This is a genomic window from Streptomyces sp. NPDC050164 (assembly GCF_044459945.1).
GTDB classification, from domain to species: domain Bacteria; phylum Actinomycetota; class Actinomycetes; order Streptomycetales; family Streptomycetaceae; genus Streptomyces; species Streptomyces coeruleorubidus_A.
Genome location: NZ_JBITJK010000048.1, coordinates 1 through 56,025, shown reverse-complemented (window position 1 = coordinate 56,025; position 56,025 = coordinate 1). Strand labels below are relative to the sequence as shown.

Genomic DNA, 56,025 nt, shown 5'->3' with positions numbered 1-56,025 from the left:
ACGCCGAGACCTACGGCCAGGAACAGCGCTGGCCGGAGCACCCGTTCTGGGAACGCCGACAACAAGCGCCCTGACGGCGCCACTCCCGCTGGGACTCCGCCACCGGGTCCCCACCAGAACAGTGGGGAGCCGGACTCGTAGGCGGGCGAGGGTGAGGGCCCGCCCGCCGGCACCCGGATGCGGGCCGTCACGGCTTCGAACTGGGTGCAGTCGTTTGCACGTGAGTCAGCAGCCGGTCCCATGCCCTGGAGGTCAGTGATGGTGAGGGCTGCCGGATCGCGGTGCACTTCTGTCCGGCCTTGAGTCATCTCGGTGACCAGGGCCCGCATGAACAGTCGAAGGTGACTTCGACGGTCTTTTCGGCCGGGTTGGGGCGTTGGGGTAGCACGTCGGGGCCGCTGCCGCCTCCGCCTGGTGACGCGGGGCTGGGCGTGTGGAGTCTCGACGCGTCCCTCGTTCCCGGCTGAAGGCTACAAGCCCTGGGGCCAGGGGCCGGTGATCGCGACGTGATGCCCGGAGCCCACTCCGAGCCCCGGTGGGCAGCCGCCGGGACGTTCTTGCCCGCGGTCCCGCCGCGCAGATCCGCGTTGTTGGCGGCGAAGCGGAAGATCTCGCCGTCCGTGGTCAGCCCGTGGACGTATTCGGTGCCGCCGCCGTCCTCGCAGAGCACCAGGCCGCCGCGCGGGCTGACGCACATGTTGTCCGGCGCGTTGAGGACCTCGGAGCCGGGCGAGGCGAACAGCACCCGGAACTCGTCGGTGGCCGGGTCGAGTTCGAAGACCTGGCCCTGCCGGGCCGGGCCACCGTCGGTTGTGATGACGTAGATGCGGTCGTTGCCGTACCAGGCGCCGTCGAGGCGGCTGAACACCGCGGCGCCGCCCGCCTGCGCCTGGAGCCGCACCGTGTCCGTCTCCGGGTCGACGTCGTCCACGGGCACCCAGGAGACGCTGCCGTACGCCTTCTCGCCATCGAGGCGGGTGTCGTACGTAGTGCTGCCGATCCGCAGGGCCTCCAGCCGGCCGCCCTTGGACAGATCACCGGGCACCGTCGGAACGAAGCGGTACAGCGATGCGTCGCCGCGGTCCTCGGTCTCGTAGACGTAGCCGGTCACCGGGTCGATGGCGATGGCCTCGTGGTTGAACCGGCCCATGGCTCCACCTGGCGCATACGCCACCAGGCAACCGCCCGAGGCAGCCACTACCAACGGCGGTCCGCCGACGAACCTGCCGGATAGACCGCGAAACCAGACTGGAGTACTAGGCGTCCCGGTACTGGTCCCGGACCTCGGGGCGTTGCTGGAAGCCGGCTGACTTGTAGGTGGCGACGGCACCGACGTTGGAGCCGGGGGTGCAGACGATCGCGCTCGACGAGCCCAGCTCCTGGAGTGCGGCCGCCGCGGCAACGCTGATCGCCTTGCCGTAGCCGTGACCGCGATGTTCCCGGTGCACGCCCATCGGTTCGAGCAACCCGGGCCTCCCCGGACCGGCCGACCACACCGTCACCGCCGCCACCGCGTCGCCCTGGTCGTCGTACGCGACCAGACACCGGGCGTCGGCGTAGGGCAATCCGGCCGCCATCGCGTGCCAGCGCTCGTCCGTGAACCTCGACCCGTCCCACGCTGCCCGATGCACGGCGGCAAACACATGCGCCTGCTCCGGCCCGACCACCTCGACCCGCACGCCTGGGTCCTTCACCGGCTCCGTGAGATCACGGCGCAGCGGCGTCCACGGCTCGTCGGTGTTCCAGCCGTCCTCGAACAGCAGATCTTGGACCAGCGCACCCATCGGCGCCTCGACGTTCGCCTTCCCCCCGGGCAGCACGCCGCGCTCCGGCTCGGTCATGTCCTCAACCAACTGCTGTGCCAGTTCCTCGTCCCGCTGAGCGTCTGGCGCCATCGTCAGCCGCAACAGCCCGGGACCGTCCAGCAGCCCGACGGCGAGAATCTGTCCGTCCCGGCTCCACGTCCTTACGGCCGCGGCGGTCGCTTCCGCACCTGACCGCCAGAACCAGCCCAGGTCCCCCGGATGCAGTTGCATCGGCGCCCCCTCGTACTGCCACTCCCGCAGCACGCCCACAGCCTGGCCCAGCCCGTCGACTCCCGGCTTGCCCAACACAATCGCCATACCCCGATCACACACCACGGCACCGACAGCCCGCACCCGGTTTCCGACCGGCCTGCCGTGGTGCGGGTGTGGGGACTCGAGAAGGCACCGACGATCGAAGAGAAACGGCCTGGTTGGCATGGGCCGGCTCCACCCAACTCACCGTCCCCGCGCGGGCGCAGGCCCCGCAGCGGACCTGTCGGCATCGGGTCCTGGCCGCGGCCCCCGGCGGGAAGCGCGCACTACGGGGGCAGCAGCAGGGCCCCCGGCCGTCTTGTGGGGCCGGAAGCATGTGTTGCTGAACGCCCCGTCCCTTAATCTCGTGCTGGGAGACGTCAGATGCCAGGGGTGGGCGCGTTGGGGAGGCGATGGTGTTCGGCAGGAGCACGCGGTTGCTTGCGGGTGCCATGGCCGTGGCATGTGTGGTGCTCGTCGGTCCCAGCGCACCGGGCAGTGGCCTCTTCGGCAAGTCGCTGCCTGTCGCTGACGTCAGGGACATGGTCCCGAACCGGGTCATGACGTGGAACATCTGTAATCCCTGCGAGGTGAGCAACGTCGACCGGGCGGCGGAGATCGCCGCGTATGCGCCCCAGGTCATCGGTCTGCAGGAAGCGTGCGTGCGTGACGTCGAGAGGATCCGGAATTATCTGAGGGGCCTTTACGGGCTGGATTACCACGTCGAGTACGGGACGGTTCTTCAGGATTGGGGTCGCTGCGGGGGAGTGCCGTGGAATCCTGGGGGCTTCGGCCAGGCGATTCTCTCGGCGGCACCGATGACAGACCGCGTCCACGTGGAATACCCCGAGGGCGGATCCGAGGACCGTGGGTACACGGCAGTCACGACCATGGTGGGCGGCCAGCCGGTCCGGGTCTTCAACACACACCTCGCTCAACGACGCCAGGAAGCAGTCCGGGCAGACCAGATGGAGGTGCTGGCCGCAGACGTCGCCCGGCACGACCGCGCAATCGTTCTCGGCGACTTCAACGCGGTGCCGGATGCTCCCGAACTCGCCCGGATATGGGCACTGGCCGCGGACACAGACCCTCAGTGTCATCCCTCGCCCACCGGCACCTGCACGCCGACCACCGACTGGCACAGCAAGTTCGACTACATCTTCCTGCGGGGCATCGCCTCACTCGAGCACCGCGTGCAACCCACCCCGTACTCTGACCACCACCTGCTGCACACCGACCTGCACCCGGCTTGAAGCGTCTCCGGGACCGCTGGCAGCTCGGAGCCCATGAGTACGGGCCAGTGCGTAATCACCAAGAAGTGCCCTGACTCATGGCGAGCATGCGGTGGCCACGAGTTCACAGCGCAATGCCGCCCGCCGGCGGCCGATGTCCGGCCAGGGGCCGGGGCATGGCCCGGGGCGCGGGCTGATGCAGGCGGGCGGGGCCGCAGGCGACGGCCTTCACCTTCGTACGCGAACTGCTGTCCGGCGTGGATAGCGAGAACTGCCGGCAGCCGGCCGGGCAGACCTGCCACGCCCCCGCCGACGGACGCCCCCAACTGGTCAATCTCGGCATGCCCGTCTTCGCCGGCGACGCACCGCCGCCTCAACCGGATGCAGGACAACCTGGCCCCCAGGCTGACCGGCCCGCGAGGAGGAGGACCGGATTTTGGCGGTAGCGGGCTGAGGGTTGCGTTCGGTGCAGGTGTCCGTGCGTTCGTCCAACCGCGGTTTCGCCGGAAGGGACTGCGGCGGTGCCGTACTGTCCCGTGAGGCGTGGCGAGCTGTTAGTCCTCGTGCTCTCGCGCTTGGCAGTCAGGATGGCTGGACTTGGTCGAAGAGGGCCAGGGCTTCGGCGGGTTCCGGGCCAACAAGGCGTTCCAGACCGGCCGTCGTGCTCTTCGCCCACCTGCCGGCCCGTGCCCACATCTGTTCCTCGAAGGCGCGGACGGCCTCGTCCAGATCTCCAGGGCCGGTGGCGATGGACTCGGCGAGTCCGGCGCCTTCGAGCATCGCGAGGTTCGCGCCCGCCCCCAATGGGGCATCAGATGGGCGGCGTCGCCCAGTAGCGTCACCCCGAAGACGTGGGGCGTGCCGTGCAGTTGGGTGCGGTGGAATTTTCCGGCTGGCCTTCAGCGGGGAGCCAGTCCGCGATCCTGGGACGCCGCTCCGAAGTAGTCGCCGCCCTTGCGCTTGGCGTCGTCGGTGCCCCAGGCCTGCTCGCCGTCGGCAGCGGAATGGTCCGTCCCGTGGGTGTTCTGCCGGAGCGGTGCTCTGACCAGTCTCGGTATGTGCTTGGAGCAGTGGATGTATGCCTCTTCGACCTCGATCTCCACCCACATGTGGGGGCGGCGTCCGGGGACCGGATCGACCGGTAGGTCGGGAATCCTCTGGCGCATCGTGTCATCGGTGACCAGCTGTGCGCGGCCGTTGACATGGAGGCCGATACGGTCCTGGGAAAAGTCGATCATCAGCATGCCGATGTGTGGGTTCTCCCGGATGTTGCCGAGCGAGGCCATGACGCCGTTCCCGCGGTACTCCGGGTAGGCCAGAGTCGCGTCGTCGAGTACCCGGAGAAAGCCGGGCGGGCCGGCCCGGAAGGTGCTGTCGCACTCGCCGTGGCTGTCCGCAGTCGCGAGGAAGAACATCTCCTGGCGGGCCACGAACTCCTTCATACGCTGGTTGAGCCGGTCCAGAACCTGCTCGTCGTAAAACCGGTCAGCGCGGCCGACGGTGCCCAGCTCACGTTGGATCTGGTGCTCGCCGCGGCTACCGGGCCGGTCTGCCCGCTCATCGTGGTGCAACGGTCCTCCTGACTTCGGCGTACGTGACTGGTTTCGTCACCTGGCAGGCCGAAAAGCGCCGCCGGCCATGCACGAGAGACTAGAGCAGACGCTCGCACGGCACTCAGCGAGACAGCATCCCCACCGTCGACCACCTCCGCACGAGCCGGGCCAGGGCTCCCACCCTGCCCAGCTCGGGACCGTCCCGCGAACACGGGGAAGGCGAACCAGGTGACGTAGTTCACGCACCTACCGGACCTGCAAATAGATCTCCGACTGAAGCGGTATCCCGCCGGGCATCGCCCGGACCGACCGCACGGCCCGCGCGAACGACGAGACCGACTGCCGCGAGACGATGCCCACGACCCTGTTCCGTGACGTCAGCCGCACTGGCGCGCGGGGCGCCGTCCGGCTCGTCTGGGGGCGGAAAGGGGGACGGTGCGCCACTGGCATACGCCCGGCGGCGATCGAGATGCTGCGCGATGGTTGGTCTCCTTACAGTCGGTCGTCGCCGCGTCCACGCTGTACAACGAAGTCGTGATGATGGAGGCGCGTGAGGTGCCGGGGCCGGCCTCCGAGCCCCGCACCGTGACTGCCTTCCTCGCCGCCGGCGCCGAGCTCATGGACTCCCTCCTCGAGTGCGCCCGCGTCGCGTCCGCCACGATCCGGGCCCGGCCGTGGTCGATGCCGGCCGGCGGCCGTCGCCGGCACCGCCACGTCGCCCATCTCGGCGACCAGACGGGCGGCGACGACCTGCCCTGGCCTGGCCCAGAGTTCGCCGCGAACTGTGTAGGTGGCCGGGTGTTGAGTGCTTTGTCGAGGTGTCGTATGGCGGGCGTAGGCTGTGGATCATGCCGGACGAATCCCCTCTCATACAGAGTCTGCGTACCGCCGTCGCTGCCGCTCCAGCCGACGTACCCCTGCGGTTGCACTTGGCCCAGCTCCTGCTGGAGGCGGGCCAGTCGGAGGCCGCCGTCGCCGAGGCGGCCGTGGCCCTTCAGCACGCGCCGGGCGATGCCCGGGCCCGTGACCTGATGGCCCGGGCGATGGGCGCCCCGGCCCCGGCGCCGGCGCAACCCCCGCATCAGCGGCCGGGGTTCGACTGGCGGGCCGCCGAGGAGCAGGTCGGGGACGTGGTGCCGCCGCGGTTCGTCGAGGCGCCGGTCCGCGCGGACGGACAGGATGATCCCGGCGATGCCGAAGCGTGGGACGTGGAGACGCCCGGCGGGGTGCGGCTGGCCGACGTCGGTGGCATGCAGGATGTCAAAGACCGCCTGGAGGCCGCGTTCCTCGCGCCGCTGCGCAACCCCGAGCTGCGCAAGCTGTACGGCAAGAGCCTGCGCGGCGGGCTGTTGCTGTACGGGCCGCCCGGCTGCGGGAAGACGTTCATCGCCCGCGCGGTCGCCGGGGAACTCGGCGCCGCGTTCCTGTCGGTGTCGGTCAACGATGTGCTCGACATGTGGATCGGCAACTCCGAGCGCAACATGCACGAGGTCTTCGAGACCGCCCGCCGCCAGGCGCCCTGCGTGGTCTTCCTGGACGAGCTGGACGCGCTCGGCGCCAAGCGCAGCCGCACCACGCACAGCGGTATGCGCAACACGGTCAACCAGCTGCTCACCGAGCTGGACGGCATCGACTCGGCCGCGAACGAGGGCGTATTCGTGCTGGCCGCCACGAACGTGCCCTGGGATGTGGACAACGCCCTGCGCCGTCCCGGCCGGCTGGACCGGACGATCCTGGTCCTGCCGCCCGATGGGCCGGCCCGGGAGGCGATCCTGCGCTACCACCTGCGGGACCGGCCCATCGAGAACGTCGACCTGGGCAAGCTGGTCAAGGCCACGGACGGTCTGTCGGGCGCGGACCTGGCCCATGTCTGCGACGCGGCGGCCGAGCGGGCGCTGCTGGACTCGGCGCGCACCGGCACGGTCCGGATGATCGGCATGAAGGACTTGCTGGCCGCCGCGAAGGAGGTCGTCCCGTCCGCCGAGCCGTGGTTCGCCTCCGCGCGGAACGTGGCGATGTTCGCCAACGACGGCGGGATGTACGACGACCTGGTGGCGTACTTGAAGAAGAGGCGCAAGCTGTGACCGCGACCGTGCACCCCGCCGTGGAGCGGGCCGACCTGCTCATCGACCTCAAGCGGTACGACGAGGCCCGCGAGCTGCTGGCGCGGCGGCTCGCGGAGGACCCGGAGGACGTCCGGGCGTGGGTCAAGCTCGCCCGCAGCCATCTGGGGGACGACCAGGACGGACCGAAGGCCCTGGAGGCGACGGAGCGGGCGCTGGCGCTGGACTCCGAGGACATCGGGGCGCTCGTCATGCACGCGCACGCCCTGCGCGCCGCAGGGCGCTTCCTGGAGACCGAGGACGTGCTGCGCGAGGTGATCCACCTCGCCCCGGAGAACTGGTACGGCTACGCGCTGCTCGCCAACTGGCTCTGGCGCATCAGGGCGATCCGCTCCGGACAGGCGGGCGGCGGCCAGGTCAGGCGCGAGGACCAGGACGCCGCACTGCGGGAGGCGGGCGAACTGGCCCAGGAAGCCATCCGGCTGGGGCCGGAGGAGGTGTTCGCCTACGAGGTGGCGTGGCTGATCGCCGACATGGCGGGCAACCGCACCGTCGCCGACCAATTGGACGAGGCCATCCTGCGGCTCGACCCGCAACACGAGCAGGCCCTGGCCCGGCGGACGAAGAAGGCGGCGACCGCTCCCGGCGTCAAGGCGGCGCAGGCCGCCACCCTGTACGCCGACGCGCTGGCCGCCGCCCCGGACTCCGCGCCGATGCGCAGCGGCCTGGACGATGCCTCCTACCGTCTGCTGCGCGGCATCCGCTGGCTGGCCCTGCTCTGCCTGGCTCTCGCCGGGGTGGGCATCGACCTGTTCGCGACGGAGGGCGAGACCCAGCGGGAGCTGCCGCTGGCGCTGGGTCAGCGGCTCTGGGACCTCGTCCCCATGGCCGTGGTCTGGGTCCTGGGCGCCTTGCTGCGGTTCCGGCGGCTGCGCGCCGGCGTCCGGGTCAATCTGCGCTCGCTGCTCCGCCGCCGCACCTGGCCCCGTATCGTCCTGGCTCAGGCGACCTGGGCCATGGTCTGCGCCCTGCTGATCACCCAGATCCCGTGGACGGAACGCACGGTCCCGCAGGTGCTGTTCTGGGCCGGTCTGCTGGCGACGGTGGCGACGATGTGGTTCGACCGGGGCAAGAACGACTGAACGGACATGCACGAGGGGAAGACGAGGGTCAAGGCCTGCCCGCCGGTTGTGCTGTCCGATACCTGATCCGGCAGTTGGGCACGTCGAAGGCCGTGGCGCGAGAGATCGTTGTCACCGCCGACCGAGAGGCACGCGGCGGGCATGCAGCAAACCGGCAGGGCCCGACCAGTGCCCCCCTTGCCCACCCGCCGCCCCCGGCGCTCCCGCCCCCTCGACGTCGCTCCGTACCGGCTCCGCCTCCAGACAAGCCCATTCCACCGGATGCCGGACCACCCCGTGTGAGCGGGCGGGCAATGTGGGACCGATGCTGCATGCGCAACGTGATGACCGGTGACGGCGGGCCGTGCTCCTGGGCGACCGGAAACCGAGCGGAGGTGTGCAGCACAGGCACCGTGCTGCACCCACGCACGCTGTCCCGCACCCTCGGTGATGCGATCCGTCGGGCACTGGACGCGGTGGGGCGGTGCCCGTGACCGCGGGCACGGCCCCGGCGCGCCCCGGCCCGCCGCGTGCGCTCGCGCTGCTCGCCGCCGCCCACGGCGGGCCCGCTCTGGCCGTCACCGCCGTCACGGGCCTGCTGGCGCTCCGCGGCGGCCTGCACCCGCTGGACGCCGCCGCCGTGACCGCGGCGGTGTTCACCGGCCAGCTCACGATCGGCTGGGGCAACGACCTGCTCGACCTCTCGCGCGACCGCGCCGTGGGCCGCACCGACAAGCCGTTGGCCGTCGGTTCCCTCCCGGCCGGCTGGGTGGCACGCGCCCTCGTCGTGGCCGCTCTCGCCTGCCTCGTGCTGTCCGCGCTCGTCGGCTGGCGCAGCGCACTGGTCAACGTCGTCCTCGCCACCGGCGCGGGCCACGCCTACAACTTCGGGCTCAAGGCGACCCCTTGGTCATGGGTGCCGTACACGTGCGGCTTCGGGATGCTGCCCTCGGTCGTCACCCTCGCTGCCTCGCCACCTCACTGGGCGCCCTGGTGGATGACCGCTGCCGGTGCCGCGCTCGGCGTGGGAGCGCACCTGCTCAACGTGCTGCCCGACCTTGCCGACGACGAAGCCACCGGGATCCGCGGCCTGCCGCACCGGATCGGCGAACGCCCCTCGCGCGTCCTGGCCGCCGCGCTGCTCACCGCCGCCTCGGTGCTCGCCGTGACCGGACCCGCCGGATCGCCTCCGGCGTGGGCATGGACGGCCCTGGCACTGGTCACCGTCCTCGCGGTGCTCACCTGGTTCGGCCGCGGGCGCGCTCCCTTCCGTGCCGCGGTGACCATCGCCCTGCTCGACGTCGTGCTGCTGACGGTCGCCTGATGGCACCGGCAGACACCGCTCCGGCCGGCGCCGGCCCGTCCCGCGCCGCGACCGCCCCGGCAGTTGCGCCCCGACCCTTGCGCTCACCGTCACGGTCGAGCCGGCGCTCGGCCTCGGCCGGGTGCTCCTCGCGCCCCACCGCACCGTCCCAGGAGCCAGCATGACCATGCGCGTCCTCAGCGTCCGCGGCACCCTGCCCGAGCACTGCCACCGGCAGGAAAAGATCACCGAGTCCTTGACCACCACGCTGGTCGGGAACAAGGTCGATCGCGGCGTCGTCGAGCGGCTCCACCGCAACGTGTGCGTCGAGACCCGGCACACCGTGCTGCCGCTGGAGGAGTACGGCCGGATCGAGGACTTCGGCCAGTCGAACGACGTCTTCATCCGGGCCGGCGTCGAACTCGGCGGCCGCGCGGTCGTCGACGCGCTCAAGAGCGTCGACCTCACACCGGCCGACGTCGACTACATCGTCTCGTGCACGGTGACCGGCCTGGCCGTGCCCTCCCTGGAGGCCCGCGTCGCGGCGGAGATCGGACTGCGTCCCGACGTGGTGCGCCTGCCCCTCGTCGGCCTCGGCTGCGTCGCCGGCACGGCCGGCATCGCCCGCCTGAACGACCTGCTGCGCGGCCGCCCCGACGCCGTGGCGGTGCTGATGTCGGTCGAGTTGTGCTCGCTCACGCTCCAGCGCGACGACACCTCGGTCGCCAACGCCGTGGCGAGCGGCCTGTTCGGCGACGGTGCCGCTGCCGTGGTCGCCGTCGGGCGAGAGCACCCCCGCGCACAGACCGACGACCCAGCCGCTCCGGAAGTGCTCGCCTCGCGCAGCCGCCTCTACCCCGACTCGCAACGCATGATGGGCTGGGACGTCGGCTCCGGCGGGTTCAGAGTCGTCCTCGACTCCGCGGTCCCCGACCTGGTGCGCCGGTACGTCGGCGACGACGTCCGTGGCTTCCTCGCCGACCACGGGCTGACCAGCCGAGACCTCGACTGGTACGTCGCGCACCCCGGCGGCCCCAAGGTCCTCGAGGCGCTGCAGGACGCCCTCGGCGTCGAGCGGGACGCGCTGAGCGTGACCTGGGACTCGCTGCGCCGGATCGGCAATCTGTCCTCCGCCTCGGTGCTGCATGTCCTGGCGGACACGCTGGCCGACCGCCCGCCCCCGCCCGGCTCCTACGGGCTCATGCTCGCCATGGGCCCGGGATTCTGCTCCGAACTCGTACTCCTTCGCGCCCCGGGTGGTGGACAGTGAGCAGCGAGACCTGGTTCACCGTCCTGGTGCTGGCCGTGGGCCTGGAGCGGGTCGCCGAGCTGGCCGTCTCCCACCGCAACGCCGCCTGGAGCCTCGCGCGGGGCGGTGTGGAGTCCGGGCGGGAGCACTATCCGTTCATGGTGGCGCTGCACACCGGCCTGCTCGTCGGCGCGCTCGGGGAGGTGTGGCTGCGCCGGCCGGCCGTCGTACCGGTCCTGGCCTGGTCGATGCTCGCCCTCGTCGCGCTCGCGCAGGGGCTGCGCTGGTGGTGCATCACCACGCTGGGCCGGCAGTGGAACACCCGGGTGATCGTCGTACCCGGCGCCGCGCGAGTGACCGGCGGACCCTACCGCTGGATCCCGCACCCGAACTACGTCGCCGTCGTCGTCGAGGGGCTCGCGCTTCCGCTCGTGTACTCGGCCTGGATCACGGCGGTCGTCTTCACCGCGCTCAACGGGCTCCTGCTCGCCACTCGCGTCCGTGCCGAGGACGCCGCCCTGACACGGCTGGCCTGAGGAGGCAGGCATGGATCTGCTCGTCGTCGGCGGGGGACCCGCGGGCCTGGCCACGGCCTTGCACGGGGCCCGCGCGGGGCTCGACGTCACCGTCTGGGAGCAGCGTGCCGGCATCGTCGACAAGGCGTGCGGCGAGGGCCTGATGCCGGGCGCCGTCGCCGCGTTGGCCGCACTGGGCGTACATCCGCCGGGACACGACCTGCGGGGCATCCGCTACGTCGCCGGGCCCCGCCGCGTAGACGCCGACTTCAGAGCGGGCCCGGGGCGCGGAGTGCGTCGTACGACGCTGCACGCGCTGCTGCGCGAGGCGGTGCTGGCAGCAGGCGTACGCGTCGACCAGCGCACCGCGCGTCACGTCGAGCAGGACCACGACGGGGTGGTGGTCGACGGCACCCACGCCGGCCACCTCGTAGCGGCGGACGGCCTGCACTCGCCGATCCGCCGCGCCCTCGGGCTGAACCGACCGCGCCGGTCCCCTCTGCGGCACGGGCTTCGGCGCCACTACGCGCTCGCCCCCTGGAGCGACCACGTCGAGGTGCACTGGGCCCGCGAAGCGGAGGCCTACGTGACGCCGGTGGCCGACGACCTCGTGGGCGTCGCGGTGCTCACCACCGCACGCCGGTCGTTCGACGACCACCTCGCCTCCTTCCCCGAGTTGCGGGAGCGGCTGGCCGGGGCCTGCCTCGCCGGACCGGTACGGGGGGCAGGCCCGCTCCGCCAGGTCGCGAGCGCGCGCACCGCCGGCCGGGTTCTGCTCGTGGGCGACGCCGCCGGTTACGTCGATGCCCTGACCGGCGAGGGCATCGCGCTGGCCCTCGCGCAGGCGCCTGCCGCGGTGCGGGCCGTCACCAGTGGTGACCTGGCGGCCTACGAGCGGGAGTGGCGGCGGCTCACCCGGCGCTACCGCTGGCTGACGCACGCGCTTCTCGGCGCGACACGCAAGCCCCCCGCCCGCGCGGCGCTGCTGCCCGTCGCACAACGGCTGCCGTGGCTGTTCTCCGCGACGGTCGCCATGCTGGCGCGCCCAGCGGGGGAGCGGGCCAAGTCCGGCCGGCCGTCCGGGTAACCGTCGGCCCTTGTCAACATGCGATCGGGCAGGGCGGCAAAGCTGTGAGGCGGGGAGGGCCTGGGGCTTGGCCCCTCTGCAGGAGGCCCTGGTACGGCAACAGGGCATCCGCCCGTTCCACGAGGCGCACGCGGCCTGGTCCCGGCTGCACCGACGCCGCCCGCGAGTGACACACACCCGCGCGGCACGGCACCTCGACTCACCGCAGCGAGGATGGCACCGTAAACCGCCATGAAGCTGCTCGAATCAGGACACTCGGCAAGATCGGTGCGCTGGAGGCTCGTGCTGGCCAGCACCACCATGCTCTTCGTCGAGCTGGCGCTGATCAGATGGGCGGGCGCCAACGTCGTCCACCTGAGCTACTTCTCGAACTTCATCCTGCTGGGATCGTTCCTCGGTATCGGCATCGGGTTCCTCATCCCCGCCGAGCGCGGACAGTGGCTCAAGCGCTGGACCCCCGTTCCGCTCGCGCTGCTGGTCATTCTGGTGCGCGAGTACCCGGTGCAGGTGCGCCAGAGCAGCAGCGAGGTCCTCTACTTCACCGCCGTGAAGACCACCGGACTTCCCGAGTGGGTGACGCTGCCGGCCATCTTCCTGCTGACCGCGGTGATCATGGCGGGGATCGGAAAGATCACAGCGGATCTCTTCCGCCTGCTTCCCTCGCTCGACGCCTACCGCTACGACCTGCTCGGCAGCATCACCGGCTCGCTGTCCTTCGCCGTGCTGTCCTGGCTGCGCGCTCCCTCGGCCGTATGGGGCGTACTCGCCGCCGCGGCCCTGCTGGTCCTCGGCGGACGGCGCAACACCTTGCGGTACGGCATTCCCCTCACGGCGATGGTCGCCGCGCTGTTCCTGGAGACGACGACGAGCGGTATCTCCTGGTCGCCCTACTACAAGATCGAACTCAAACCTTCACCGACCACCACCCGGACCTGGTACATCTCGGCCAACGGCGTCCCCCACCAGAGCACCGCCCCGCGAGCGGTGCTGATGCGCCAGGACTCGCCCTACCGCCAGGCGTACGACCAGACGCCCCGCAACCCGCACAAGCGCGTGCTGATCATCGGCGCCGGCAACGGCAACGACGTCGCGGTCGCACTCGCGTACGGAGCGGAGCGCGTGGACGCGGTCGAGATCGATCCCCGGCTGCAGGAGATCGGCTCACAACTGCACCCCGCGAGGCCGTACGACGACCCGAGGGTGCGCGTGCACATCGACGACGGGCGCGCCTTCCTGGAGCGGACGAAGGCCAAGTACGACCTGATCGTCCTGGCCCTGCCGGACTCGCTGACGCTGGTCGCCGGTGCGAGCAACCTGCGCCTGGAGAGCTACCTGTTCACCCGGCAGGCCTTCGAGGCCGCGCGCGAGCACCTGGCGCCGAACGGCGCGTTCGCCATGTACAACTACTACCGCGAGAGCTGGCTGGTCGACCGCTTCGCAGGGAGCCTCGACGACGTCTACGGTCACGCCCCCTGTATGACGACGTTCAAGAGGAACGCGGCCGTGCTGGTGGCCGGGATGACGCCCGCCGACCAGTCCTGCGCGAAGACCTGGCGGCCCAGCGGCGCGGTCCCGGCGGCCGCGAGCGACGACCACCCCTTCCCGTACCTGCTGCACCGGAGCATCCCCACGCTCTACCTGGGAGCCCTGGGCACGATCCTGCTGGTGACACTCCTGTCGGTGCGCCTGACCGGGGTCCGCATCCGCGGCACGCTCCGCTACACCGACATGTTCCTGCTGGGCGCGGCATTCATGCTGCTCGAGACGAAGAACGTGATCGGCTTCGCCCTGTACTTCGGTACGACCTGGCTGGTCAACGCCCTCGTCTTCTTCGGAGTCCTGGTCGCCGTCCTCGCGGCGGTGGAGGTCCGGCGCAGGCTGCGGAGGGTCAACCAACTGCTGCTGCAACTGCTGCTCTTCGGCTCCCTCGCGGTGGTCTGGCTCGTCCCCGCCGGCGCGGTGCTGTCCCTGCCCTTCGCCCCCCGGCTCGCCGCCGCCATCGCCCTGGCCTTCACCCCCATCTTCTGCGCCAACCTCATCTTCTCGGACCGCCTCGCCCTCACCCCGGACCCGACCTCCGCCTTCGGCGCGAACCTGCTGGGCGCGATGACCGGAGGCGCGATCGAGTACCTCGCCCTGGTGACGGGCTATCAGGCACTGCTCCTGGTCGTGGCCGCCCTGTACCTCGGGGCGTTCGTCGCCATGCGCGTCGCGGGGGCGGGATCGGGCGGTGACCAGACAAGGAGCGGACCCTCAAGGTCACGAGCCGGCCGCATGCACGATCCACACCGGCGCCGTTCTCGCAACCGGCTCCGCCCGATGCCCTGATACGTGACCCATGGGGTGGGAACGACAAAGGCAGCCCACGCACCGGCATGTGCCCCGGCGACGCCCCACCACTGTCACTCTCGCACCGCCGCCTGGCCGTCGACGGCAATGCCCAGCCGATCTGCCACGGTGGTGAGTGCCGCTCCCAGCGGGAGTGCGACCCGGGTGAAGGCGTGCCGGTCGCCCCTGGTCGGCTCCCGGTTCACGATCAGCACCGGCTTCCCGGCCTGGGCCGCCTGGCGGACGAAGCGGAGCCCGGACATCACCGTCAGTGAGGAGCCGAGGACCAGCAGCGAGGCCGACTCACGGACCAGCTCGCGGCAGTGCTCGACCCGTCGGGGCGGGACGGCTTCGCCGAAGAACACCACGTCCGGTTTGAGGATGCCGCCGCAGATCGTGCAGGGCACCACTCGGAAGTCTGCGACCTGCGCGTCGGTGAGGTCGGCGTCACCGTCCGGGTTGATTCCGGCGGCGACGGGCTCGAAGCCCGGATTGGCCTCCTCCAGCCGCTGGGCGAGTTCGCGGCGCGGGCTGAAGGCGCCGCAGGCAAGGCAGACGACCCGGGCCAGGCTTCCGTGGAGTTCCACCACGTCCTCGCTGCCGGCGGCCTGGTGCAGGCCGTCGACGTTCTGGGTGATGACCCCAAAGAGCAGGTCGTGCCGCCCGAAGGCGGCCACGGCCCGGTGCCCGGCGTTGGGGCGGGCGCGGCCGAAGGTGCGCCAGCCGAGATGGCTGCGCGCCCAGTACCGGCGCCGGGCCTGGGCGCTGGCGGTGAAGTCCTGGTACGTCATCGGTGTGTGCCGGCTGAGGCTCCCGCCCTCGCCCCGGTAGCCGGGAATGCCCGACTCCGTGGAGATGCCCGCTCCGCTGAGCACCAGCACACCGCCGGTGCTCAGTGCATCGGCGACCGGCTCCAGATCAGTGGTACCCGGCGGCAGGTCCTCGGTAGGCGTCCAGCTCAAGGTGGGGCGCATGCGCATGCCGTCAGGGTACGGAACAGCTGCCTCTGACGCGGCTACGCGGCGGATCGGGCGGGCAGGGCGATGTCGTAGTGGCCGGGAATGGTCAGCAAGTCGACGATGATGCCGGCGAGCCGGCCGGCCACCAGCCGGCCCCCGAAACGGGGGGCCACTGCGACAACGACCATGCCCGCGAGGGTCTCGATGACGCCCACGGCGTGCATGGTGCCCATCGCTGAGGGCGGTCCACCCCCTACAACTCGGGTACCACCCGCACCTGTTGTCTCATTCCCAGGGTGGAGGGGAACTCAGCCCGGCGACGGATCCGCATGCGTGTCCGGTTCCTGAAAGATCCTTCCCGTCCGAACACGCGACCGGAAGGATCGATATCGTGCGCAGACGACGTCTCGCGCCCCTGTTAGCCGTGAGCGTCACGGCAACGCTGGCACCCGCACTCGCCACCTCGACGGCCACCGCCGCCACCCCGTCGACCGCCTCCTCGTCGACCGCCTCCTCGTCGACCGCCTCCTCGTCCACCGCCAAGAGCGCGCTGGAGCGGTATGTGAAGCAGAAGCCGCGGTGGAAGCGGTGCGATGCCGACTCTCCGGCGGACTTCGAGTGCGCCACGATCAAGGTCCCGCTGGATTACCGGGTCCCCGGAGGCAAGCGGATCGACTTGGCCATATCCCGGATCAAGAGCACCGCGCCCGGCAAGCGGCACGGTGTCCTGTTGTCCAACCCCGGCGGCCCGGGGGGACAGGGGCTCTACATGCCGCTTGAATTGCGGGAGGTCCTCCCCGAGTCCGCACAGCGAAAGTACGACCTCATCGGCTTCGACCCGCGCGGTGTGGGACGGAGCAGCCCGGTTTCCTGCGACCTGAAGCCGGAGGAGGAGAACTGGCTGCGGCCGTACAAGGAGGAGACGTTCGACAAGGACGTTGCCTGGGCACGCGACGTCGCGAACAAGTGCAGGGAGAAAGCGGGCGACACGCTCGCGCACATCACCACGCGCAACACCGCGCGCGACATGGACCTGCTCCGGGCGATCCTCGGTGAGAAGAAGATCTCGTACCTGGGTTATTCGTACGGCACCTATCTGGGCGCCGTCTACACCCAGCTCTTCCCGGGCCGGGCCGACCGGTTCGTGCTGGACAGCGCGGTCGATCCGGCGCGCGCCTGGCGAGGGATGATCCAGTGGTGGGCAAAGGGCGCCGAGCCGGCGTTCGACCGGTGGACCGAGTGGGCCGCCGAGCGTTCGGAGAGGTACGGCCTCGGTGACACCCCGAAGGAGGTCGAGGGGACCTTCTGGGACCTGGTCGCGCAGGCCGACGAGAAGCCCATCGAGGTAGAGGGGCAGCCGATCACCGGTGATGACATCCGCAGCGGTATGCGCGCGGCGTTCTTCAGCCCGCAGTACGCCACCGAGACGGTCGTGGAGCTGAAGAAGGCCGCGGCGGGCGAGTCCGCCTCCGCGATGAAGCTCGCGGAGTTCGCCGGAACCGAGAGGACCGGGGCGGCAGGCGCCGCCGCCGATGCCGCCGAGGTGCCGGCCGACAACATGACGGCGAGCTTCTGGGCCGTGGTGTGCGGCGACAACTCGGCCGCGTGGTCCCGCGATCCTGAGCGCTACCGGCAGGACGCCATCGAGGACAGGGGCCGGTACCCGCTCTTCGGTGACTTCGCGTCCAGCATCAAGCCCTGTGCGTTCTGGGCCAAGTCCCTGGAACCGGCAACCAAGGTGAACAACAAGGTCGGCTCCCTCGTCGTCCAGAACGAGTGGGACTCGCAGACCCCGCTGCCCAGCGGTCAGGCCCTGCACGCCGACCTGAAGGGGTCGAAAATGGTCACCGTCCTCGGCGGCGAGGGCCATGGCGTCTACCCGAGCGGCAACGCGTGCACGGACGGCACAGTCACCGACTACCTGCTCACCGGCAAGCTCCCGGCGAAGGACGTGACCTGCGAGGCGACGGCCGACTCGAACGCGGAGGCACGGAAGAACCAGAAGCGGGACGTACTCCCCGGCTCTCCGCTCCCGGAACGTGCCCCGGACCGTTTCTGAGCATGGTCGCACGGCCCGTTTCCGCATAGCCCATTGAAGATGGGGGCGGGATCTCCTGGTGGGATCCCGCCCCGCCCCATCGTGCTTCGGCGCCGGAGTCGGAGAAAACCGGTTCGTCAGGCCTTGTGGCGGTGTGTGCCACGGTCGGTCGGTGAATACTTCTCGACGCGCCCTGCTCGAACTGGGTGCAGTCATTGACGTTTCCAGCGGTGATCGTGAAGACCAGGGGGCGGCCCTGGCCGTCGCAGGCGGGGCAGATCTTCATGGCCAGCCTGCCCGGGACCGGCCGATCGCCTCGCCCGGCAGAGCCCTTTTCGGGCTCCGGACGCGTGCTGGTGTGTCCGTACGGTCGTGGAGTCGCTTCGGTCGGGCCGTTGCTGGTACCGGGACGGTCGAAGAACGCAAGAACGCCGGCCGCGCGCCGTTTCGGGGTGCGGCCGGGGCGTCGGCTCGACGAGCACTGTCGGGACGCCGTTGGCGACCGCGTCGACTACGGCCTGCATCAATTGCTTGCCCCTGGCCTTGTCCGGCTCCCGGTAGGCAGCGACGGTCCGCTGGTAGATGCCCCAGGTCGCTTCGACCTCGACGTGCTCCTCGACGGCGAACACCGCCTCCAGTCGGGTGCGCTGCTTCTCGGTGAGAAGGCCCGCGCCGGTGTGCAGGGTGCGGCGGGCCCTGTAGGGCGGGTCGCCGACGCGACCACGATGCCCAGTGGTGTCTTGCTGAACGCGTTGCCGACACCGGTCCAGCCCGTCGCCGGCGAGGCGGACGACATGGAACGGGTCCATCACCGGGACCGCGTCAGGGAGCTCTTCGGCGGCGGTCCTGAGCCCGGTGAACCCATCCATCGCGACCACTTCGATCCCGGCGGACCAGGCCTTCGGGCGCCCGGCGAGCCACTGCTTGAACACTGCCTTCGAGCGCCCCTCGGCCATGTCCAGCAGCCTCGCCGGCCCGGTCTTCTCGCAAATGGGGGTGAGATCGATGATCACGGTGACGTACTCGTCGCCAAACCCGGTGTGTGTCGCTTGCCTTCGGCGAGGGTCGCGCTGTTCGCGGTCCGAAGAACTTCCATCCTGGAAGACTTCCACGCCTACCCGCCAACACCCCCGACTGCGAAGAGCCGATGAATGTCGCCGATCAGTAAGCGTAGACGTACTGACTTGGATGTACCGAGATAACGATCACTCCGCTGACCTGGGGTTTTTGCGCTGGTTGGCATTGAAGCGCGCTTTCTTCTGACGATTCCCGCACGTGTTCATGTCACACCATTTGCGAGTGCGACTCTGACTGGTGTCGAAGAAGGCGGCTTGGCAGGTTGGTGATGCGCACAAGGCCAATCTTCCGTCTCGTTCGCCTGCGATGATGCTGATCGCGTCGGCGGCGATCACACTGAGGGCATCTTCCACGCAGGAAGCCGAGCTGAGCCGCCATCGCCGCATACCCTCGGGCGTCAGGATCGCCGCGGCCCGACCCTGAGTGCTGCAGTCATTGATGACTTGGACAGCAGACGCAGGGAGAGCGTCCTGGATCGCGGCCGCTGTCGCGGCGGCGTGAATCGACTCCCTGAGTTCCCGAGCGAGGTCGAGCTGGGCAGTGGTGCAGGAGTCCACGGCGAGGCCGTTCACCACCAGCCAGTCGATGAGTCGCTGCGGCGTGGGAATGCGCTCCACAGCGTCGCCATGACGCTCCGACAGGGTCCCCGTGAAGCTGGTCGCCAGCACGTTGCCGAGGCGGAAGTCAGGGAAGGCAGCACGCATGGAACCACCTTAGCCGGTTGCAGCGTGGCTCGGAGACCTGTTCGAACCGTCTTAGCCGGTTCGCGATAGGTCGTAGCCGGTTCCGCGATGGCCAGGAGGTCTCATGCCCCGTCCAACCAGCGATGTGCAAGCCTTTGAAGCCCACGCACCTGACGCTGACCTCGACGATCTGCGCGCGCGACTGGCCGCGGCGCGACTACCGGAGGCTGAGACGGTCTATCGCGCCGCGCCCGACCCTCGCCGATGGGAACAGGGTGTTCCGCTCGCCGACCTCGTCGATGTCGTGAACTACTGGCGCACCGGGTACAACTGGCGGTCGTTCGAAGAGCGCCTTAACCGTGTCGGCCAGTTCCGCACGACCATTGATGATCTGGGAATCCACTTCCTGCACCGCCGATCCGCGCGCGCAGATGCCACTCCTCTGATCTTGACGCACGGCTGGCCAGACAGCATCGCTCGGTTCATCGATGTAGTAGACGAGCTGGCAGATCCGAAAGATGCAGACGCGCCGGCGTTCCACGTCGTGGTCCCATCGCTGCCGGGCTTTGGTTACAGCGACAAGCCGGCCACCACCGGGTGGGGAACCGAAAAGATCGCGGCCGCATGGGTGGAACTGATGGGAAGGCTCGGCTACAGCAAGTTCGCAGCCCACGGCGGCGACTGGGGAGGTAATATCACCACGGTTCTCGGCGGCAGGTTCCCGGCGCACGTTCTCGGCATCCACACAACGTTCGCGGAGGGACCGCCCGGGTTGACAACGGACGGGCTGACGGCGGTCGAACGCAAGTGGACCGAGGAAACCCGCGATTTCTGGCGCCACCGCGCGGCGTACGCGAAGCAGCAGGCGACCCGACCGCAGACCATCGGCTACTCGCTCGTCGACTCACCGGTCGGGCTTCTTGCCTGGATCCTTGACAAGTTCGCCGAGTGGACAGATACCGAAGACAGCCCGTTCGAGACGATTTCCAGAGACCGCGTTCTTGACGACGTCACCCTGTATTGGCTGACGCGGACCGGCGCATCGGCGGCCCGCATCTACTACGAAAGCCACAACTCGCTGGACCCCGAACTTCGGGTCGACGTCCCGTCAGCACTCACTATGTATCCCCGCGACGTCGAGAAGTGTCCGCGCCCCTGGGCACAGGAGCGGTACCGACAAATCGTCCGATGGAGGTCGCCCGAAATCGGGGGACATTTCCCGTCGCTGGAGGTTCCCGAGTATTTCGTCAAAGATCTGCAAGAGGGCCTCGCGGCAGTGCTGGCCGCTAATCGGTGAACGCGGCTCGGCGACCCGGCACTCGATCACCGCCTGATCCGGCTCAAGGCGTTGCCCGACGGCTTCCGGACCGAGCTCATCGAGACGGCAGAACGTGGTCAGACAGGGCGCGGCGAAGATGGCGTGGAGCATGTCGAGGGCTCGATCACCGCACACGACTCAACGGTCAGTCAGCTCATGACGACGCACCACGAACACACCAACGACCAACTCACTTTGCGGACGCGACCTAACGCGCCACGTGGTAGCGGAGGTAGACGACTCTCGAGTTGAAGGTACGGGTCTCGACGAGTTCGAGATCCACCCGGCGCTCGCGCTGGGGAAAGAACGGAATGCCACCGCCAACCAGCACCGGGTAGACCATGGCCCGGTACTCGTCGATCAGACCCAACGCGGCCGCCTCGGCGGCGAGAGTCGCGCCGCCGATCGCGATCTCGCCCTCCCCAGGCTCGGCTCGCAATCGCTCGATCTCCTCCGCCAGGCCGCCGGAGGCCAGGCGGGCATTGCCCTGCACCGCCGACAGCGTGGTGGAGAACACCACCTTGGGGAGCGGCTTCCAGATCGCAGCCCACTCGAGTCCTGAGTCGTCGAGCGATGGATCCTGGTCGGCGGTCTCCCAGTACAGCATCGTCTCGTACAGCCGTCGTCCCAACAGGTGGACACCGACCTGTCGAATTTCGTCGATCCAGAAGCGAAAGACCTCCTCGTCGGGCGCCGTCCAGTCGAAGTCGCCGTCCGGCCCGACGATGTAGCCGTCAAGTGAGACGTTCATCGAATAAGTCACGCTGCGCATCAGAAGTCCTCCTCGGTAACGGATTCGACAGTACGACCGCCGACGCCGCAGGACCCATCGCGGCTCGCGGGATCCCATGCGCTAAGGCTCCTTCTTCTGGGCCTGGCCGTCCCGGCGTCCCCGGCGGCGTGCTGTGAGTCCGGCAGATCGTGAAGTCGACGTTCACCGTCCACCCGATGCGACCGCGCGTTGGCTCGCGCCTGGGCCTGGAGCTTGGTGAGCACCCCTGCCCACACTCCCAGGCGCTGCCGACGGCGGAACCAGTCCGTCTGCCAGGGCCAGTGGCAGGGCGGGAGGCTTGTCGTGGGCGGTGATCGAGCCGTTGCTGGCTCCGCCGCGGATGGGCCGGACCCTCCGGACCGCCGCCAGTCGTCACGGCATCCTGTGGAAGCTGTCCACCGGCGGATCGCGAGGGAGCCAGAGTCGTAGTCAGACGAGGGTGACCAGGGCTTGGTAGTGGCGAGGCCACCCATTTCGGGCCCCAGCCGCATGCTGGTGCGCCCGCACGGTCGCCCCGGGCAGGGTCGGCGAATGGCTTGGGGCCGCTGCCGGTCGACGCTCTGCACGGCATCGGGCCCCGCCAGCCCGGCGCCTTGCGGGACCACGGCGTCCATAGCCCGTCGGGCTGCTCGCAGCCGTCCCGGACGCGACCGTGCAGCGCCTGCCGGGCGGCCGCGGGCCGCTTGGCCGCCGGCCCTCGGTATCGATCCGCGACCCGTCGGTACCCGTCCCTGCCCGAGTCCGTGACCGTAGGCCGCGCCTTCCCCCGCCACGCCCGGGATCGAGCAGAGGACCGCGCCGCGCTCCTCGAACTCGTGGTCCATCTCGGCAGGGTGCTGCGCCACGACTTTGTCCGGATCGCTGGTGCGACTGGTCGACGACGCTCAGGACGTCGCGGTGGTGCTGCCGCCTCAGCTGCTGGTGTCCGAGGACTTCCGGATTCTCAGTGCCTTCCCGGGGCGCCCGATGGTGTCGGCTTCGGACCTGCTGGACGGACCGCCCGAGGCAGTGGTGGAGCGGGCGGAGTGGTGGCGGGAGCATCTGACCGACCTCCCCATCTGTCTCCTACCGCACTACGATCGCGCGGGCTGGTTGGCGATCAGAAGAGTGCTGCCCGCAGGACGGAAGCCCAAGCGTGAGTAGATGCGCGCCACGGCGTCCTCCGCATAGGCGAGGAAGACGGTGCTCACTCCCTGGGCGCCGGCGTGGTTGACCAGGGCAGCGGTGACGGCGGCGGCCAGGCCCTTACGGCGGGCGATGGGAAGGGTGCCGATGCCGCCGATCTCGGTGGTGCCGTTCGCCGGGTGGTAGTGGCCGACGGCCAGCGGTGTGCCATCCGAGGCGATGGCAGCGATGAGCGTCTTGTGCCCGGCACGGATCGTGGGGCGGACCGTTGCGACAGTACCGTCCCGGGCCAACTCCTCGGCCACCACGGACAGCTCCTTACGCCCCGCCGAACCCACCGTGGTGCCCTCCTCGGCGAAAGCCAGCCGGGGAAGAGCGAGGGCTGCGGGCAACGCGGGGTCGTCGGCCGTCAGCACGCGGAGCGTCACGCCGTCCGGCAACGGCTGCGGACCAACCGGGTGGTGCGGATCCAGAGCCATCAGCGGGCGTTCCGCCACCGGCAGGCCTGCGGCCTCGATACAGGCACGCAGACCCGGCGCAGTCTCGGCCAGCCACTCGAAGGCCTCCGCCACACCGAGTTCGCGCTGCCGGGCCCGCACCCGAGCAATGTCAGCGGCGGAGACGGCCGAAGCCTCCGCTGCAGCGGGTTGAGCGTGGCTGGGGCCGCCGTAATACGGGGCACCTGGTTTCCTTCGCACGAACAGCCGTAACGAACCAAACTCTTCGACATCGGCGAACAGCAACGGCACGGCGGCGTAGTACTGCTCGATACGGGCACGCAGCGAGTCGCTCATGCGGCGCATCCCACCACGGGATGGTGCCGCACCGCATCCGGGATTTGCCGACAGCAACCGATGGCTCACCTTCATCGAAAGCTCGGCAAGCGCCTGAGCAGGGCCTACCCAGCCGGCCCGGACGCCACCCGCACCTGCCCACCGCAAGGGACTGTGCATGGACGGCGGCGACCACCAATTCAAGGCGTAGGCCGGCACGTCGGTCCTCCTGGAAGCACGACGCCCCCGGAGTTGATCGCCTCCTGCGTCCTCACCGCCCGGCTGCGCACCGCACCTCGCACCGGCCGCCTCCTGTTATGGCCCGGCCGTGCGCCAGCAGGCCGCAATGCCCGAGCACTGGCAGCGGGGCGAGCGGCGCGCGCGTGCGAAGGAGCCGCCTTGGCGCTGCGTGCCGCCGATGCCTCCGAGCCGGAGAAACCGTCGGCCGACGAGCTGTGAGTGCAGGAAGTTCACTCACGGGCGATGACTTTGCTCCGAGGCAAGAGTCTTCTCCCTGAACGACCATGCCGGACGCCGCCTGCTCCGGCCCCGGGGCAGCACTACCCGCGACAGGAGACGCCTTGCGCATGACTGATCCGGAACTGACAGCAGACCGCAGCCGGGGGACTGGAGTATGGCCCTTGATCCACGCTGAGCGAATGGCGCTGGCCGCTGATCTCGCAGACCTGACCGACGAGCAGTGGGCAACGTCGTCGCTGTGCACCGAATTGACGGTGCGCGAGGTGCTGGCACACCTCACCGCGGCAGCGAGCCTCAACTCCCTGCGGTGGTTGGCGGGGGTGCTCCGCTGCCGGTTTGACTTCGATAAACAGGTGGCCATGCGGCTGGCGGAACATCTGGGCGCCACGCCGGCCGAGACGCTGGAGAGATTCCGGCGCGTGACGCTGAGCACGACCAAGCCTCCCCTCCCTGTGATGGCCATGCTGGGCGAGACCATCGTCCACGGAGAGGATGTCCGGCGTCCGCTCGGCATCGGTCGTGAGTACCCGATCGAGGTGGTCACGCAGGTGGCTGAGTACTACCGGGGTTCGGACCTCGTGGTCCTTGCCAAGGGACGTATCGGCGACCTGAGACTCATCGCGGATGATGGCCCTTTCTCGGCCGGTTCCGGGCCAGTGGTATCCGGCACCACCTTGGCCCTCTTGATGGCGATGACCGGGCGCGCGACGTACTGCGACGACCTGGAAGGCGATGGGGTGGAGCTTCTCCGCAGGCGTTGCGCGATGGTGTGACTGTGCTGAGTGCCGAGGTGATCGCCTCCACGGGGTTGCAGACCGCGATCGTGCAAGGGCTGGCCCTTGATCCCTCCCGGGGGGAGGGTCAGATCAGCCGGGACAGGTCAGCTGGTGGCTGGGGTGTCGGCGTACACGTGAACGTGCCCAGGCACGTACGGATGAACGTGCCCACCTCCTGACGCACCGGAGATTGATCGTGGGCAGTCTGCTGCCGGCCTGTGAAGGGTGGCGGAGGGCGGCTGACCGTGGTCTTGGACCCGCAACGATGGATAAAGGGCTCGATCATCCTGACCTCGAACAAGACCTTCAGCGAATGGGGACAGGTGTTCGGCGACGAATTCCTCGCCACAGCCATCCTCGACCGACTCCTGCACCACTGCGGCGCCGTCTCCATCAACGGCCCCAGCTACCGACTCAAGAACCGGCTCGCCGCCATCGAACGCGACACCAACGTGGCCTGATCACACCAGTCACCCGTCGTCATCCCGCCGGCTTCCTAGACGGGCTGGCGGGGAGGCAGAGCCGCTCGGGCACGCCAGAAATCCGCGTCGCGAGGGTCGGTGAGCCATCCGATCACACGCTCAGCACCTGCTTGGAAGGCGCGAGGCAGTGAGGTCTCCTCACCGACAACAAGCCTGAGGGTGTCGACGTCATGGCTGGCGTGATTCGTGTCGCACCAGCAGGCCACGTTCACCGCCGCGTCGACCGCGAGCTGGCCGAAGTCTGTCCACACGACTTGAAGCAGGAACTCCAGCTGATCACGCCCGTCCGCATGCTCAATGACATCCAGGCCGAGCAGCACAATAGGCGTCCACGGCTGCGGGCCCGGGAAGACGACGTGATCCAGTGCCCACTCCCACTCAGCCTTGTCTCCGTCCGCGCGAGCCGCATCAACTGCACGGGCGGCCTGTTCCAGGGATTCCACGTCGGCAGGCGACAGACGGGGGAAGAGCGTGGTCAATGGGACATCGTCGAAGGCGCCTCGCATGAGTCGATCATGCGTTCTCTCCGCCGCCAATGCCAAGGGCCCACCGCTCTGACCTTTCCCACCACACGACCGGCACCCTGACGATCACCAAGCTGAGCACGTTCATCCGTACCTGGTTGAGCACTTCAACGAGTACGCCGACACCGCCCCGCGGCCGGTCCCTGACAACGCCATCCTTCTTCGGTCCGCCACATGCCCCCAGCCGTCCGGCCCCGGCGGACCGGGGCCGGACGGCTACGCGCAGGCGCGACCGTCGGCCAGCACCAGTACACGGTCGGCGACTTGGATCGTCGACAGCCGGTGAGCGACGACGAGTACCGTCCGCCCCCGGAACACCGCGCGCATCGCGCCCCGCACTGCGCGCTCGCTCGGGATGTCGATGACCGCGGTGGCCACGTCCAACACGATGACGGAGGTGTTCACCAGGAAGACGCGGGCCAAGGCGATCAGCTGCCGTTCACCCGACGAGAAGCGGCCATCGCGGCCGCCGATCTCGGTCTGGTAGCCGTCTCGGAGGGCGGAGATGAACCGATGGGGCCCCGGTCGCCTCGGCGGCGTGCCGGATCTCGTCGAGCGTGGCGTCGGGACGCGCCAGAGCGATGTTCTCGGCAACAGTGCCGGGGAAGAGGGAGCTCTCCTGGGGGACCACGACCACGCCGTGGCGCAGATCGGCCGTCGCGAGGGACCGCAGATCGACACCGTCGAGGAGGACGCGGAGCCCGTCGGATTGTGGAGCCGCGCCAGCAGTTTGGCCAGCGTGGACTTTCCGCCGCCCGAGGGGCCGATCAGCGCGACCGTCTGGCCGGCCGGGATGTCGAGCGAGTAGCCGCGCAGCACCTCAGGCCCGTTGCCGTAGGCGAAGGAGACGTCCTCGTAGCGCACGTGACGCCCGGCGGAGTGTCCACAGAGCGCGGGGAGGGGAACGGGACGGGCAGGTTCGACGACGGTCGGCAGGTGATCGCACCCCCTCTACGACATGTTTCGGCGAGGGGCGGCATGTCAGTGGGGGAGGGGCTGCTCTCGTCTCATGGCCTCGGTCAGTTGTCGACGGGCGACAAACAGTGCCGTGTCCAGCTGGCGGGTGCCGGTGATCACACACAGTGTGTAGGTCGCGTCCTCGAGCTGGCGGGCGGTTTCAGGACTGTTGTCGGCGGCCAGGCGGCGCCTGAGCGTTTCGCATCGTTCGACCAGCTCCCGCAGGAGCGAAGGGTGCGCTGTGATCATGGCTGGCTCCTTCCGGCGTAGCTCGTGTGGACCAGCCCTTTCACCCATACGGTGGCAGCCATCGGCGCCTGCCGCACCTTCAGGCCGTGGCTTGGCGGCGCACCCTGGCCCCGCGACTGCCGGCCGTGGTGGCCGGCGGAGTTGCCCAGAACGCGGGTGCCCTGCGGGCTTGAGTGTTGACGGGTCCGTGTCGTTGCCCGGCTGTGCCCGTTGGACCAGTGACACGTCGTGCCGCATGTCGACGGTCCGTAGCCTGCCTCCCCGGGGTCAGCTCGGTCCGTACTCGACAGCCGGTTGAACCGGCCGGTGCGCGGCGGCCCCGGGGCCTCATGGCTCGGTAGGGCCCGGGGCCGCCGAACTGTGGTCACCCGCGCTACCGCATCAAAATCGCGGGCGTCGCCCCGTCGACTGCGCCGGACGAGGGGGGCGGTCCTGCCGGAACCGTCCAGACCAGGCGCTCTGCCGCCTTCCCTCGCACACTCCTGCGCCCAGGCCGTCCCCCCTGGACGTCCTCGCGCCGGTCATCGCCGACACCTGGCACCAGCTTGCCCCGATGGCACGGCCGGTACCGCCCTTGCCTGGCGAGCGCAGGTGGGTGGGGACGGTCTCGTGTCGGGATCTGCTCGACTGCACCTGGTGGTCGGCCCTCCCGGGCAGAGCTTTTAGCGCGCCCGGGCGGCGGCGAGGTGGGCGTCCACGGCGACGACACCATCGACGCCCTGGCAGAGGCCCACGACCACTGGGACGAGACGCGATTCCGGGACGTGTCCCCGAAGGGTGACGGCCCCGTCCCGGACCTCGACCGCGACGGTGCCCTCGTCCAGGCCGAGGATGCGCCCCAGGACGTCCTGCTCGACCTCGCCGCGGATCTCGTCGTCGGAGCGGATGAAGGCGTCGAGCAGGTCGCTGCGGGTGACGATGCCGGTGAGGAGCCCGTTGTCGTCGACGACCGGCAGCTGCTTGACGTGCCGTCGGCGGAGTTCCCGAGCGGCCCGGGGGATCGTCCAGTCGGCGCGTGCGGTGAAGACGGGGCTGCTCATGAGCGCGCCCGCGGTCCGGGCCCGGGCCTTGCCCCAGGCGTGCTCGTCGTCCCCGTCCTGCCCTTGCGGATCGGGCATGCCGGTCTCGTGCCGCAGCACGTCGGAGGCGGACACGACACCGACGGGGACGCCGTCATCGTCGACGACGGGGGCCGCGACGATGTCGTTCGCGTCCAGCAGGGCGGCGACCTCCTGGAACCGTGTGTCGGGGCGGAGGGTGACGACCTCCTCGGTCATCACGTCACCGACCGTGCGGCGGCGCAGCATGGCATCGGCCTCCTCCGTTGTGCGACGGGGCGGGCGCGGTCGGACCGCCCGGGCGGACAACGCGCGGGCCGTCGGCTTCCGCGCCCTGCCGGCTCGTCCACGCAGCTTCCTCTACCCATGACAGCACCGGACAGCTCCGGCGACCAGTTCGGCCTGGCGGGGAGGACGGCGGCCCCACGGCCAGGAGTGCGGTCGAGTGCGCGTAGATGCCAGCGACGCTGCGCGCCTGGCCAGCGCTTGTCGATGGGGATGATCAGGTCGCCCATGACCGCTCACTCAGCGTCATTGAGCTGCGGACTTCAGCCGATGGGGGGGGGCGGCACGGGCGAGGGGCGTGTGTCGGCTTCAGGCGGGTGCCGTGAGTATTGGGTCACATTCGTGCAATTGCACGGTCATGGCGAGGGCTACGAGCTCCCGCCGGGCGCCGAGGACGACGTCTGGGCTCTCTCCGACGCCGACGGTCCTTACGCGAACCGCCGCCCCCCTTGCAGCCCGAGCCTCGGTCAGTACGCGGTGGGCCAGCCGCCGCTCCACTTCAGCAGGTTGAGGCCGAGCTTGGAAGCACCGCCGTCACTGCCGTCGTAGTAGTGGTAGACGAGCAGGTCGCTGCCGCCGTCGCGCATGATGTCCTGCCCGCCGGGGCCGATCACGGATCCCTGTGACGCCATGACCACGGTGCCGCCGTTTTTGTTCATCGCGACGCCGTTGCGGTCGTAGTAGGGCCCGGTGGGGCTGGTGGCCCGGCCAACCTTGATCTTGTACGTGGAGGCGGTACCGCTGCAGCAGGTGTCGTACGAGGCGAAGAGGTAGTAGTACCCGTTCCGCTTGACCACGGTCGGGCCCTCCACCGCCCTCGCCCCCGTGGTGCGAGAGGCGAGCGAGTGGCGGGTGGTGTCCTTCCCGTGCTGCTTGCCGGTCTTCGGGTCGAGGCGGATCATCTTGATCCCGCTCCAGTGGGAGCCGAAGGCCAGCCACCACTTGCCGTCGTCGTCGACGAACAGGTCGGGGTCGATGGCGTTGTAGTCGCTGCTGGACGTGGAGGAGTGGACGATGCCCTGGTCCTTCCAGCTGCCCGGCATCCCGGTCGTGGAGGTGGCGAGGCCGATGGCCGAGGTGTTGGAACGGAAGCGGGAGACGGCGTAGTACATCAGGTACCGGCCGCCGTGATAGGAGAGATCGGGTGCCCACGGATCGTTTTCGGGCGAGTAGCGCGACCACCAACGGGGCGGTGAGGAAAAGGCGTTGCCGTTGCGGCTGAAGGCGACGCGGTCGGTGGAGGTGCGGAACTCCAGGTAGCCGTGGGTGGAATGGAGCAGGTAGCGCCCGTTGGGCGCGCGGAGCATGGTCGGGTCGTGGACGACGACGTCGCCGGTGACCCTCCCGGGGCCGGGGTAGGCGGACGCGCTCGACGTGCTCTGCCCGGCGGCCGCCGCGGCCTTGGGCTGCGCGTCCTCTCCGAACACCCCGAAAGCCGTGCCGTAGGCCATGGCCCCTGCGGCGGTCAGCGCCAGCGCGACCCCTGCCAGCAGGGCCGTCTTCTTTCTGCGGTGCCGCGCCTTGCCGTGGCCGCGTAGCTCAGTCATGCGTGTTTTCCCAATCTGTACTTACGTGGGGGGCGCCCGTGAGGAACGGGCTGCTCAACAGTTGCTGCAGAGTCGAGAATGGTTGCCGTCCCGCCGAAATACTTGCCTCAAGCCGCTGCCCTGGGCACAGGGAAACACCGGTGTAGCCGCGCCGGTCCCGGAACAGGTAACTGCGGCTGTCGCGACGGCCGTACAGCCGAAGGCCGTGGGCCTCAGAGCGCGGCCCGCAGATGACTCACCGTGACGAAGTGCGCCTGGCCTGCGTTTTCGCCCATCCAGAGGTAATCCGGGCCCACCGCGATGTGGAACGCCCCGTACCGGCCGAAGCTGCCTGGCTCGAGCGGGGTTGTGGCCACCGCCCGCCTGGCCGGCCCCTGCTGGCCAGCGAAGAAGCCGACAACGCGGAGCATCGCCGGGTCCGTGCGCGGGGCGAGCATGCGATCGGCCGGCTGAAGGACTACAAGATCCTCCGCGACTGCCGACAGCACGGCGAAGGCATGGATCGACGCTGTCCGCGACGATCAGGCGGCGGTCAGCGAGTACGCCGTCGAGCAGGGCAGCGCACGGCGCCAGGTCGAGACTGACGTGAAGAAGGCGGCCCACCATCCGCGGCCGGTCACCTGATCTACTCTTCCGGCCAACTCTCCAGGGTCCTACCCCTTCGTGTCCGCTCGGCGCGCACCTCACCTTCGCTATGAGCGTCCCGGGTGGGGGCTGGTTATCGGGTGGTGTGGGTGAGCCAGCGGTGCAGTGCGGTGTGGACGTAGTCGGGCAGGGTGCTGAGGTGGTCGATGGCCTCGCGGTCGCCGGGCATGGGGGCGACGCCGGCGGTGGTCAGTGCCGCGTGGAGTTCCAGGCGATGCACATCCCGCGGGTCGAGGGTGAGGTTGAGGCGCTGGGTGGGGTTGGGCGGCGGCAGCAGGAAGTCGTCGTGTGCCCAGGACGGCCGGCCAGGCGTGGTGGTGTGGGCCATGGACAGGCTCCTCTCAATGCTTGGGTTGTGGAGGGGGACTTCGTGTGAGGGGGAGCCGGTTGCGGCCGGCGTGAGGGTCCACCCGGATGCAGTAGAGCGGCTTGAGCACCTCAGGGGCCCGCATCTGGTCCCTTGCGCCTTCACGGCGTGCGGGCCTTGCGGCGGGGGCGGGATGCCTGTCGTTGTTACTCACTTTCGGGTGATGGCCAGGGTGGTTGTGGGGTGGCGCGCCGTGGCGTGCGTGGGTCGCAGGCCGGTGCTCGCAACGGCGGCAGGCCTGACAGGGCCTCAATCTGGCGCATATGGTGCATACATGGGTGTTGCATCCGAGAGTCACAGAAATGTGAGCGATCTGTAACACGGTTCACGTCTCGCCTGCATGCTTTGCCCTGGCGGTCACGGTGTGGGGGTGCGGCCGACCGGCCGCCACCCGTACCCGCACGATCCCCGTACGCGGCCTGACCGTGAGCGGGGTGTGCCCGCACCATGCAGGGGGCCCCTGTGTCCGTTTCCCCATCTGTGCCCACCCGTCGTCTGGCTGCCGCCGCGCTCGCGGCCGCCGCTGTGACCGGGGCGTTGACGCTGCCGGCGTCGGCGGCCGACCACGCCCGCCCCGACAGGCTGAAGGTCGAAATCAGTGCCGTGCAGTACGACTCCCCGGGCCGTGACGACCACTCCAACCGCTCCCTGAACAGGGAGTGGGTGGAGCTGACCAACACCACCCGCCACAGCGTGAACCTGGACGGATGGACGCTGTCGGACGAGGACGGCAACACCTACACCTTCGACCACTACCGCCTGGCCGGGCGTTCCACCGTCCGCATCCACACCGGCGAAGGCCGCGACCGTGACACGGACCTGTACCAGGACCGCCGCCGCTACGTGTGGGACAACCGCTCCGACACCGCGACCCTGCGCAACCACCGAGACCGCGTCGTCGACGAGGTCTCCTGGGGCAGCGACCGCCACCGCCACGGCGACCGCAGTGGCCACCACCATCACTAACCCCCCCCCGCACCGGTGTGCCGGCGACCGCTGAACAGGCCACCAGCACACACGTGAGACGGCGGCGCGCCTGGACCTGAAGTCCGGGCGCGCCGCTGATGTGCGCTGGTGGGATGACGTGCGGTGCCGGCCGACGAGTTGCAGATGCGCCGGATGCCGTGGCGTTCGGTGCGATGGCGCCGCGGGAGGTCCGCCGCCGCGCACTGGGAACCCGGACGATCGCGCGGGTCTGCGTCGAATCGTCCGTCCCGCCACGCGTTCTTGTTTCCGCGTCCGCGACTGGTTACTGCGGCGACACCGGCGACCGGACCATCGAGGAGAGCGCGCCAGCCGGGCACGACTTCGTGGCTGCCGTCTGCGTCGACTGGGAGGCCGCCGCGGACCACTGACGAACGCGAGATCACGCGAGCGATGGGCCGCATGCTTCATCGCCCGACGATCGCCTCCGTCCCCGTCTTCACCCTCAGAGCGGCGCTCGGTGAGATCCGCCACGGGCATCACAGTGCAGTTGCCGCGCCGTCCCGGCGGCCCTGCGCCAGGCGGGCTTCGCCTTCACTCACCCCACGATCGACGAGGCACTCCACCCCGTTCTCCGCGCGAGCTGACAGGTAGGCGTGGACAGTGTCCTGGTTCCAGATGAGCGTCTCCTCAAGTCGACCTGAGGTCTCATAGTGATCTGCGGGGATACCGAAACCGCAGGTCTCACAACAGACGAACAGGTCGTCACCACTGTCGAGCACGCTCAGCGCGCCAAAGACGTAGAGGGGTTCCTCGCACTCTTCCACCCCGACGCCCTCTGGACGACCGGCCACGGCAAGGCCCTGATCGGCTTCGACGCGATCTCCGAGTTCAGGTTCGGCAGGTCTACCACTCGCCAGGGGGCGCAACGGAAGGCGCTCGTAACGGGCGTTGTGGCCGCTGGCGGGATCTTCCCGAGCGGTTCGGCCCGTGGAAGACGGTCTATGAGCGCCATCGGCTGTGGTCTGCCGACGGCGCGTGGGAACGCTTGCTGCAGCAGGTCCAGGCCGCGGCCGACATTGCTGGTGAGATCGACCGGGACATCGCGGTGGACTCACCATCTTGCGGGCTCATCAGCATGCGGCGCGGCGGGTTCACCAGCAAGCTGCACCTGAGCGCGGCCGGCCGCTGCCGCCCGCTGTCCGTGGTCGTCACGCCGGGGCAGCGGGCAGGCTGCCCGCCTGCGCAAGGCCTCACGCGGCGGACGGCCACCTGGCTTCGACGAGGAGCGGTACAAGAAACGCAACACCGTCGAGCGGGCGATCAACAAGCTCAAGCAGTCCCGGGCCGTCGCCCCCCCGTTGTGACAAGCGCGGCTACGTGTTCCTCGGCACCGCAACCACAGCGGTCCTGGTCATCTGGCTCCGCACTTGATCGCCCGGACAGGTCCTAGCCGAGGGTTACCCGCAGAATGCGGTCCGCGCCGTCCGGCTGGCCTCCCGGGGCGTCGGCGTTGGTGGTCGTCAGCCACAGGTGGTCGCGGCCGGGCACCTTGACCACCGTGCGGAGCCGGCCGTACGCGCGGACGTAGTACGCCGTCGCCGTGCCCACGTTCTCCGTGTTGCCCTCGATGGGGACGCGCCACAGGCGCTGCCCGCGCTGGGCGGCCATGTAGATGACGTTGTCGGCGATGGCGATGCCGCTGGGGGAGGCCTCGCCGGTGGTCCAGGTCTTCTTCGGGTTGGTCATTCCGGCGACCGAGCAGGTGCCCTCGCAGGTGGGCCAGCCGTAGTTGGCGCCCGGCTTGATCAGGTTCAGTTCGTCGAACCGGGTGTTCCCGAACTCGGCCTCCCACAGCCGCCCGTTGCGGTCGAAGGCGAGTCCCTGCGGGTTGCGGTGGCCGAGGCTGTAGACGTGGTTGCCGAAGGGGTTGCCGGGGGCCGGCCTCCCGGCGGTGGTCAGGCGCAGGATTTTGCCGTTGAGGGAATTGCGGTCCTGGGCGAGGGCCGTGTTCTGGGCGTCGCCGGTCGAGGCGTACAGGTAGCCGTCGGGGCCGAAGGCGAGCCGTCCGCCGTTGTGGTAGGTGGCCTTCCTGATGCCCTGCAGGATCACCGTGTAGCCGCTGAGTGAGGTGCCGTCGTACGTCATGCGGGCGATGCGGTTGCCTTCGGCGGCGGTGTGCATGAAGTACACGTAGCGGTTGGTGGCCCAGCCGGGGTCGACGGCGACGCCCAGGAGCCCGCCCTCGCCATTGGTGGTCTGGCTGTTGGGGACGGACCCGACCTGGGTCTTGGCGCCGTCGGGGGCGACCTTCCAGACCCGGAAGTCGTCGCGCTCGGTGACCAGGGCGTGTGAACCGTCGGGGAGCCAGTAGACGCCCCAGGGGACGGTCAGCCCGGTGGTGAGGGGGGTGACGGATGTCGGTACGCCGTCGGCCGCGGCGGGGGTGGCGTCGGGGGGTGCGGTGTCGGCCTGTGCGGAACCGAGTCCGGTGAGGCCGGTGAGTAACAGTCCGGCCAGGGACGCCCCCAGTGTTCTGCGGGTCCCGCGGGGTGGTGCGCTTCGTTCGTCGGTCAGTCGCATCTGTCCTCCAAGTGGGGGAAGTGGGGGTCGCGGCGGGTCACATGCGCCTATGGGCCTCAGGGGCCGGGAGGGCGGGGTGGGGGGCGTCGACGAGCGTTCGTACCACGCCGTGGTCGGGGGCCAGTCGGCATACGGGGTCGGTGCGGGAGGCATCGCCGGTGAGCGCGTACGCCTGGCAGCGGCAGCCGCCGAGATCGGTTTCCCGCTGGGGGCAGGAGCGGCAGGGGTCGGCCATCCAGGCGGTGCCGCGGTAGCGGTTGAACGCGGGTGAGTGGTGCCAGGTCCACTCCAGGGGGTGGTTCCTGACGTTCGGGGCGTCGAGTCCTGGCAGCGTGGCGGCGGCCGGGCAGGGCAGCACCGTGCCGTCGGGGGCCACGGTCAGTGAGACGGCGCCCCAGCCGCCCATGCACGGCTTGGCGGTTCCTTCGATGTAGTCGGGTACGACCCACACCAGGTCCAGGCGCCCGGCCAGCCTCTCCCGGCGGGACTGGAGGACAGCCCGCGCCCGGTCGATCTGCTCCCGGGTGGGCAGCAGGCGGTCGCGGTTGAGCAGGGCCCAGCCGTAGAACTGGGTGTTCGCCAGCTCGATCCGCTCGGCCTCCCAGTCCAGGGCCAGATCGATGAGGGCGTCGAGCGCGTCCAGGTTGTCCCGGTGGAGTACGACGTTCACGCCCAAGGGCAGTTCTGCCTCCCGGACCAGGGCCGCGGCCTTCCGCTTGGCGGCGAAGGAGCGGTGGCCGGCGATCCTGTCGGAGGCGGCGGGTTCGGCGTGCTGCACCGACAACTGGACACTGCGCAGGCCGCGATCGGTGAGCGCGGCCAGCCGTTTTCGGGTCAGGCCGACGCCACTGGTGACCAACTGGGTGTGGATACCCGCCGCGTCGGCCGCCCCGACGATCTCGGGCAGGTCGCGCCGCAGCAGCGGTTCACCACCGGAGAGGTGCGCTTGGACGACGCCCAGCTCCCCGGCCTGGCGCATGACATCGGCCCACTCGTCGGTACGGAGCTCGGCGGATCGGCGGACCAGTTCCACGGGGTTGGAGCAGTAGGCGCAGTGCAGCGGGCAACCGTGGGTGAGTTCCGCGAGCAGCGCCCAGGGAGGGGCGACGGGCGCGGCGGTCTCGGCGGGACGTACCGCGGTCATCGGAGCCAGCCTTCCTCGCGCAGCCGTCCCAGGAACCGCGGGACCTCGGTGGCGACGGGCGCGCCGGGGTAGCGGTCGGCCAGCTCGGCGACGATGGCGCCGAGTGGGCGTTCGCCGTCGCAGAGCCTCAGCACGGCGCTCGCACTGCCGCGCAGCACGACCACGCGTTCCGGCATGACCAGCAGGTCGGTGTCACGCACCCGGTCGTGACGGAGCGTGACGGACCGGTGCAGCACCGGGGTCCAGGCCTTGCTGTGGGGCACGGTGTCCCCGCCGTGAGGCACCTGGTCCGCACCGTCGGGCGCAGTGTTTCCGCCGTGGGGTACGGGGCCCCCGCCGCGGGGTATGGCGTCCTCCCCGCCGTCGGGCACGAGGCTCCCACCGTCGGGCAGGGTGTCCTCGCCGGGAGGCAAAGGCTTCCCACCGCCGGGCGCGGCGTCCCCATCCTCGGGCGCGGCATCCCGGCCATCAGGCGCGGCCACCGAGTGCCTCAGCGGTTGCATGGCCGCTCCCCCGCCCCGTCGACGGCGTCGAGCAGCGACCACAGCACCTCGCACTTGAAGGTGAGCGCGGCGACGCACCGTTCCTGCTCCTCGCGGGTGCGGGCCCACCGTTCGACCATGTCGAGCGCCTCGGCGCTGTCCCGGCTGCCCTGCCCGACGCGGGTGCGGAAGTAGGCGAGCCCCTCGGCCTCGATCCACGGATAGTGGTCCTCGAAGGCGGCGATGCGCGCGCGCATCAGCCCCGGGGCGGACAGCTCCGTGAGGGAGGCGGCGACGGCCTCCAGCGGGGACCTGAGCCGGCAGAAGTTGACGTAACCGTCGACCGCCAGCCGCACCCCGGGCAGTACGTCCTCGGCCGACCACAGCAGTTTCCGGTCCAGTCCGGCCGCCTCGCCGAGCCGCAGCCAGCGCTCGATGCCGCCCTCGCCCTCCCGTACGCCGTCGTGGTCGACGATCCGGCGCAGCCACATACGGCGCAGCGCCGGGTCCTCGAACTTGGCGAGGATCAGTGCGTCCTTGACGGGGATGTGCCGCTGGTAGTGGAAGCGGTTGGTGATCCAGCGGCGCATCTCGGCCGGGGTCAGAGTGCCTTCGTGCATCCGTACGTTGAAGGGGTGGCGGTCGTGGTAACGGGTGGTGGCCACATCGCGCAGCCGGTCTTCGAACTCCTGTCGGCTCCAAGGGTCCGGCCGGTCCCGGCCCCGGACGGTGGTGTCCAGGGCAGCGGCATCCCGTACGGAGGTGGGCGTCGTGGGCGTTGTCGTAGCGGGTGTGGGCGTCACAGCTCGATGACCATTCCGTCGGCGGCGACCTCGAGTCCCCGGTCGGCCAGCTGTTTGTGCCGGTCGTCGTCCGGGGCGGTCAGGGGGTTGGTGTTGTTGAGGTGCGTGTAGAGGCAGCGGGCGCGCAGCCCGGTCAGCCGGCGCGCGGTGCCGGTGTGCCCGTCGACCGGCAGGTGCCCCATGCCGCTGGCGGTCCTGGACGAGATCCCGGTGCGCACCGGCTCGTCCTCGTCCCAGAAGGTGCCGTCGACGATGACGCAGTCGGCGGCCTCGGCGGCCTCTTGCAGGGCGTCCGGCCAGGCGGCGAGGGCGGGGGCGTAGAGGAGGGACTTCCCGGTGGCCGGTTCGCGGAGTACGAGGGCGACCACCCAGCGCGGATCGTCGTCGCCCGTTCCCGCCGCGTACCGGGGGCGTTTGGCGGCGATGGGCACGGCGGTGGCTTCCAGTTCCGGGCCGAGCGGCAGCGGGGCCGTGTCCAACTCCCGCCAGCGCAGCTCCGTGTACGGTCCGAGTACGGCGCCGAGGCGCGGGCCGGTGAGCAGCGCCTCGCGTACCGGGGTGGTGGCGACCAGCTCCAGGCCGTCCGCCTCGCGCAGCCTTGCCACTCCGAGGGTGTGGTCGAGTTCGGCGTCGGTGAGGACGACGCCGTCGACCGGGGTCTGCCGGGCACCGGGGCCGGGGTGCAGCGCGGGGGTGTTCTCGATCTGCTCCCCGATGTCGGGGGTGGCGTTGACGATGTACCAGCGGCCGGCGTCCGCTCGTACGGCGAGGGACGCGTGGCGGCGGCGGTGCTCCGGGCGGGCGCGTGCCCCGGCGCAGCCGGGACACGCGCAGTTCCACTGGGGCAGTCCGCCGCCCGCCGCGGTGCCGAGCACCTGCAGCAGCACGGCGCCGGGGTTACCGCGTGGCCAGCGCGTACGCCGTCACTTCGAGCGCGGTCTCGACGACCTCGTACTCGGGTGACTGCCAGCCCGTCTCGCCAGTGATGGTGCCGGTGACGGTGCCCACCGGCTCGCCACGCGAATTCAGCGTCCTCTGGATCTGCTGGATCTGCTGGGCCTTCTGGATCTCGGGAAGCTCGCGCATCTCCTGCATGTCTGTTCCTGCCTTCCTGTGTGGGGGTCAGGGACCGAACAGAGCATTACCGGCATATCGCAACTGGCTGAACACGGTGCTCATAGGAGTGCTGTGCGTTCAGCCTTCCGCTTCAGAATCGCGAGTTGACGGGGCACGGTCAATCGTCCGGACCGAATCAGGACGGCCTTTCCGTCGCGACGGCACCCGGCGGTCACCCGGTCATCGCGCCTGCTGCGCGTACCGCACGACGGTGATGCGGTCGATCAGCGGCGCGTAGTGGGAGCGGAGGAGTACGCCGGGGAAGGTGTCCGAGGGTGGTGCCGTCGAAGTTCGGCGGTTCCTCGGAGCGGAAGACCGGTGATCGCCGTGCCCTCGGTGGCCGGGGAGAGGCGGGTGAGCGTGGCCGAGCCCGCCGGCTTGGCGTCGCCCGCCTCGTACGTCCGCTCCTTCAGCTTGCCCTCGGCGGGCGTGACCGTGAGGCGGTCGACGAGGGTGGTGGACGAACCTCCGGTCGGCGTCACCTTGTCGACGCCGTCCGAGAGGGAGACCGCCGCGCTGCTCCTGCCCTTGGCCAGGCGCAGGACGTCGTGGCCGTTGACGCAGAGCCGGGCACCCGAGCCGCTGAGGGCGCCGACCTTGAGGGGGGCCTCGCGGTCGGCGGGTGAGTGGCCCCAGAACGTGGCCGTCTGGCCCTTCTTGAGCTGGGTCGCGCCCGAGCCGGTGGCGGGGGCTCCGGCCTGCTTCGGCAGCTTGTAGACGGGCTGTGCCCCGCCGCCCAGCCAAGCCAGCTCGCCCTCGTACACCAGGGTGCCGGCCGAAGCCTGGGGAAGGCAGAGGGCACCCGATGGTCGATCCGAAACTCGTCGACCACCTGCGACGCAGTGGAGGAGTCCACCGATGTGGACTTCGACACCAAGCTGGACCAGATCGAGTTCGCGATCCACGAGCGGCCCGACCGCACCTTCGCCTTCGCCTTCGCCTTCGACGAGTCCGGCCCGCTCGGCATCCGCCCTACCGCCGGCTCGTGCTGGGCCGAGGAAGGCAAGCCGGACCGGCTGTCGGCGCCCTATCACCGCACCCACGGCACCACCTACGTCCACGGCTGCTACTCGGTCGGTGACGACACTCAGTGGGGGTATCAACCGGCCCGCAAAGGCATCGCCCCGACTTGGGCCGCGCTGAAGAGCATCCGGGCGGCCCGCCCGGACGGCGCCCCGATCTACGTGATCCTGGACAACCCGTCCGCCCACAAGGACGTGCGCATCCTGCGCTGGGAGGCCAAGAACAAGGTCGAGCTGTACTTCACGTCGACGAACGCGTCTTGGGCGAACCCGATAGAGGCGCACTTCGGGCCGCTGCGGCAGTTCACTCTGGCCAACTCGAATCACCCCAACCACACCGTCCAAACGCGGGAGTTGCACTGCTACCTCCGCTGACACAACCAGAACGCCCGGCATTCCGACGTCCTGGCCCCCAGCGCCGCGAACGCACTCGCGTCCGCAGCGAGAAAGGCATCCGCTGGGGCGGACGACCACGCGCCGCCTGAGCGCACGACCCGGTGATCGTTTCCGGTCATGGCGCCAGGAGTTGTCTTCAATGCCTCGCCCACATCACGAGCGATGCGAGGGCGACGGCCGCCTGGTAGGACTCGGCGGTCTTGTCGTAACGGATGGCGATGCCGCGCCACTGCTTGAGCCGGTTGAAGCAGCGTTTCACCACGTTGCGCCGCTTGCAGAGCTGTTTGTCGAAGGCCGGCGGGCGCTTGCCGCGGTTGCCGCGTCGGAGGCGGCTGCGGATGGCTTTGGAGCTGTAGCCCTTGTCGCCCAGGACGTGGGCGGGCCGCACGCGGGGGCGGCGGACATCACGGTGGTGAACTGGGTGCAGTCGTTGGTGTTTTCCCGCCCGTGAGCGTGAAGGCGAGTGGACGGCCGTAGCCGTCGCAGGCCAGGTGGATTTTGCTGGACAGGCCGCCTCGGGAGCGTCCGAGGCCGGGGCTGCGGAGCCCCCTTTCCGGGCTCCGGCGGCGTGCTGGTGGGCACGGACGACGGTGGAGTCGACCGACACCAGCCAGTCGATGTCCCCGGCAGCGCCGGCCCGCGCCTGGGCGGCCCGGAGCATCCGTTCGAACGCGCCGTCCATGGCCCACCGGCGGAAACGGGTGTGGAGCGTGGCCTACGGGCCGTACCGCTCGGCCACGTCCCGCCAGGTCGTTCCGGTGCGGAACTTCCATACGGTCCCATTCAGCACTCTGCGGTCATCCAGCCGCTTCCGTCCTCGCGACGAGGCAGGCAGTAGCGGCCGGACGAACTCCCACTCGGCCTCAGACAGTTCATGGCGGCGTATCACCGGACCTTGATCCACCACTCAAGATCATTTGAAGACACGGCCCAGGGGCCGCCGCATCAAGGTTGGCGCCTGGAGCCGAGCTGTTGCCGCTTGCGGACCGGGAGCCCGGGCCGGAACGACCGGCGTCATGACAGCAGCATTCGCGTCCATATCACGGCCAGGAACAAGCAGGCGAGCGCGAACAGGCTCTGCACGACGGCGCTAACCGGCATTCTCAGGCGGGCGTGCACGACGGCACCGGTCACCGCCACGGCCGGAAGGCCCCAGACGGCGAGCCACGTCAGGACGGGGACGTCGCGGGAGTGCGCGGTTGCGGAAAGGTGCGGCGGCTGCGCGCTGCCCATGCCGACCATGACGAACAGCATCGCGGCTACTGCGACGATGACCGTGTCCGCGACCAGGAACAGCAGGGCGACCGTGATGTCGATCAGCCGGGAGGGACGTTTGCGGATTTGGGGAGGCGCCGGGATGTCCTGGTCGTCCGAGGGCGGTGAGGCCATGACCAGACTGCACCACGGAATGGAGTGTTCGGCACCGTGCGGGACCGTATCTGGGCCCGACTGTGACCAGCCGAGACCACCACCAACATGGAGCTGTGCCTCAGCTTGTTCTTCAAGGTCCGGCCGGTCTTGAGAGTCGGCCGCAATGAAGCTCGCCTCCAGGGGCTGGATCGGCACAGTGATCTTTGACGAACAACGAGGAAGGGCGCGGCCAGGCGCACCGCGCGTTCACCCTGGTGCTGAGGTTCGCCAGCGGCGGCCGGGGGAGAAGACCCGCCGCCTGGGCGAGCCCTCCGCACACAACGACGATCTGCGCGCCGTGGCCCTCACTGGCCGTGGCATTCCGCGCGGCATCGTCAGGGCCCATATCGTGCTGCGGGCGTACCAAGAGCGGCTTCGAAGGAGCCGACGAAGAAGGACCCCCCTCGCTGAGTGGCTGCGCGCCCGCGGGGTCGAGGAGGTCGACGTGGTGGGCATCGCCACGGACCACTGCGTGCGTGCCACCGCGCTGGACGCCGTGAAAGCCGGCTTCCGCGCACGGGTACGCCTGGACTACTCGGTGGGGGCGCCCCGGACACGACAGCCGCGGCTGTGGACGACTTCCATCAGGCAGGTATCGCCGTATCCGGCGAGGCACCCCTGCCGCACTGGCCCCCGGCACCGGGCCCGGCGCGGGACCAGAGTGAACTCGTGGTGCGCCCTGCCGCCGAGAATCAGCGACAGGGCGCACCTGGTCGCGTTGGGGCACCAAGCCGGAAGTGCTGGTCAGTACCCCCGAGGCAGTCCCCCTGGACCGGTCCGGCGCCGTTGGCCCAGGGGCACCATGGCGTAGAAGCCGGGCCGTCACCACCGACCACGAGGATCCTGCGACGGAACGCACGGAAACGGCGAGGCCCGGAAGGCACATGGTCCGGACCTCGCCGGCGCGCTGCTCAACCACCTCCAGGGGGCGTGTTGAGCCCTCCTCGGTGTGTGTTGGGGGGGGGCTGGAGCAAGGCACTTCACGAACGCGGACGCGGAGCCGACACGGCCCGGCCGTGCGGAACGCGATCGAGCCCTGTGAGCCTTTTGCCGTGTAGGCGACCGCCCTTCACGACCCCGCATGCTGGTCAGACCCGCCCGGTGATGCTTGCCGGGCGGGGCTGACTGCTGTGTAGGAATCGGGCGTCTGCCAGCGATGAGTGGGGGAGGGGCAGCCGCAGTCGTTGCGGTTGAATTTCAGGGAGCGGGGCTGGTCGTTGATTGGGTAGATGCACACGTAGCCGGACGGGCAGTCGATTGCTGCCTTCACCGCGCCGGGGGTGCTGGAAGCGAGGCTGGAACGGCCATCGGGGCGATGGCCGGGGCGGCGATCGCCGCGGCACACATCAGGTTTTTGATCAGGCACTACAGGTACTGGCTGCTGGGGCCGTGACGGTACGTTGCGCCGCGGGTGCACTCCTCCGGGGGGACCGCTGCGCCGGTTGGCGGGCCTGGCCCGCTGGGGTCCCGCGCTCCTTCGGTGCGGGACCCTAGCCGGCTGGGTCAGGGGCGGGATTGACGGTGACTTCGGTGCCGTTGCACTCGGCCACAGCGTCGGCCACCATGGCCACGGCGGAACTGCCGCATCATGACGGCATGTTGGCTGAGCGGACTGGCGCTGGCCAGCGGAGACAGTATCCCGGACGGAGCATGGGCACGCCAGGCAAGCGGAAGCGCCCCGCGCCGGACTGCTTACTGCGGCCAGGGGCGGACGTGTGCGCTGGCCGCGCCAACCGCGGCTCTCGCCGCCCGTTCGACCAGCGAGATCCCGCTCTTCATCGACGCGTTGCCGCTGCTGAGGACCGAAACCAAGTACCGGCGCCCATGGACCGTGACCTGACCGATGCTGTTGATGACCCACAGGCCTGTGGCGCTCCGCTGCACCCAGCCGTTCTTGAGGGCCCACCGGGAGCCCTGAGGGCCGGCCGCGGAGACCCCCCAGTCCTGGTCCTGCGTGACCTGGCCCATCAGGTCGCGGATGTAGGAACGGGATGCCTGACTCAGCCCTTCGGGCGAGCGGGCGGAGGCCACCGGCCCACGGGAGAAGACCGCGCGCAACAGCTTGACCTGGTCCCTCGCAGTGGTCTGGGTGAGCCCCCATCTGATGCCGGGGCCGCCCCATGTCGAGGAAAGCCCCAGCCGTTCGTTCGCCGCGTCGAGGCCTTCCGCCTCGCCGATCGCCCGCCACAGCACGTTCGCCGCCTCGTTGTCGCTTGTCCGGATCATCGCCTCGGCATTCCGACGCTCCGCTGCTGTCAGCTCGCGGTGCTCGTCCTGCGCCTGAAGCAGCAGGGTCGCCAGGATGTTCACCTTGATGATGCTCGCCGTGTCGAATGTCCCGTCGTGCCCGTAAGACGCGATCTCCTGGTTGCCGCTGTCCTGGTCGAACACCGCCACCGCCAGCCGCGTGTTGCCGTCCGGCAGGGCTGTCCTGAGCGCTCTCGCAAGAGTCGCGCCGCGGTCTTCGCGCGGCGGAGCCGCTGGCCCGGGGGCCGGCTCACCCGCCCGCGCCAAGGGCGCCTGCGCCTGGTAGGGCGTGCCGGTGGCGGAACAGGCGGCGAGCGCCGCCACGACTGCGGTGGCGGCGCATGCCCGCAGCGTGTGCGCGCGGAGGCCGCGCGCCGCGGGGGTCCGGTTCTGTCTGTCGGGCATGGCGGGGCAGGCCTCGGTTTTCCGGTGTAGAGAGACGGTGAGCAATCAGAAAATATGACAAACCGGATGCGGTGATGGTGATTGCCACCAGGACAGGCGTGTCGAATCCCGAGGCAGTCGCCACCTCATAGTGCAAGGACCCCTGAGCTTGACGTTTAGAGGGTGTCTCACGTGGCAAGTTTCGCGAGCTTCTTGTAGCAGGTCAGGGCGGCGGCCAGGCCGAGGAAGGCGAGGAAGTGCGAGCACTTTCGTTCGTATCGGACGGTGAGGCGGCGGTAGCAGAAGAGCCAGGCGATCGACCGTTCGATCTTCCAGCGGTGCCGACCGAGGCGTTCGCCGGACTCGATGCCGCGCCGCGCGATGCGCGCGACGAGCCCGCGCTCGCGCAGCCAGGCCAGGTGTTCGGCGGAGAAGTACGCCTTGTCCGCGCGGAGTTTGCCGGGTCGGCGCCGCCGTGGTCCCCGGCGGGACCGGACGGCGGGTATGCCGCGGATGAGCGGCTTGAGGGCGAGGCTGTCGTGCATGTTCGCGCCGGACACGGCGACGGCGAGCGGGATGCCCTGGGCATCGGACAGCACGTGCAGCTTGCTAGCACTTCTTGCCGCGATCGACCGGGTTCGGCCCGGTCAGCGATCCCCCCGTTTGGCGCGAACGGAGGCCGCATCGACGATCGCCGAGGTCCAGTCCATCCCGCCCCGGGCCCCGAGTTCGTCCAGCACCGCCCGGTGCAGCCGACGCCACAGGCCGGCCTCGGTCCATACCGTGAAGCGGCGATGCGCGGTGGCGGGCGACGTGCCGAACGTCGGCGGCATATGCCGCCAGGCACAGCCGCTGGTCAGCGCGTACACCACTGCCGTGAACACGGCCCGCTCGTCACACGGAGCGATCCCACCACCGTGCGGACGAGCAGCGAAGGACGGCAGCAACGGGGCGGCCAGCTCCCAGAGTTCATCAGGAACCAGACGCTTCGATAGATCAGCACCCACGACCGGCAGCATGCCGCACGAACATCACGTCACGTGAGACAACCTCTAAGCCTTGATTGGTGCGGCCGACCTGGCGGCCTGCTCGATCTTCGCGCAGTAGGCTGCACGGGCTTCCTCGTCGATCTGCTGCTCGTTTTCGGGGCGCACCCCGGTCCGGCCGTCGAGGCCCTCGCGCAGGATGTCGGCGTGCCCGGCATGCCGGTTGGACTCGCCGAGGACGTGGACCATGACGGCGAACAGGTTCGTGTTGGGATAAGGCTCCGGCCACCACGGCACGTGGCCGGGGGCGTCGAGGGGGAGCTCGTTGATCGTCGCGTCCGAGTGTTCCCACGTGCGCCGGTAGAACCCGATGATCTGATCGCGGGTCTCGTCCTCGGTCGCCCACTGATCGTTGCCGTTGTAGTCCTGCCACCGGGACAGCGGTTCCGGGGAAGGGCGGTCGAAGACCTCGCCGAAGTACCTGGCCTCGACGGTGGCCACGTGTTTGACCAGGCCGAGGAGGTTGGTCCCGGTCGCCGTCAAAGGCCGGCGGGCGTCGTATTCGGACAAGCCGTCGAGTTTCCAGAGCAGCGCCTCGCGGTCCCGCCGCAGTCTCTCGTGCAGGTTGTCCTTCGCGAATTCATCGATCACGCGGCGTGAGCCTGCCATGGGCTGCTCGTGGTCTCAAGATCCCGTATTTGGTGCGCAACGACTGGCAGAGCCGAGGCCTGGCCATGGCCGCCGCCCTGACCTGCTACAAGAAGCTCGCGACACTTGTCACGTGAGTTCGAGCTAGTGCCGCATCAGGCAATCTTTGCCCTCTGAGACAGGCTGGTGGGCGTCCGCTGCTGAACACGACGTCCGATATCTGCCAGCGTGAAACACACGGAGCCGGGAGTCTGTGTTCGTGACTGTGACATCGACTGCGGCATTCCGTATCCATGCACTTCCTGCTGATGCACTGGCCAGCGTGCGGGCGAGTGGAGTCGACGCCTTGGGCAATCGCGCCGAGCGCATCACCGCCGAGGGAGGCGAGCCCCTCCGATGCTGCCTGCGTGACGCCAGGTCCGGGGACAAGCTGCTCCTCTTCGGTTACCAGCCGCCGCTTCCGGCCAGCCCCTACTGTGAGGCCGGGCCCGTGCTCGCCCATGCCGCACCCTGCGCGGGCCCGGTCGGCATCGTCGGCTATCCGCCGGACTGGCGGGGACGGCCGCAGGTGCTGCGGGCGTACGACGATCGCGGCTGGATTCACGACGCGACGACGGTGCACGACGGCCAGGATCCGGAGAAGGTGATCGCTGAACTGCTCGCCGAGCCGGACGTGGTGCAGCTCCACAGCCGCAACATCGCGTGGGGCTGCTACATGTTCGCCATCACCCGCCCTGACTGAGGTCCGGGAAGGCACCCGGCAGCGCCTGCCGCCCCGTTGCGGTATCCCGATCCCGGTCCCACCATGGCCGGGTGATCGTTCCACCCTGGGGACATGGCCGAGCGAGTGCGGGTGCGTGAGATCGACGACGATGAGGGCAGGCGGCTGCTGCGGATCGTCCGCAGAGGCAGCGGGTCGGTGGTGACCTGGCGGAGGGCCCAGATGGTGCTGCTGTCCGCGCAGGGCATGCCCGTGGCGAAGATCGCCGAGGTGATCTTCACCAGCCCGGACCGTGTCCGGGACGTGATCCACAACTTCAACGCCGACAGCTTCAACTCGCTCTACCCGAAGTACAAGGGCGGTCGCCCGAAGACCTTCACGCTGCCCGAGCGGCGCGAGATCAAGAAGGTCGCCAAGTCCAGGCCGGCCGAGCACGGCCTGCCGTTTTCGACCTGGAGCCTGGCCAAGCTGGCCGACTTCCTGGTCGCCGAGGGGGGGTGGTCGACGACATCAGCCACGAGGGCCTGCGGGTCCTGCTTCGCGAGGAGGGCGTGTTGTTTCAACGGTTAATTGCGTTCGTCGATGGCGCCGGCTTCCGGCGCGCATGCCCTCATCGCCCTGCTCAGGCTGCATAGCAGGGCGATGTTGCGGAGGGGGTACCCAGGCGGTCGGTGAACCCCGCCTATACCTGCTCGGCTACGGCGACTGTGCAAGGGCGGCGAAGCCGGTGCGGATCGGGGACGCCTTCTCGGAGCCGGCGGCGATGATGGGGCGTCGTCCGGGGTAGTTCTCGACGATCTTTTGCATCTCGGATGTGGGGGAACGTCCAGTTCGCGAGCGCTTCCAGCGGCTCGCCCAGTTGTCCCGCATGACCAGCCGCGTTCGAGCCTCATCGAGGCTCCCGTACGGCGACATCAGCTCGTCCAGGACGCATGCGTCGGAACGGACCTGGGCGGCAGCCTTCGGATTCACCGCACCAGATCACCAGCTCGTACGGCGCCCTGCAGCAATTGATCACAACTGATCGCTTCGCAGAGTGACCAAGGAGCAACATCGGCGTTGTTTGCCAACAAGCGTGCTGGTTTGCCAACTGTGCTGCGTCGTCTCACACACGATCGGCCACCACAGAGGTCCGTCGGCGGCATCTGTCCACAGGGGACCTGGGGTTCCCTGGACGAATGATCGACAGCGACGACACGCAGCAGCCGGCCCCGCGCCGCAACAGGGTCCTGGACGCCCTCAAGCGGGCGGAACGCAGGGTGTTCACCCGGCCCGCGCCGAAATCCGCGAAGGCTCAGATGGAATTCCTCTACACGCGCCAAGAAGTCCACGATGGCCCCGGCAGAACAACTGGGCGTCTCGACCCGCACCGTGCAGCGCTACCGCGCCGGGCAGCTGACGAAGCCCCAGAAGCGCCTGCAAGCCGCGCTGGTGGAGGAGACCGAATCCCAGTGGCAACCGCAGGTCAGGGCGCAAGTGAAGGAACGAGCGGCGACCTCCACCGGCATGATGGTGGAGGTGACGGCGTACTTCGGATTCACGTGCACGGGCAGCTCGGACGACGGCCGCGTGCGCACCATCACCACGCCGATATCGCCCACCTACGCCGCTGAGATCCTCCGCCTACAGGAGGCCGGTGCGACGGAGGAAGACCTCCATCCGATCGTCGACCGCCGAAGCACGATAGCTGACACAAGAGCAGCCTTATTGTCACCAAGATCGTGGTATAGCACCGTTGCGGACTACTGCCGCGTACTGAAGGGGTCACGCCAGCGCTTGACCTCGACCAAGCTTGAGTTTCTAGGTTCGTTCCAGAGCCGCAGGAACTGACCAGCGGCGACTTCCAGGAGGTTCGCCATGGCCGAGAGCACAGCTCACATCGTGATCCCCGACCGTTACCGCTATGGCGTGATCCCGCACATCATGGTCGATGACGCCGCTGCGGCGATCGATTTCTACCAGCGGGCGTTCGGCGCCCGTGAGGACTTCAGGGTCGATGCTCCGGGCGGCGGGATTCTGCACGCAGAGATCACCATCGGACGGTCGGCGCTGATGCTGGGCGACGCCAGCGCGGACGAGTCAGAGGTCGGCTCCTTCGCCGCGCCGGCCTCGCTCGGTGGAGGAACGTCCGTCACGCTGCATGTTTTTGTGCCGGACGTCGACAGCTTGGCGGAGCGCGCAGAGGCTGCTGGCGCCGAGATCCTCCAGCCGCCGACAGATATGTTTCATGGTGACCGCACCGTCATCCTCAAGGATCCTTCGGGTCACATGTGGGTATTTCTGACCCACTTGGAAGACGTCTCAGAAGAGGAGCTTCGGCGTCGGCTGGCCGCTACCGGGTGATCTCTTGCAGTTGGGCGCGGTGACGGGAAGGGCCGAACCTGGTGACAGCAACTGCGCTTCCCGCGCTGTGGTGACATGGGTGCGCCGACCTATTGACAAAAGGTGAGCTTCGCCGATTCGAAGCCGCAGGTCAGCGTGCATCCTAGCGTGCTTTGGCTCAGGACCCGGCTATCGACCGCGATAGGAGCCCGATGCTCGTTGTCGACCACGACGCCGTCCGGATGGACATGAGATCGGCCAGCTCGCTGACGTCGTACTGATGGACGGCCAGAAAGGGGAGACACAGATGGCAGAGCCCCGTTGGGTTGCTGTGTTCGAGACCGCAGAGCGAGGGGAGCTCTCCAAGCCGGTGGCGGGGTGGGATGACAAGGGCAACGCTCTTACTCTGGATCGCAAGGCTGGCCGTCTCGTCAAGGCCAATATTGCACCAGCGCCCGGGGCACGCCTGCACCGGACAAGCGGATCCGGTCGAGGACCGCATTCCGTGTTCTCGTGCGGTGTACGGAAGCGGGCGCAGTTCATCCCTGCGCAGCACGGGACTTCCGTGGGCCAGGGTCATGTCGGGCTCCCTTGCACCGGTTCTGGATGTAGGCGTGGCTGTCGCCAACCGGGCTGTACGCGTGTCGCCACCGCGGCACCGAGCAATGGGACCGCCATGAAGGCCAGACAGGACAGGGCGCTCGGCAGTGACATCCAGTTGGTGAGGAAGCCCACGAGCAGCGGACTGACCAGGAAGGCGCCGTACGAGACCGCCGAGACCACCGAGACCGTGTAACCGCTCGCGTCCTGCTTCCCGGCATGGCTAAGAAGCGCTGGCATCAAAGGACCGAAGGCGAACCCCGAGACGGCGAACCCGGCGAGGGACAACGCGGCCGTGGGGGCCAGAGCGGCAAAGACGAAGCCCCCGCACCCGCCTACCGCGGCGAGCACGGTGAGATCGCGGGTGCGCAGCCGCGGCAACCGTTGCACCACCAGCCGCGAGACCGTCAGCGTCGACATGTACACGGCCGGAGCGGCGCTCGCCAGTACGACAGGAGCGGCCTTGTCCTCCTCCATCAGGAGCACCGACCAATGCTCGACGGCGTTTTCCACGACGAGCATGCACCCACCCAGCGCCCCGATCGCGGCGCCCCAGAGCCAGGCCGACCGCCAGTGCGGCACCGTCGGGCCCCCGAGGCCGGCACGGCGCTGCGCCTGGTCCTTGGCCGCCGGTTTCAAGAGAGGCAGTACGGAACAGAGAAGGGCGGCCGCGCACAGGAGGAGCACGGCGCGGATGCTCATGCCTGACTGCCGGGCCAGCCCCGTCAGAGGGGCCGCTGTGATCACGGCCACCGGAAAGGCGGCATGCACGGCTTGGAACAGCGGGCGGCCGCTGACGCGTTCGGCGCGTGCTGTCGCCGCATTGAGGCATACGTCCAGCGCTCCGCTGGTGGCACCCACCAGGAAGAGCGCGGTACCGAGTCCGCCGAGACCGCTGATCCCGCTCAGCGCCATGATGCCGAGGGTCAAGGCGGTGGCGCTGAGGAGCAACGCCCGGTGCTCACGGCCGACGGCGGTCCTGCCGGCCAGCCCCATCGCGGGCATCGCTCCCAGAGGGACTGCGGTGAGGACGAGGCCTAGTTCGCCAGGAGTGGCGTCGGCGCGCTCTAGCACAGCGGGAAGCAGCGCCGCCCAGGTGCCCCAGAAGGCCCCCCAGGCTCCGCTGACCACCACCAGGGCGAAACGGGGGCTCCTCGGCACGAACGTGGTCACTCGGTTCGCCCGAACGCTGTCGGCACTCCGTCGACCGTGGTGAGAGTGAACCGTTCGCCGTTGACAACGTGCGTCGAGTCATCAGGCCTCAGTAGCTGTTGTCGTTCCGATCTTGAGGGGCGTGCGTCGAACGGGAGTCTCGATCGGGTGATCGCAGCCGGCCGCGGGCATGGGAACAGACGGCCAAGCGGAGCGGCACGCCGCGAGTGTTGATGTGGTCGAGGGCATGCTGTACGGGTTCGGTGACCGTGACGTCGGCCGGGAGCAGGGCGATGTTCTTCGCCGGCTGAGCGGCATGGTCGATGGCCTGTTGAAGGTCCAGGCCGTAGACGACTGCGCCGCACCGCGCGAGATGGTTGGCAGTGGCGGCGCCGAGCCCGGAAGCGGCACCGGTGACCAGGGCTGCGATGCCTCTGCATGGATATCCCTCTTGATCAGCTGGCGAGTTGGCGGCTGATGACCAGACGCTGGATCTGATTGGTTCCTTCGAAAATCTGCATGATCTTCGCCTCACGCATGTACCGCTCGACGGGATAATCGCGAGTGTAGCCATAGCCTCCGAAGACCTGTACGGCATCAGTGGTGACCTTCATGGCGGCGTCAGTGGCGACGAGCTTGGCGACACTTGCCTGGCGGGTGTACGGACGTCCGGCGTCGCGTCGCCGAGCGGCATCGAGGTAGGTGGCGCGGGCCGAGTCGACGGCGGCAGCCATGTCGGCGAGCAGAAAGCCGAGCCCTTGGTGATCGATGATCTTGCGTCCGAATGAGGTGCGTTCCTGCGCGTAGGCGACAGCCGCGTCGAGAGCGGCTTGGGCGAGACCCGTTGCACACGCGGCGATGCCGAGTCGGCCAGAGTCCAGTGCAGCAAAGGCGATGTGCAGGCCCTGGCCCTCGCTACCGATGCGCCGGTCGGCGGGCAGTACGGCGTCGTCCCAGTAGGCGCTGGTGGTGGGCACACCATTGAGGCCCATTTTGTCTTCTGGTTTGCCGAAGGTGAGGCCCTCGCACCGGCCGGGGGCGAAGAAGCAGGAGATGCCGGTGGGGCCGTCTGCGGTGCGGGCGAACAGGGCGTAGAAGTCGGCCTTGCCGCCGTGGGTGATCCAGGCTTTTGCGCCGTTGATGCGGTAGCCGTCTGCGGTACGTTCGGCTCGGCAGGCAAGGGCAGCCGCGTCGGATCCCGCGTGCGGTTCCGAGAGACTGTAGCCGCCGACCAGGTCGCCGTTCAGTACCGCTTGGGCCCAGCGTCCGTGCTGTTCCGTGGTGCCGAAGTGCAGCAGGGGAAAGGCCGCAAGGGTGTGGACGCTGACGGCAACAGCGACGGCTGCCCATCGGGCTGCCAACTCCTCCAGAGCTTGGAGGTAGACCTCATACGGTTGGTCCCCGCCACCGACGCTGCCGGGGTAGGGAAGTCCGAGCAGGCCGGCCTCGCCCAGAAGAGCGAAGAGGCCGTCGGGGTACTGGTGATCGCGTTCGCGCTGATCGGCCAGGGGCGCGATTTCCTTGTCGGCGATGTGCCGTACGAGGTCGATGAGGTCGTGTGCCTCTTGGGTGGGCAGTAGGCGATCGACAGGCATGGCAGTGCTCCTGGTGCAGTGAGCGCGTTCAGGCGGACACAGTGGTCGGAGAGGAAAGAGCGGCCAGAGCGGCCCGGGCCTGGGAGCGGAACTCCGCGATACGGGCCAGCTTGATCTCTTCGTAGCCGCGGATTCCGTCAGACAGTTCGATGAGCGATTGGACGGCAGCAGCATTGTCCGGATCGAGACAGGCCAGCGCCTCGCGGACAAGGGCGGGGAACTCCCGGACCAGCGCGCGTTCCTCCCGGCGGACGGCGGCGTATCCGAAGACGTCCAAGCGGGTTCCGCGCAGGATTCGCAGACCGTAGAGAGCCTTGAACAGGACGGGCGCTGTCCGCCGCAGGCGGATTTTGCGCTTCACCCCGAGCGCGCGCAGCAACGGCGGGTGGAGCAGTATCGAGATGTCGGCGTCGGTGCCGAACTCGCCTGCGATCTTCGCGTTCTCCACCGCGTCCAGGTGCAGCCGTGCGACCTCGTACTCGTCCTTGTACGCCATGAGCTTGTGCAGGCTGCGGGCGTAAGCCAGGGCGATCTCGTCGCCGGCGGCGTCTCCTGCCTTTCGGCGGGCTGTAACGGCTATCTCCTCCACCTCGGTCGTGAAGGCGGCTGCGTAGGACTCGTTCTGGAAGGCGATGAGGTCGGCTGCGCGCAGCGTGAGCGCATCACGCAGGGTGCCGTTCACGTCCAGCGTGGCGACCAGCGCACGCGCTTTCGGGGTGATGTCGACGACGGGGCGCTCGGGGGTGGCAAGGGCCTGCTCGACTGCCTGCGGATCCAAAGCCGCCGCGCGCCCCCAGCGAAACGCGGCCAAGTTCTTCTCCACAGCGGCCCCGTTGAGGTGGATCGCCCTCTCGATGGCCCGTTCTGTCAATGGAATGCATCCGCGCTGGAAGGCCGCTCCCACCAGCACCATGTTGGCAGGCATGTGGTCGCCGAACAGCGCCTCGGACAATCCCTGGGCGTCCAGGAAGAAGTTGTCCGCGGGCCTCGTCACGGCCTCGATGCGCTCCAGGGAATCTTGTACGGAGCCGGGCACGACGACCTGGTTGGTGACCATGGCGGCAGTGGGCACGACGGCGGTGTTGATGACGGCCACTGTATGGGCGGCGCGGGCCACGTTCAGGTTCTCAGCGGCTGCGGCACCCAGGACGTCGAAACCGAGAAGAACATCGGCCGTGCCCCGAGAGGCGCGCACCGCGCCGTCCAGCGGCAGGGAGGAGATCCGCACATCGCTGACGACCGGGCCGCCCTTCTGGGCCAGCCCTGTCTGATCCAGACCGGCCGCGTAACGACCGTCGAGGTGCGCGGCCATCTGCAGAATCTGGGAAATCGTGACCACGCCGGTCCCGCCGATGCCGGGCATCCGCACAAGGACGGTGTCCTGATTGACACACACCTCAGGATCAGTCAATTCCACGGGCAGCCCGGGGGCGGACCGCTTGGGCCTGCTCTTGGTGCTCTTCGGCTCGACGAGCAGGAATGAGGGGCAGTCGCCCTTCAGGCAACTGAAGTCGGAGTTGCAGGACGGCTGGTGGATCTGAGTTTTTCGACCGAACTCCGTGTGAACCGGCTGGACCGACAGACAGGTGGACACATCACCGCAGTCGCCGCAGCCCTCACAGACACGCTGATTGATGACCACCTTTTCAGCCGGTACGGGCAACTGGCCGCGCTTGCGCAGGCGCCGCTCCTCTGCGGCACAGCGGTCGTCATGGATCAGGACAGTGACGCCATCGGTCGCGGCCAGTTCCTGCTCTACCTGCGGCAAGGCGTCGCGGTCACGCACCGAGGCGATCGGATCGAGGCGCACACGCCGATAACTGCTGGGCTCCGGCGTGGTGACGACGACCTTGCGGACGCCTTCGAGCGCGAGCCACCGTGTCAGGTCCGGAATCGTCAGACGCCCTTCAACCTGCTGCCCGCCGGTCATGGCGACCGCGTCGTTGTACAGCAGCTTGTACGTCATCGTGACGCCGGCGGCGACAGCGGCACGGATGGCGAGGGAACCGGAGTGGTGGAACGTGCCATCGCCGAGGTTCTGCACGAAATGCCGGTCGTCGGTGAAGGGCTGCAGTCCGAGCCACTGCGCTCCCTCACCGCCCATCTGTGTCAACCCGACCTGTTTGCCGCGCCCCGTGGCATCCAACGCGATCATGACGTGGCAGCCGATACCCACGCCGACCAGTGTGCTGTCGGCAGCACGGGTGGAGGTGCTGTGCGGGCAGCCGGAGCAGAAGAACGGCGTGCGGGGCCCCAGCGTCGGCAATGCGATCCGGGTGGGGGCGGCAGGTGCCAGGTCGGCGAGCCGGCTCACGGTCTGTTGCGGCAGCCGGTCGGATCCGATGCGCTGGACCAGCGCCTTGGTGACATCCTCGGCGCTCAACGTGCCGCGGGCGCTCAGCAGTGTCCGGCCGCTCTCGTTGCGTCGCCCGACAACCACCGGCGCTTCGCCGATGCGGTACAGAGCTTGCTTGAGGTGACCTTCGAGGAACGCCACCTTGTCCTCCACGACCAGGACCTGCTCCAAGTCGCCCGTCATGGCGACGAGGTCCTCCTCGTGCAGCGGATAGGGCATGCCCAGGCGGATCAGACGGATGCCGAGCTGCTCCATGGCCTCCGCATCGATCCCCATATCGGTCAGAGCACGCAGAAGGACCGCGTAGGAGGTACCCGAAGCCATGAGCCCCAGGGTGGCTCGTGAGGAACTGAAGGTGATGCGGTTCAGCCCCGCTTGACGGGCATAGGAACGGGCCGCGTCCAGCCGTCGGGTGAGCATGTCATGTTCGGCATCCAACGAGGCCGGGCCAACCAGGGTAGGAGGAGTACCGCGGGATACTGCGGTCACGGCGGGGACGTCCGGGATCGCCGTGGAGAGGTCGATGACCTGTGACGCGTCCGCGATATCCGCGACAATCTTCAGCCCGGTCCACAGACCGCTGGCCCGCGACAGGGCCACCGCGTGCAGCCCGAACTCGATGATCTCGGCGACGGAGGCGGGGGCCAGTAGCGGCATCGAAAGGCTCTGGCACATGGGCTCGCACGAACTGGGCACGGTGGAAGACTTTGCCCCCGGGTCGTCTCCGATCCACGCGACGGCGCCGCCCAGTGCAGCGGTGCCGGCCACAGTGGAGTGACGGATGGCGTCGGCCGCACGGTCCAGACCGGGATTCTTCCCGTACCAGAACCCGGTGACACCTTCGGAACGACGGCCGGGCACCTGGCCGAGCATCTGAGTGCCGGCCACCGCAGTAGCGGCGAGTTCCTCATTCAGGCCAGGGCGGAAGACCACGCCGGCGGATTCAAGGAAACGGTGAGCGCGGCCCATCTCCAGGTCCACGCCGCCCAGCGGAGAGCCCTGGTAACCGCTGACGAAGGCCCCGGTGTTGAGGCCCCGTTCCTCGTCCAGGCGGCGTTGCTCGAGGGTCAGGCGGACCAACGCCTGTATGCCGGACATCAGTACGCGACCGCTGCGAGCCGAGTACTTGTCATCGAGTGTGACAGCGGCTGCGTCGATGCTCACGCATAGCTCCTGGACGTCGTGGTGGGTGAGGCGCCCAGGAGAGCAACACGCACCAGCTCCAGGCAAGCAAGTTTGTGAGAGACGCCCTATAGACGCAAATATTTAAACTTAATGCCAGGTGTTGGGTGTATCTTTTTGCATCGACTGATGGTCTAGGGAAGGAGGAGGAAAGTGACGCAGGTCGATGACATCGACAGGCAGCTGCTGCGCATGTTGCACAAGGACGGGCGGCGTACGTTCTCCGAGATGGCGCCAGAGGTGGGTCTGTCCGTTGCTGCGGTCAAGCGACGGATAGACCGGCTCCGCGAGACCGGCGTGATCACCGGCTTCACGGTGCAGGTGGATCACACGAAGCTGGGATGGGGCATCGAAGCGTTCGTAGAGCTGTCGTGTGCAGGCAGCACCCCCGTCGGGGAGATTGTCCGGACCGCGTACAAAGCGCCCGAGGTGCAGGCCGTGTTCACCATCGCAGGCGATCCAGACGCCCTCGTGCAGGTCCGGGTGCGCGACATCGAGCACCTCCAACAAGTCATCGACGGGCTTCGGCGTACCGGCCACGTCACGGGCACTAAGACACTGATGGTGCTTGGGTCCTGGATGAGGATGTCTTGATCGGGGCGGCGATTGCGCCCAGAGCGTGCGGGCAGCTTGCGTGGCTGGTTCAGGCTGTTGAGCTGATGTCCGCTTGCCCGGAGACCGCCCGGTCCCGTGCCGATCAGCCCGAGTCGGCCGAGATCCCGCGGGAAGCGACCTTGTCCAGTGCGCCGGAGAAGATGACGTGGGGATCGGACGGGGCCTGGTTGAGGACCCACAGGCCGATGAGCGTGGCCAGGGTGAAGACGACGACGATCAGGACGGTGAGGCCGAGCCGTCGCCGACGCTCGCGGCGCAGCCACTCGCCGCGCGCCGTGCGATAGGCGTCGGGGGCGGCTCGCACCCCGTCGGCCAGCGTATCCAGGGTCTCGCGCAGTTCCTTCGCGGTCCGCTCCTGCTCCGCCGGGCCCTATTCCGTCCGGCCCGGACTCGTGTCGCTCATCGCCGGGCTTCCATCGCCTGGGTCAGGGCGGCGATGCCGCGCGCGGTGTGTGTCTTGACCGATCCGCAGGAGATACCCATCGCGGCGGCGATCTCACTCTCCTTCAGCCCGAGCCAGTGCCGCAGGACGAGTACCTCGCGCTGACCGGGCGTCAGCTGTTGGAGCGCGTCGATCAGCAGGCGCTGGTCGTCGTGGAGGAGAGCGGTGCTCTAGGGTCTGTCGTTTGGATCATGCCGCAGACGCGGGGTCTGGCACGCACCTCTGCGGCGTTGTCGTCGGTTGCCGACTCCCCCAAGCTCTCGACTTCGCTC

52 protein-coding genes and 13 pseudogenes (1 of these 65 only partly in view) are annotated in these 56,025 nt (G+C 69.2%); 29 read left to right on the top strand and 36 right to left on the bottom strand.

The window, feature by feature from the left end; all coding sequences use genetic code 11:
- On the top strand, positions 1–74 hold the 3' end of the coding sequence (locus ACIBNA_RS39465; RefSeq protein ID WP_399170083.1) for an FAD-dependent monooxygenase. It extends 1,033 nt beyond the left edge of the window; only the last 74 of its 1,107 coding nucleotides appear in the window; its start codon lies off the left edge, out of view; its stop codon occupies positions 72–74.
- 230 nt (positions 75–304) lie between these two features.
- On the opposite strand, the gene ACIBNA_RS39460 is transcribed toward ACIBNA_RS39465, so the two are convergent.
- Both ACIBNA_RS39460 and ACIBNA_RS39455 read right to left on the bottom strand, forming a co-directional pair.
- On the bottom strand, positions 305–1,150 hold the full coding sequence (locus ACIBNA_RS39460) for an alkaline phosphatase PhoX (RefSeq protein WP_399170082.1): 846 nt from the start codon (positions 1,148–1,150) through the stop codon (positions 305–307).
- Between the two features lie 106 nt (positions 1,151–1,256).
- A complete protein-coding gene (locus tag ACIBNA_RS39455; protein WP_399170081.1) occupies positions 1,257–2,123 on the bottom strand; it encodes a GNAT family N-acetyltransferase in 867 nt (288 codons plus the stop codon).
- Positions 2,124–2,470: 347 nt separating this feature from the next.
- On the opposite strand from ACIBNA_RS39455, the gene ACIBNA_RS39450 reads away from it, so the two are divergent.
- Positions 2,471–3,310: an endonuclease/exonuclease/phosphatase family protein gene (locus ACIBNA_RS39450; RefSeq protein ID WP_399170080.1), complete on the top strand. Its 840-nt coding sequence runs from the start codon at positions 2,471–2,473 to the stop codon at positions 3,308–3,310.
- Positions 3,311–3,871: 561 nt separating this feature from the next.
- Here ACIBNA_RS39450 and ACIBNA_RS39445 read toward each other — a convergent pair.
- Both ACIBNA_RS39445 and ACIBNA_RS39440 read right to left on the bottom strand, forming a co-directional pair.
- Positions 3,872–4,155 (bottom strand): annotated as a pseudogene (locus tag ACIBNA_RS39445) (FAD-dependent monooxygenase); the annotation flags it as partial.
- 33 nt (positions 4,156–4,188) lie between these two features.
- On the bottom strand, positions 4,189–4,860 hold the full coding sequence (locus ACIBNA_RS39440) for a pyridoxamine 5'-phosphate oxidase family protein (protein ID WP_399170079.1): 672 nt from the start codon (positions 4,858–4,860) through the stop codon (positions 4,189–4,191).
- A gap of 830 nt (positions 4,861–5,690) precedes the next feature.
- Here ACIBNA_RS39440 and ACIBNA_RS39435 point away from each other — a divergent pair.
- From ACIBNA_RS39435 to ACIBNA_RS39405, 7 genes are all read left to right on the top strand, one after another.
- Positions 5,691–6,926, top strand: coding sequence for an ATP-binding protein (locus ACIBNA_RS39435; protein WP_399170078.1), 1,236 nt, complete (start codon positions 5,691–5,693; stop codon positions 6,924–6,926).
- Positions 6,923–8,047, top strand: a complete 1,125-nt coding sequence (locus ACIBNA_RS39430) for a tetratricopeptide repeat protein (protein ID WP_399170077.1) — start codon at positions 6,923–6,925, stop codon at positions 8,045–8,047. Before ACIBNA_RS39435 ends, ACIBNA_RS39430 begins: the two co-directional genes overlap by 4 nt.
- A gap of 469 nt (positions 8,048–8,516) precedes the next feature.
- A complete protein-coding gene (locus ACIBNA_RS39425) occupies positions 8,517–9,350 on the top strand; it encodes a UbiA family prenyltransferase (protein ID WP_399170076.1) in 834 nt (277 codons plus the stop codon).
- A gap of 160 nt (positions 9,351–9,510) precedes the next feature.
- The gene (locus tag ACIBNA_RS39420) at positions 9,511–10,599 is read left to right on the top strand and encodes a type III polyketide synthase (RefSeq protein WP_399170075.1); all 1,089 of its coding nucleotides are present in this window, start codon (positions 9,511–9,513) and stop codon (positions 10,597–10,599) included.
- Positions 10,596–11,114, top strand: a complete 519-nt coding sequence (locus tag ACIBNA_RS39415) for an isoprenylcysteine carboxyl methyltransferase family protein (protein WP_399170074.1) — start codon at positions 10,596–10,598, stop codon at positions 11,112–11,114. The genes ACIBNA_RS39420 and ACIBNA_RS39415 overlap by 4 nt, the downstream gene beginning before the upstream one ends.
- Positions 11,115–11,124: 10 nt before the next feature.
- Positions 11,125–12,180, top strand: a complete 1,056-nt coding sequence (locus ACIBNA_RS39410) for an NAD(P)/FAD-dependent oxidoreductase (RefSeq protein WP_399170073.1) — start codon at positions 11,125–11,127, stop codon at positions 12,178–12,180.
- A gap of 231 nt (positions 12,181–12,411) precedes the next feature.
- Positions 12,412–14,508, top strand: coding sequence for a spermidine synthase (locus ACIBNA_RS39405; protein ID WP_399170072.1), 2,097 nt, complete (start codon positions 12,412–12,414; stop codon positions 14,506–14,508).
- 74 nt (positions 14,509–14,582) lie between these two features.
- On the opposite strand, the gene ACIBNA_RS39400 is transcribed toward ACIBNA_RS39405, so the two are convergent.
- Both ACIBNA_RS39400 and ACIBNA_RS39395 read right to left on the bottom strand, forming a co-directional pair.
- A complete protein-coding gene (locus ACIBNA_RS39400) occupies positions 14,583–15,488 on the bottom strand; it encodes an NAD-dependent protein deacetylase (RefSeq protein WP_399170071.1) in 906 nt (301 codons plus the stop codon).
- Between the two features lie 35 nt (positions 15,489–15,523).
- Positions 15,524–15,700: a hypothetical protein gene (locus tag ACIBNA_RS39395; RefSeq protein WP_399170070.1), complete on the bottom strand. Its 177-nt coding sequence runs from the start codon at positions 15,698–15,700 to the stop codon at positions 15,524–15,526.
- Positions 15,701–15,858: 158 nt separating this feature from the next.
- On the opposite strand from ACIBNA_RS39395, the gene ACIBNA_RS39390 reads away from it, so the two are divergent.
- Entirely contained in the window at positions 15,859–17,526 is a 1,668-nt protein-coding gene (locus tag ACIBNA_RS39390) for an alpha/beta hydrolase (protein WP_399170069.1), read from the top strand.
- Between the two features lie 91 nt (positions 17,527–17,617).
- Here the strand turns inward: ACIBNA_RS39390 and ACIBNA_RS39385 are convergent.
- From ACIBNA_RS39385 to ACIBNA_RS39375, 3 genes and pseudogenes are all read right to left on the bottom strand, one after another.
- Positions 17,618–17,885, bottom strand: a pseudogene (locus tag ACIBNA_RS39385) (transposase); the annotation flags it as partial.
- Positions 17,885–18,548, bottom strand: a pseudogene (locus ACIBNA_RS39380) (transposase); the annotation flags it as partial. The pseudogenes ACIBNA_RS39385 and ACIBNA_RS39380, both read right to left, overlap by 1 nt.
- Before the next feature lie 162 nt (positions 18,549–18,710).
- Complete coding sequence (locus ACIBNA_RS39375; protein ID WP_399170067.1) at positions 18,711–19,286, bottom strand: CGNR zinc finger domain-containing protein; 576 nt, start codon at positions 19,284–19,286, stop codon at positions 18,711–18,713.
- A gap of 103 nt (positions 19,287–19,389) precedes the next feature.
- On the opposite strand from ACIBNA_RS39375, the gene ACIBNA_RS39370 reads away from it, so the two are divergent.
- Entirely contained in the window at positions 19,390–20,562 is a 1,173-nt protein-coding gene (locus ACIBNA_RS39370) for an epoxide hydrolase family protein (RefSeq protein ID WP_399170066.1), read from the top strand.
- Positions 20,563–20,791: 229 nt separating this feature from the next.
- Here ACIBNA_RS39370 and ACIBNA_RS39365 read toward each other — a convergent pair whose 3' ends face one another.
- Positions 20,792–21,355, bottom strand: coding sequence for a dihydrofolate reductase family protein (locus ACIBNA_RS39365; RefSeq protein WP_399170065.1), 564 nt, complete (start codon positions 21,353–21,355; stop codon positions 20,792–20,794).
- A 298-nt stretch (positions 21,356–21,653) separates the two neighbouring features.
- Here ACIBNA_RS39365 and ACIBNA_RS39360 point away from each other — a divergent pair.
- A pseudogene (locus tag ACIBNA_RS39360) lies at positions 21,654–21,764 on the top strand (IS5/IS1182 family transposase); the annotation flags it as partial.
- A 664-nt stretch (positions 21,765–22,428) separates the two neighbouring features.
- Here the strand turns inward: ACIBNA_RS39360 and ACIBNA_RS39355 are convergent.
- Positions 22,429–23,283, bottom strand: a complete 855-nt coding sequence (locus tag ACIBNA_RS39355; RefSeq protein ID WP_399170064.1) for a GNAT family N-acetyltransferase — start codon at positions 23,281–23,283, stop codon at positions 22,429–22,431.
- A 557-nt stretch (positions 23,284–23,840) separates the two neighbouring features.
- Between ACIBNA_RS39355 and ACIBNA_RS39350 the strand changes: the two genes are divergently transcribed.
- Positions 23,841–24,506, top strand: coding sequence for a maleylpyruvate isomerase family mycothiol-dependent enzyme (locus tag ACIBNA_RS39350; RefSeq protein WP_399170063.1), 666 nt, complete (start codon positions 23,841–23,843; stop codon positions 24,504–24,506).
- 263 nt (positions 24,507–24,769) lie between these two features.
- Positions 24,770–24,970, top strand: a pseudogene (locus ACIBNA_RS39345) (ATP-binding protein); the annotation flags it as partial.
- 35 nt (positions 24,971–25,005) lie between these two features.
- On the opposite strand, the gene ACIBNA_RS39340 reads toward ACIBNA_RS39345, so the two are convergent.
- The 5 genes from ACIBNA_RS39340 to ACIBNA_RS39320 form a co-directional block, all read right to left on the bottom strand.
- Positions 25,006–25,470, bottom strand: coding sequence for a hypothetical protein (locus ACIBNA_RS39340; RefSeq protein ID WP_399170062.1), 465 nt, complete (start codon positions 25,468–25,470; stop codon positions 25,006–25,008).
- 261 nt (positions 25,471–25,731) lie between these two features.
- Positions 25,732–26,379: an ATP-binding cassette domain-containing protein gene (locus ACIBNA_RS39335; RefSeq protein ID WP_399170061.1), complete on the bottom strand. Its 648-nt coding sequence runs from the start codon at positions 26,377–26,379 to the stop codon at positions 25,732–25,734.
- Between the two features lie 117 nt (positions 26,380–26,496).
- Positions 26,497–26,721: a DUF5133 domain-containing protein gene (locus tag ACIBNA_RS39330; protein ID WP_399170060.1), complete on the bottom strand. Its 225-nt coding sequence runs from the start codon at positions 26,719–26,721 to the stop codon at positions 26,497–26,499.
- 662 nt (positions 26,722–27,383) lie between these two features.
- Positions 27,384–28,028, bottom strand: a complete 645-nt coding sequence (locus ACIBNA_RS39325; protein ID WP_399170059.1) for a CBS domain-containing protein — start codon at positions 28,026–28,028, stop codon at positions 27,384–27,386.
- A gap of 503 nt (positions 28,029–28,531) precedes the next feature.
- On the bottom strand, positions 28,532–29,611 hold the full coding sequence (locus ACIBNA_RS39320) for an arabinan endo-1,5-alpha-L-arabinosidase (protein ID WP_399170058.1): 1,080 nt from the start codon (positions 29,609–29,611) through the stop codon (positions 28,532–28,534).
- A gap of 362 nt (positions 29,612–29,973) precedes the next feature.
- Between ACIBNA_RS39320 and ACIBNA_RS39315 the strand changes: the two are divergent.
- Positions 29,974–30,111, top strand: a pseudogene (locus ACIBNA_RS39315) (IS5/IS1182 family transposase); the annotation flags it as partial.
- Positions 30,112–30,329: 218 nt separating this feature from the next.
- On the opposite strand, the gene ACIBNA_RS39310 reads toward ACIBNA_RS39315, so the two are convergent.
- Entirely contained in the window at positions 30,330–30,584 is a 255-nt protein-coding gene (locus ACIBNA_RS39310; protein ID WP_399170057.1) for a hypothetical protein, read from the bottom strand.
- Positions 30,585–31,070: 486 nt separating this feature from the next.
- Between ACIBNA_RS39310 and ACIBNA_RS39305 the strand changes: the two genes are divergently transcribed.
- The 5 genes and pseudogenes from ACIBNA_RS39305 (at position 31,071) to ACIBNA_RS39285 (ending at position 33,000) form a co-directional block, all read left to right on the top strand.
- The gene (locus ACIBNA_RS39305; RefSeq protein WP_399170056.1) at positions 31,071–31,589 is read left to right on the top strand and encodes a lamin tail domain-containing protein; all 519 of its coding nucleotides are present in this window, start codon (positions 31,071–31,073) and stop codon (positions 31,587–31,589) included.
- Positions 31,590–31,747: 158 nt separating this feature from the next.
- On the top strand, positions 31,748–31,978 hold the full coding sequence (locus ACIBNA_RS39300) for a hypothetical protein (RefSeq protein WP_399170055.1): 231 nt from the start codon (positions 31,748–31,750) through the stop codon (positions 31,976–31,978).
- 141 nt (positions 31,979–32,119) lie between these two features.
- The gene (locus tag ACIBNA_RS39295) at positions 32,120–32,194 is read left to right on the top strand and encodes a hypothetical protein (RefSeq protein ID WP_399170094.1); all 75 of its coding nucleotides are present in this window, start codon (positions 32,120–32,122) and stop codon (positions 32,192–32,194) included.
- Between the two features lie 66 nt (positions 32,195–32,260).
- Positions 32,261–32,440 (top strand): annotated as a pseudogene (locus tag ACIBNA_RS39290) (SgcJ/EcaC family oxidoreductase); the annotation flags it as partial.
- Positions 32,386–33,000 carry a transposase gene (locus tag ACIBNA_RS39285; protein WP_399170093.1) on the top strand — a complete coding sequence of 205 codons (615 nt, stop codon included), beginning with the start codon at positions 32,386–32,388 and terminating at the stop codon, positions 32,998–33,000. The pseudogene ACIBNA_RS39290 and the gene ACIBNA_RS39285, both read left to right, overlap by 55 nt.
- Here the strand turns inward: ACIBNA_RS39285 and ACIBNA_RS39280 are convergent.
- The 7 genes from ACIBNA_RS39280 to ACIBNA_RS39250 all read right to left on the bottom strand — a co-directional run bounded on the left by ACIBNA_RS39280 (position 32,997) and on the right by ACIBNA_RS39250 (position 38,439).
- Entirely contained in the window at positions 32,997–34,130 is a 1,134-nt protein-coding gene (locus tag ACIBNA_RS39280; protein WP_399170054.1) for a PQQ-dependent sugar dehydrogenase, read from the bottom strand. The genes ACIBNA_RS39285 and ACIBNA_RS39280 overlap by 4 nt on opposite strands.
- A gap of 37 nt (positions 34,131–34,167) precedes the next feature.
- The gene (pqqE, locus tag ACIBNA_RS39275; protein ID WP_399170053.1) at positions 34,168–35,274 is read right to left on the bottom strand and encodes a pyrroloquinoline quinone biosynthesis protein PqqE; all 1,107 of its coding nucleotides are present in this window, start codon (positions 35,272–35,274) and stop codon (positions 34,168–34,170) included.
- Complete coding sequence (gene pqqD / locus ACIBNA_RS39270; RefSeq protein WP_399170051.1) at positions 35,271–35,537, bottom strand: pyrroloquinoline quinone biosynthesis peptide chaperone PqqD; 267 nt, start codon at positions 35,535–35,537, stop codon at positions 35,271–35,273. Before pqqD ends, pqqE begins: the two co-directional genes overlap by 4 nt.
- A gap of 227 nt (positions 35,538–35,764) precedes the next feature.
- Positions 35,765–36,496 carry a pyrroloquinoline-quinone synthase PqqC gene (gene pqqC / locus ACIBNA_RS39265; RefSeq protein ID WP_399170092.1) on the bottom strand — a complete coding sequence of 244 codons (732 nt, stop codon included), beginning with the start codon at positions 36,494–36,496 and terminating at the stop codon, positions 35,765–35,767.
- A 59-nt stretch (positions 36,497–36,555) separates the two neighbouring features.
- Entirely contained in the window at positions 36,556–37,446 is an 891-nt protein-coding gene (gene pqqB / locus ACIBNA_RS39260) for a pyrroloquinoline quinone biosynthesis protein PqqB (RefSeq protein ID WP_399170049.1), read from the bottom strand.
- 10 nt (positions 37,447–37,456) lie between these two features.
- Positions 37,457–37,567 carry a pyrroloquinoline quinone precursor peptide PqqA gene (gene pqqA, locus ACIBNA_RS39255; protein WP_399170091.1) on the bottom strand — a complete coding sequence of 37 codons (111 nt, stop codon included), beginning with the start codon at positions 37,565–37,567 and terminating at the stop codon, positions 37,457–37,459.
- A 332-nt stretch (positions 37,568–37,899) separates the two neighbouring features.
- The gene (locus ACIBNA_RS39250) at positions 37,900–38,439 is read right to left on the bottom strand and encodes a hypothetical protein (RefSeq protein WP_399170048.1); all 540 of its coding nucleotides are present in this window, start codon (positions 38,437–38,439) and stop codon (positions 37,900–37,902) included.
- 81 nt (positions 38,440–38,520) lie between these two features.
- Between ACIBNA_RS39250 and ACIBNA_RS39245 the strand changes: the two are divergent.
- Positions 38,521–39,182: pseudogene (locus ACIBNA_RS39245) on the top strand (transposase); the annotation flags it as partial.
- Between the two features lie 47 nt (positions 39,183–39,229).
- On the opposite strand, the pseudogene ACIBNA_RS39240 reads toward ACIBNA_RS39245, so the two are convergent.
- Together ACIBNA_RS39240 and ACIBNA_RS39235 are read right to left on the bottom strand one after the other, a co-directional pair.
- Positions 39,230–39,982, bottom strand: a pseudogene (locus ACIBNA_RS39240) (IS5 family transposase).
- Positions 39,983–40,107: 125 nt separating this feature from the next.
- Positions 40,108–40,659 (bottom strand): hypothetical protein, encoded by a 552-nt coding sequence (locus ACIBNA_RS39235; RefSeq protein WP_399170047.1) that lies wholly within the window; start codon positions 40,657–40,659, stop codon positions 40,108–40,110.
- A gap of 212 nt (positions 40,660–40,871) precedes the next feature.
- Between ACIBNA_RS39235 and ACIBNA_RS39230 the strand changes: the two are divergent.
- Positions 40,872–41,115, top strand: a pseudogene (locus ACIBNA_RS39230) (isochorismatase family protein); the annotation flags it as partial.
- Positions 41,116–42,195: 1,080 nt separating this feature from the next.
- Here the strand turns inward: ACIBNA_RS39230 and ACIBNA_RS39225 are convergent.
- The 3 genes and pseudogenes from ACIBNA_RS39225 to ACIBNA_RS39215 all read right to left on the bottom strand — a co-directional run bounded on the left by ACIBNA_RS39225 (position 42,196) and on the right by ACIBNA_RS39215 (position 44,771).
- Complete coding sequence (locus tag ACIBNA_RS39225) at positions 42,196–43,200, bottom strand: serine hydrolase (RefSeq protein WP_399170046.1); 1,005 nt, start codon at positions 43,198–43,200, stop codon at positions 42,196–42,198.
- Between the two features lie 122 nt (positions 43,201–43,322).
- A pseudogene (locus ACIBNA_RS39220) lies at positions 43,323–44,141 on the bottom strand (IS5 family transposase).
- 45 nt (positions 44,142–44,186) lie between these two features.
- Entirely contained in the window at positions 44,187–44,771 is a 585-nt protein-coding gene (locus tag ACIBNA_RS39215) for a DinB family protein (RefSeq protein WP_399170045.1), read from the bottom strand.
- A gap of 5 nt (positions 44,772–44,776) precedes the next feature.
- Between ACIBNA_RS39215 and ACIBNA_RS39210 the strand changes: the two genes are divergently transcribed.
- From ACIBNA_RS39210 to ACIBNA_RS39200, 3 genes and pseudogenes are all read left to right on the top strand, one after another.
- Positions 44,777–44,905 carry a hypothetical protein gene (locus tag ACIBNA_RS39210; RefSeq protein WP_399170043.1) on the top strand — a complete coding sequence of 43 codons (129 nt, stop codon included), beginning with the start codon at positions 44,777–44,779 and terminating at the stop codon, positions 44,903–44,905.
- Between the two features lie 209 nt (positions 44,906–45,114).
- The gene (locus ACIBNA_RS39205) at positions 45,115–45,510 is read left to right on the top strand and encodes a DUF1203 domain-containing protein (protein ID WP_399170042.1); all 396 of its coding nucleotides are present in this window, start codon (positions 45,115–45,117) and stop codon (positions 45,508–45,510) included.
- Between the two features lie 93 nt (positions 45,511–45,603).
- Positions 45,604–46,058: pseudogene (locus tag ACIBNA_RS39200) on the top strand (transposase); the annotation flags it as partial.
- A gap of 127 nt (positions 46,059–46,185) precedes the next feature.
- Here ACIBNA_RS39200 and ACIBNA_RS39195 read toward each other — a convergent pair.
- Positions 46,186–46,461 (bottom strand): hypothetical protein, encoded by a 276-nt coding sequence (locus ACIBNA_RS39195; protein WP_399170041.1) that lies wholly within the window; start codon positions 46,459–46,461, stop codon positions 46,186–46,188.
- Positions 46,462–46,821: 360 nt separating this feature from the next.
- Between ACIBNA_RS39195 and tpg the strand changes: the two genes are divergently transcribed.
- Together tpg and ACIBNA_RS39185 are read left to right on the top strand one after the other, a co-directional pair.
- Complete coding sequence (tpg, locus tag ACIBNA_RS39190) at positions 46,822–47,319, top strand: telomere-protecting terminal protein Tpg (protein WP_399170040.1); 498 nt, start codon at positions 46,822–46,824, stop codon at positions 47,317–47,319.
- 27 nt (positions 47,320–47,346) lie between these two features.
- Positions 47,347–47,832 (top strand): VOC family protein, encoded by a 486-nt coding sequence (locus ACIBNA_RS39185; protein WP_399170039.1) that lies wholly within the window; start codon positions 47,347–47,349, stop codon positions 47,830–47,832.
- A 555-nt stretch (positions 47,833–48,387) separates the two neighbouring features.
- Here ACIBNA_RS39185 and ACIBNA_RS39180 read toward each other — a convergent pair.
- The 4 genes from ACIBNA_RS39180 to ACIBNA_RS39165 form a co-directional block, all read right to left on the bottom strand.
- Entirely contained in the window at positions 48,388–49,542 is a 1,155-nt protein-coding gene (locus ACIBNA_RS39180; RefSeq protein ID WP_399170089.1) for an MFS transporter, read from the bottom strand.
- Positions 49,543–49,672: 130 nt separating this feature from the next.
- The gene (locus ACIBNA_RS39175; protein WP_399170038.1) at positions 49,673–50,137 is read right to left on the bottom strand and encodes an SDR family NAD(P)-dependent oxidoreductase; all 465 of its coding nucleotides are present in this window, start codon (positions 50,135–50,137) and stop codon (positions 49,673–49,675) included.
- A complete protein-coding gene (locus ACIBNA_RS39170) occupies positions 50,019–51,158 on the bottom strand; it encodes an acyl-CoA dehydrogenase family protein (RefSeq protein WP_399170036.1) in 1,140 nt (379 codons plus the stop codon). The genes ACIBNA_RS39175 and ACIBNA_RS39170 overlap by 119 nt, the downstream gene beginning before the upstream one ends.
- Positions 51,159–51,186: 28 nt before the next feature.
- A complete protein-coding gene (locus ACIBNA_RS39165; RefSeq protein ID WP_399170035.1) occupies positions 51,187–54,678 on the bottom strand; it encodes an indolepyruvate ferredoxin oxidoreductase family protein in 3,492 nt (1,163 codons plus the stop codon).
- A 171-nt stretch (positions 54,679–54,849) separates the two neighbouring features.
- Between ACIBNA_RS39165 and ACIBNA_RS39160 the strand changes: the two genes are divergently transcribed.
- A complete protein-coding gene (locus ACIBNA_RS39160; protein ID WP_399170033.1) occupies positions 54,850–55,290 on the top strand; it encodes an Lrp/AsnC family transcriptional regulator in 441 nt (146 codons plus the stop codon).
- 103 nt (positions 55,291–55,393) lie between these two features.
- Here the strand turns inward: ACIBNA_RS39160 and ACIBNA_RS39155 are convergent, their stop codons facing one another.
- The gene (locus tag ACIBNA_RS39155) at positions 55,394–55,648 is read right to left on the bottom strand and encodes a hypothetical protein (RefSeq protein ID WP_399170087.1); all 255 of its coding nucleotides are present in this window, start codon (positions 55,646–55,648) and stop codon (positions 55,394–55,396) included.
- Between the two features lie 62 nt (positions 55,649–55,710).
- Positions 55,711–55,923 (bottom strand): annotated as a pseudogene (locus ACIBNA_RS39150) (sigma-70 family RNA polymerase sigma factor); the annotation flags it as partial.
- Between ACIBNA_RS39150 and ACIBNA_RS39145 the strand changes: the two are divergent.
- On the top strand, positions 55,831–56,025 hold a 195-nt coding region (locus ACIBNA_RS39145), incomplete at its 3' end, for a hypothetical protein (RefSeq protein ID WP_399170032.1). The pseudogene ACIBNA_RS39150 and the gene ACIBNA_RS39145 sit on opposite strands and share 93 nt — an antisense overlap.

Coding starts and splice junctions, on each gene's coding strand:
- ACIBNA_RS39460 (WP_399170082.1), bottom strand. CDS start 1,150: ATGGGCCGGTTCAACCACGAGGCCATCGCCATCGACCCGGTGACCGGC.
- ACIBNA_RS39455 (WP_399170081.1), bottom strand. CDS start 2,123: ATGGCGATTGTGTTGGGCAAGCCGGGAGTCGACGGGCTGGGCCAGGCT.
- ACIBNA_RS39450 (WP_399170080.1), top strand. CDS start 2,471: ATGGTGTTCGGCAGGAGCACGCGGTTGCTTGCGGGTGCCATGGCCGTG.
- ACIBNA_RS39435 (WP_399170078.1), top strand. CDS start 5,691: ATGCCGGACGAATCCCCTCTCATACAGAGTCTGCGTACCGCCGTCGCT.
- ACIBNA_RS39420 (WP_399170075.1), top strand. CDS start 9,511: ATGACCATGCGCGTCCTCAGCGTCCGCGGCACCCTGCCCGAGCACTGC.
- ACIBNA_RS39410 (WP_399170073.1), top strand. CDS start 11,125: ATGGATCTGCTCGTCGTCGGCGGGGGACCCGCGGGCCTGGCCACGGCC.
- ACIBNA_RS39405 (WP_399170072.1), top strand. CDS start 12,412: ATGAAGCTGCTCGAATCAGGACACTCGGCAAGATCGGTGCGCTGGAGG.
- ACIBNA_RS39400 (WP_399170071.1), bottom strand. CDS start 15,488: ATGCGCATGCGCCCCACCTTGAGCTGGACGCCTACCGAGGACCTGCCG.
- ACIBNA_RS39395 (WP_399170070.1), bottom strand. CDS start 15,700: ATGGGCACCATGCACGCCGTGGGCGTCATCGAGACCCTCGCGGGCATG.
- ACIBNA_RS39375 (WP_399170067.1), bottom strand. CDS start 19,286: ATGCGTGCTGCCTTCCCTGACTTCCGCCTCGGCAACGTGCTGGCGACC.
- ACIBNA_RS39370 (WP_399170066.1), top strand. CDS start 19,390: ATGCCCCGTCCAACCAGCGATGTGCAAGCCTTTGAAGCCCACGCACCT.
- ACIBNA_RS39365 (WP_399170065.1), bottom strand. CDS start 21,355: ATGCGCAGCGTGACTTATTCGATGAACGTCTCACTTGACGGCTACATC.
- ACIBNA_RS39355 (WP_399170064.1), bottom strand. CDS start 23,283: ATGCGCCGCATGAGCGACTCGCTGCGTGCCCGTATCGAGCAGTACTAC.
- ACIBNA_RS39350 (WP_399170063.1), top strand. CDS start 23,841: ATGACTGATCCGGAACTGACAGCAGACCGCAGCCGGGGGACTGGAGTA.
- ACIBNA_RS39330 (WP_399170060.1), bottom strand. CDS start 26,721: ATGATCACAGCGCACCCTTCGCTCCTGCGGGAGCTGGTCGAACGATGC.
- ACIBNA_RS39325 (WP_399170059.1), bottom strand. CDS start 28,028: ATGCTGCGCCGCCGCACGGTCGGTGACGTGATGACCGAGGAGGTCGTC.
- ACIBNA_RS39320 (WP_399170058.1), bottom strand. CDS start 29,611: ATGACTGAGCTACGCGGCCACGGCAAGGCGCGGCACCGCAGAAAGAAG.
- ACIBNA_RS39310 (WP_399170057.1), bottom strand. CDS start 30,584: ATGGCCCACACCACCACGCCTGGCCGGCCGTCCTGGGCACACGACGAC.
- ACIBNA_RS39305 (WP_399170056.1), top strand. CDS start 31,071: ATGCAGGGGGCCCCTGTGTCCGTTTCCCCATCTGTGCCCACCCGTCGT.
- ACIBNA_RS39280 (WP_399170054.1), bottom strand. CDS start 34,130: ATGCGACTGACCGACGAACGAAGCGCACCACCCCGCGGGACCCGCAGA.
- pqqE (WP_399170053.1), bottom strand. CDS start 35,274: ATGACCGCGGTACGTCCCGCCGAGACCGCCGCGCCCGTCGCCCCTCCC.
- tpg (WP_399170040.1), top strand. CDS start 46,822: ATGGCCCCGGCAGAACAACTGGGCGTCTCGACCCGCACCGTGCAGCGC.
- ACIBNA_RS39185 (WP_399170039.1), top strand. CDS start 47,347: ATGGCCGAGAGCACAGCTCACATCGTGATCCCCGACCGTTACCGCTAT.
- ACIBNA_RS39175 (WP_399170038.1), bottom strand. CDS start 50,137: ATGGCTACACTCGCGATTATCCCGTCGAGCGGTACATGCGTGAGGCGA.
- ACIBNA_RS39170 (WP_399170036.1), bottom strand. CDS start 51,158: ATGCCTGTCGATCGCCTACTGCCCACCCAAGAGGCACACGACCTCATC.